This window comes from Kitasatospora sp. NPDC101801, assembly GCF_044766665.1.
Lineage (GTDB): Bacteria > Actinomycetota > Actinomycetes > Streptomycetales > Streptomycetaceae > Kitasatospora.
Map to the genome: position 1 here is coordinate 220,231 of NZ_JBIWML010000002.1, position 40,987 is coordinate 261,217.

At 73.1% G+C, this 40,987-nt stretch carries 35 protein-coding genes, 3 tRNA genes and 1 pseudogene (1 of these 39 cut by a window edge); 17 read left to right on the forward strand and 22 right to left on the reverse strand.

Features of this window, described 5'->3' with window-relative positions; genetic code table 11:
* From ACIRPK_RS05245 to fabF, 3 genes are all read left to right on the forward strand, one after another.
* A protein-coding gene (locus ACIRPK_RS05245) for a beta-ketoacyl-ACP synthase III (protein WP_403033263.1) crosses the window boundary here: on the forward strand, window positions 1-736 show its 3' portion. The gene continues 296 nt to the left of window position 1, outside the view; the window shows 736 of its 1,032 coding nt (coding positions 297-1,032); its start codon lies beyond the left edge, outside the window; the stop codon is at window positions 734-736.
* Between the two features lie 75 nt (window positions 737-811).
* Window positions 812-1,060, forward strand: a complete 249-nt coding sequence (locus ACIRPK_RS05250; RefSeq protein ID WP_403033266.1) for an acyl carrier protein — start codon at window positions 812-814, stop codon at window positions 1,058-1,060.
* A 113-nt stretch (window positions 1,061-1,173) separates the two neighbouring features.
* The gene (fabF, locus tag ACIRPK_RS05255) at window positions 1,174-2,439 is read left to right on the forward strand and encodes a beta-ketoacyl-ACP synthase II (protein ID WP_403033269.1); all 1,266 of its coding nucleotides are present in this window, start codon (window positions 1,174-1,176) and stop codon (window positions 2,437-2,439) included.
* A 70-nt stretch (window positions 2,440-2,509) separates the two neighbouring features.
* Here the strand turns inward: fabF and ACIRPK_RS05260 are convergent, their stop codons facing one another.
* Together ACIRPK_RS05260 and ACIRPK_RS05265 are read right to left on the reverse strand one after the other, a co-directional pair.
* Window positions 2,510-3,004: a DUF3145 domain-containing protein gene (locus tag ACIRPK_RS05260; protein WP_403033271.1), complete on the reverse strand. Its 495-nt coding sequence runs from the start codon at window positions 3,002-3,004 to the stop codon at window positions 2,510-2,512.
* Between the two features lie 374 nt (window positions 3,005-3,378).
* Window positions 3,379-4,404 carry an NADP-dependent oxidoreductase gene (locus tag ACIRPK_RS05265; protein ID WP_403033274.1) on the reverse strand — a complete coding sequence of 342 codons (1,026 nt, stop codon included), beginning with the start codon at window positions 4,402-4,404 and terminating at the stop codon, window positions 3,379-3,381.
* A gap of 101 nt (window positions 4,405-4,505) precedes the next feature.
* Between ACIRPK_RS05265 and ACIRPK_RS05270 the strand changes: the two genes are divergently transcribed.
* Window positions 4,506-4,976, forward strand: coding sequence for a MarR family winged helix-turn-helix transcriptional regulator (locus ACIRPK_RS05270; protein ID WP_403033277.1), 471 nt, complete (start codon window positions 4,506-4,508; stop codon window positions 4,974-4,976).
* Window positions 4,977-5,153: 177 nt separating this feature from the next.
* Window positions 5,154-6,614: an LCP family protein gene (locus ACIRPK_RS05275; RefSeq protein WP_403033279.1), complete on the forward strand. Its 1,461-nt coding sequence runs from the start codon at window positions 5,154-5,156 to the stop codon at window positions 6,612-6,614.
* A gap of 19 nt (window positions 6,615-6,633) precedes the next feature.
* Here ACIRPK_RS05275 and ACIRPK_RS05280 read toward each other — a convergent pair whose 3' ends face one another.
* On the reverse strand, window positions 6,634-7,515 hold the full coding sequence (locus ACIRPK_RS05280; RefSeq protein WP_403033281.1) for a 1-aminocyclopropane-1-carboxylate deaminase/D-cysteine desulfhydrase: 882 nt from the start codon (window positions 7,513-7,515) through the stop codon (window positions 6,634-6,636).
* A gap of 217 nt (window positions 7,516-7,732) precedes the next feature.
* Window positions 7,733-7,806 (reverse strand) — tRNA-Ile (locus ACIRPK_RS05285).
* A gap of 223 nt (window positions 7,807-8,029) precedes the next feature.
* Here ACIRPK_RS05285 and ACIRPK_RS05290 point away from each other — a divergent pair.
* Both ACIRPK_RS05290 and ACIRPK_RS05295 read left to right on the forward strand, forming a co-directional pair.
* A complete protein-coding gene (locus ACIRPK_RS05290; protein WP_403033284.1) occupies window positions 8,030-8,893 on the forward strand; it encodes a trypsin-like serine peptidase in 864 nt (287 codons plus the stop codon).
* A 71-nt stretch (window positions 8,894-8,964) separates the two neighbouring features.
* Window positions 8,965-9,723: a trypsin-like serine peptidase gene (locus ACIRPK_RS05295; protein WP_403033286.1), complete on the forward strand. Its 759-nt coding sequence runs from the start codon at window positions 8,965-8,967 to the stop codon at window positions 9,721-9,723.
* An 85-nt stretch (window positions 9,724-9,808) separates the two neighbouring features.
* Here the strand turns inward: ACIRPK_RS05295 and ACIRPK_RS05300 are convergent.
* Together ACIRPK_RS05300 and ACIRPK_RS05305 are read right to left on the reverse strand one after the other, a co-directional pair.
* A tRNA-Asn gene (locus tag ACIRPK_RS05300) sits at window positions 9,809-9,881 on the reverse strand.
* Between the two features lie 34 nt (window positions 9,882-9,915).
* Window positions 9,916-9,988: transfer RNA gene (locus tag ACIRPK_RS05305), tRNA-Asn, on the reverse strand.
* Between the two features lie 314 nt (window positions 9,989-10,302).
* On the opposite strand from ACIRPK_RS05305, the gene ACIRPK_RS05310 reads away from it, so the two are divergent.
* Both ACIRPK_RS05310 and ACIRPK_RS05315 read left to right on the forward strand, forming a co-directional pair.
* Entirely contained in the window at window positions 10,303-10,596 is a 294-nt protein-coding gene (locus tag ACIRPK_RS05310) for a hypothetical protein (RefSeq protein WP_403033289.1), read from the forward strand.
* Between the two features lie 90 nt (window positions 10,597-10,686).
* On the forward strand, window positions 10,687-12,123 hold the full coding sequence (locus ACIRPK_RS05315; protein ID WP_403033291.1) for an FGGY family carbohydrate kinase: 1,437 nt from the start codon (window positions 10,687-10,689) through the stop codon (window positions 12,121-12,123).
* Between the two features lie 2 nt (window positions 12,124-12,125).
* Here ACIRPK_RS05315 and ACIRPK_RS05320 read toward each other — a convergent pair.
* The 5 genes and pseudogenes from ACIRPK_RS05320 to ACIRPK_RS05340 all read right to left on the reverse strand — a co-directional run.
* Window positions 12,126-13,034: pseudogene (locus tag ACIRPK_RS05320) on the reverse strand (RNA polymerase sigma factor); the annotation flags it as partial.
* 449 nt (window positions 13,035-13,483) lie between these two features.
* Complete coding sequence (dnaG, locus tag ACIRPK_RS05325; protein ID WP_403033293.1) at window positions 13,484-15,385, reverse strand: DNA primase; 1,902 nt, start codon at window positions 15,383-15,385, stop codon at window positions 13,484-13,486.
* 9 nt (window positions 15,386-15,394) lie between these two features.
* Window positions 15,395-16,672, reverse strand: coding sequence for a deoxyguanosinetriphosphate triphosphohydrolase (locus ACIRPK_RS05330; protein WP_403033295.1), 1,278 nt, complete (start codon window positions 16,670-16,672; stop codon window positions 15,395-15,397).
* Window positions 16,673-16,766: 94 nt separating this feature from the next.
* Complete coding sequence (locus ACIRPK_RS05335; RefSeq protein WP_403033297.1) at window positions 16,767-17,531, reverse strand: sirohydrochlorin chelatase; 765 nt, start codon at window positions 17,529-17,531, stop codon at window positions 16,767-16,769.
* A gap of 94 nt (window positions 17,532-17,625) precedes the next feature.
* Entirely contained in the window at window positions 17,626-18,555 is a 930-nt protein-coding gene (locus tag ACIRPK_RS05340) for an NADP-dependent oxidoreductase (protein ID WP_403033299.1), read from the reverse strand.
* Between the two features lie 109 nt (window positions 18,556-18,664).
* Between ACIRPK_RS05340 and ACIRPK_RS05345 the strand changes: the two genes are divergently transcribed.
* The 5 genes from ACIRPK_RS05345 to nirD all read left to right on the forward strand — a co-directional run bounded on the left by ACIRPK_RS05345 (window position 18,665) and on the right by nirD (window position 25,357).
* Window positions 18,665-19,630, forward strand: a complete 966-nt coding sequence (locus ACIRPK_RS05345) for a GlxA family transcriptional regulator (protein ID WP_403033302.1) — start codon at window positions 18,665-18,667, stop codon at window positions 19,628-19,630.
* Window positions 19,631-19,757: 127 nt separating this feature from the next.
* Window positions 19,758-20,912 carry a ParA family protein gene (locus ACIRPK_RS05350; protein ID WP_403033304.1) on the forward strand — a complete coding sequence of 385 codons (1,155 nt, stop codon included), beginning with the start codon at window positions 19,758-19,760 and terminating at the stop codon, window positions 20,910-20,912.
* Window positions 20,909-21,934, forward strand: a complete 1,026-nt coding sequence (locus ACIRPK_RS05355; RefSeq protein WP_403033306.1) for a ParB/RepB/Spo0J family partition protein — start codon at window positions 20,909-20,911, stop codon at window positions 21,932-21,934. The genes ACIRPK_RS05350 and ACIRPK_RS05355 overlap by 4 nt, the downstream gene beginning before the upstream one ends.
* Before the next feature lie 451 nt (window positions 21,935-22,385).
* Window positions 22,386-25,010: a nitrite reductase large subunit NirB gene (gene nirB, locus ACIRPK_RS05360; protein WP_403033308.1), complete on the forward strand. Its 2,625-nt coding sequence runs from the start codon at window positions 22,386-22,388 to the stop codon at window positions 25,008-25,010.
* Complete coding sequence (gene nirD, locus ACIRPK_RS05365) at window positions 25,007-25,357, forward strand: nitrite reductase small subunit NirD (protein ID WP_403033310.1); 351 nt, start codon at window positions 25,007-25,009, stop codon at window positions 25,355-25,357. Before nirB ends, nirD begins: the two co-directional genes overlap by 4 nt.
* A gap of 168 nt (window positions 25,358-25,525) precedes the next feature.
* On the opposite strand, the gene ACIRPK_RS05370 is transcribed toward nirD, so the two are convergent.
* The gene (locus tag ACIRPK_RS05370) at window positions 25,526-26,401 is read right to left on the reverse strand and encodes an SGNH/GDSL hydrolase family protein (RefSeq protein ID WP_403033312.1); all 876 of its coding nucleotides are present in this window, start codon (window positions 26,399-26,401) and stop codon (window positions 25,526-25,528) included.
* Window positions 26,401-27,345, reverse strand: a complete 945-nt coding sequence (locus tag ACIRPK_RS05375) for a PAC2 family protein (protein WP_403033314.1) — start codon at window positions 27,343-27,345, stop codon at window positions 26,401-26,403. Before ACIRPK_RS05375 ends, ACIRPK_RS05370 begins: the two co-directional genes overlap by 1 nt.
* A 644-nt stretch (window positions 27,346-27,989) precedes the next feature.
* On the opposite strand from ACIRPK_RS05375, the gene ACIRPK_RS05380 reads away from it, so the two are divergent.
* Complete coding sequence (locus tag ACIRPK_RS05380) at window positions 27,990-28,709, forward strand: GNAT family N-acetyltransferase (protein ID WP_403033316.1); 720 nt, start codon at window positions 27,990-27,992, stop codon at window positions 28,707-28,709.
* Between the two features lie 39 nt (window positions 28,710-28,748).
* On the opposite strand, the gene ACIRPK_RS05385 is transcribed toward ACIRPK_RS05380, so the two are convergent.
* From ACIRPK_RS05385 to ACIRPK_RS05425, 9 genes are all read right to left on the reverse strand, one after another.
* A complete protein-coding gene (locus ACIRPK_RS05385; RefSeq protein WP_403033317.1) occupies window positions 28,749-29,402 on the reverse strand; it encodes an MOSC domain-containing protein in 654 nt (217 codons plus the stop codon).
* A 43-nt stretch (window positions 29,403-29,445) separates the two neighbouring features.
* The gene (locus ACIRPK_RS05390) at window positions 29,446-30,357 is read right to left on the reverse strand and encodes an ADP-ribosylglycohydrolase family protein (RefSeq protein ID WP_403033320.1); all 912 of its coding nucleotides are present in this window, start codon (window positions 30,355-30,357) and stop codon (window positions 29,446-29,448) included.
* Window positions 30,358-30,384: 27 nt separating this feature from the next.
* Window positions 30,385-31,128, reverse strand: coding sequence for an alpha/beta fold hydrolase (locus tag ACIRPK_RS05395; RefSeq protein ID WP_403033323.1), 744 nt, complete (start codon window positions 31,126-31,128; stop codon window positions 30,385-30,387).
* A 151-nt stretch (window positions 31,129-31,279) separates the two neighbouring features.
* Window positions 31,280-31,588 (reverse strand): transcriptional regulator, encoded by a 309-nt coding sequence (locus ACIRPK_RS05400; RefSeq protein ID WP_403033326.1) that lies wholly within the window; start codon window positions 31,586-31,588, stop codon window positions 31,280-31,282.
* Complete coding sequence (locus tag ACIRPK_RS05405) at window positions 31,585-32,046, reverse strand: hypothetical protein (protein ID WP_403033329.1); 462 nt, start codon at window positions 32,044-32,046, stop codon at window positions 31,585-31,587. Before ACIRPK_RS05405 ends, ACIRPK_RS05400 begins: the two co-directional genes overlap by 4 nt.
* An 82-nt stretch (window positions 32,047-32,128) precedes the next feature.
* Complete coding sequence (locus ACIRPK_RS05410; protein WP_403033331.1) at window positions 32,129-32,527, reverse strand: ribonuclease domain-containing protein; 399 nt, start codon at window positions 32,525-32,527, stop codon at window positions 32,129-32,131.
* A gap of 184 nt (window positions 32,528-32,711) precedes the next feature.
* Window positions 32,712-35,420 (reverse strand): pyruvate, phosphate dikinase, encoded by a 2,709-nt coding sequence (gene ppdK / locus ACIRPK_RS05415; protein WP_403033334.1) that lies wholly within the window; start codon window positions 35,418-35,420, stop codon window positions 32,712-32,714.
* A 551-nt stretch (window positions 35,421-35,971) separates the two neighbouring features.
* Window positions 35,972-37,135, reverse strand: a complete 1,164-nt coding sequence (gene dusB, locus ACIRPK_RS05420) for a tRNA dihydrouridine synthase DusB (protein ID WP_403033337.1) — start codon at window positions 37,133-37,135, stop codon at window positions 35,972-35,974.
* Between the two features lie 37 nt (window positions 37,136-37,172).
* Window positions 37,173-38,015, reverse strand: a complete 843-nt coding sequence (locus ACIRPK_RS05425; protein ID WP_403033339.1) for a helix-turn-helix transcriptional regulator — start codon at window positions 38,013-38,015, stop codon at window positions 37,173-37,175.
* 54 nt (window positions 38,016-38,069) lie between these two features.
* On the opposite strand from ACIRPK_RS05425, the gene ACIRPK_RS05430 reads away from it, so the two are divergent.
* Both ACIRPK_RS05430 and ACIRPK_RS05435 read left to right on the forward strand, forming a co-directional pair.
* Entirely contained in the window at window positions 38,070-39,533 is a 1,464-nt protein-coding gene (locus ACIRPK_RS05430; protein WP_403033341.1) for an MFS transporter, read from the forward strand.
* A 113-nt stretch (window positions 39,534-39,646) separates the two neighbouring features.
* Window positions 39,647-40,843, forward strand: coding sequence for an MFS transporter (locus ACIRPK_RS05435; RefSeq protein ID WP_403033344.1), 1,197 nt, complete (start codon window positions 39,647-39,649; stop codon window positions 40,841-40,843).
* The last annotated feature ends 144 nt before the right edge of the window (window positions 40,844-40,987 follow it).

Genomic DNA, 40,987 nt, shown 5'->3' on the forward strand with positions numbered 1-40,987 from the left:
CCCGGCGATCGCCACCGAGATCGCCCAGCGGCTCGGCTGCGGCACCGCCCCGGCCTTCGACATCTCGGCCGCCTGCGCCGGCTTCGGCTACGGCCTGAGCCTGGCCGACGGCATGGTGCGCGGCGGCAGCGCCGAGTACGTGCTGGTGATCGGCGTCGAGCGGCTCAGCGACCTGACCGACACCTCGGACCGGTCGACCGCGTTCATCTTCGGTGACGGCGCCGGTGCCGCCATCGTCGGCCCGTCCGACACGCCCGGCATCGGCAAGGTGATCTGGGGTTCGGACGGCTCGCAGAAGGACGTCATCTCGCAGACCCAGGCCTGGGACACCGCGTTCGCCAAGGCGGACGCGGTGAACGGGACGGGCGAGGAGGTGAAGTGGCCGGCCCTGCGGATGGAGGGCCAGTCGGTCTTCCGCTGGGCGGTCTGGGAGATGGCCAAGGTGGCCCAACAGGCGCTGGACGCCGCCGGGATCACCGCGGACCAGCTCGGGGCGTTCATCCCGCACCAGGCCAACATGCGGATCACCGACGCCATGATCAAGGCGCTCAAGCTGCCCGCCACGGTCCCGGTCGCCCGCGACATCGCCGAGACCGGCAACACCTCCGCGGCCTCCATCCCGCTGGCCATGGAACGGATGCTGGAGAGCGGCGAGGCCCGCAGCGGGGACCTCGCGCTGATCATCGGCTTCGGGGCGGGTCTCGTGTACGCCGCCGCAGTCGTTACTCTCCCCTAGGCGTCTACGCCCCATCACAAACCTGCGACGGCCCGCCGGGTGGTCGCTGTCAACACCGAATGAGGAGCAGCCAGAATGGCTACCAAGGACGAGGTTCTGACCGGTCTTGCCGAGATCGTCAACGAGATCGCCGGCATCCCGGCCGAGGACGTCGAGCTCGACAAGTCCTTCACCGACGACCTGGACGTCGACTCGCTCTCCATGGTCGAGGTCGTCGTGGCCGCCGAGGAGCGCTTCGACGTGAAGATCCCGGACGACGAGGTCAAGAACCTCAAGACCGTCGGCAACGCCGTGGACTACATCCTCGCGAACTCCGCCGCCTGATCCACGGTCAGTTCGACTGACCGCCCGGGCGGCCGGAGTGCACACCCCGGCCGCCCGGTCACCCCTCCCCCGGCATCGCCGCCACCTGCCACACGTGAGAGAAGAAGAAACCAGTGACCGCTGAAAACCGCACCGTGGTCGTCACGGGTATCGGCGCCTTCACGCCGCTGGGCGGCGACGCCGCCTCGTTCTGGGAGGGCCTGATGGAAGGCCGTTCCGGCGTGGCAGCCCTGACCGAGGAGTGGGCCGCCGACCTGCCCGTCCGGATCGCCGCGCGCGTCGCCGTCGAGCCGGGCGACGTGCTGCCCCGCCCGCTGGCCCGCAAGCTGGACCGCTCGGCGCAGTTCGCGCTGATCGCGGCCCGCGAGGCCTGGGCCGACGCCGGCTTCGAGACCCCCGCCACCGACCTCTCCTCCAAGCTGGCCCCCGAGCGCCTGGGCGCCGTCATCGCCTCCGGCATCGGCGGCGTGACCACCCTGCTCGACCAGTACGACGTGCTGAAGGAGAAGGGCGTCCGCAAGGTCTCCCCGCACACCGTCCCGATGCTGATGCCCAACTCCCCGGCGGCCAACGTCGGCCTGGAGGTCGGCGCCCGCGCGGGTGTGCACACCCCCGTCTCCGCCTGTGCCTCCGGCGCCGAGGCGATCGGCTACGCGATCGAGATGATCCGTACCGGCCGCGCCGACGTCGTGGTGGCCGGCGGCACCGAGGCGGCGATCCACCCGCTGCCGATCGTCGCCTTCTCCAACATGATGGCGATGTCCAAGAACAACGAGCACCCGCAGCAGGCGTCCCGCCCGTACGACAAGGCCCGCGACGGCTTCGTGCTCGGCGAGGGCGCGGGCGTGGTCGTGCTGGAGTCGGCCGAGCACGCCGCCGCGCGCGGTGTCCGGGTCTACTGCGAGGCGGTCGGCCAGGGTCTCTCCTCGGACGCCCACCACATCGCCCAGCCCGAGCCGTCCGGCTCCGGGGTGGCCCGCGCGATCGCCCAGCTCTTCGAGCAGAACGACCTCGACAAGGCCGACATCGTGCACGTCAACGCGCACGCCACCTCCACCCCGCAGGGTGACGTCGCCGAGCTCAAGGCGCTCCGCAAGGAGCTCGGGGACCACCTGGACCACGTCGCCGTCTCGGCCACCAAGTCGATGACCGGCCACCTGCTCGGCGGCGCCGGCGGCATCGAGACCGTCGCCACCGTGCTCGCCCTGCACCACCGGCTGGCCCCGCCGACGGTCAACCTGGACGACCCGGACCCGGAGGTCGAGGCCGACATCGTCCAGGGCGAGCCGCGCAAGCTCCCCGAGGGCCGGATCGCCGCGCTGAACAACTCGTTCGGCTTCGGCGGACACAACGTGGTGCTGGCCTTCCGCACCATCTGACCGCCCGTCAACACCGAGGCCCGGCCCGCGAGTTCTTCCGCGGGCCGGGCCTTCGGCGTTCATCGGACGGTCAGACCACCTGGTGCAGCCAGCGGACCGGGGCGCCCTCGCCCGCGTACCGGAACGGCTCCAGCTCGTCGTCCCAGGGCTTGCCGAGCAGCCGGCACAGGTCGGCCTCCAGGTCGGTGCCCTCGTTCCTGGCCCGGAGCAGCACGGCCCGGAGCCGGTCCTCGGGGATCAGGATGTCGCCGTGGATGCCGGTGACGGCGTGGAAGATACCGAGCGCCGGGGTGGAGCTGTAGCGCTCGCCCTCGGTGCTCGTGGTGGGCTCGGCGGTGACCTCGAAGCGGATCAACTGCCAGCCGCGCAGGGCGGATGCCAGCCGCGAGGCGATGCCGGGCTCCCCCTGCCAGGAGAGCTCGGCCCGCCAGTGGCCGGGCGCGGCCGGCTGGCGGATCCAGTCGAGACTGATCCGCACGCCGAGCACGCCCGCCACCGCCCACTCGACGTGCGGGCACAGCGCGCGGGGCGCGGAGTGGATGTACAGAACTCCACGTGTCGTCACCGGGACCTCCAGGCTGTGGACGAGGGTCGCCTTCCCCAGCTGCCTCGTGCCCGTCGCCGGTTGCGCCGCTTCTGTCGTGTCGTACTGCCCCGCACTGCCCAATTTATTCGACATATAGGTAATTAAGTTGAGCAAAACGGACAAGCTTTCACTCAATGCTAGCCCGATCCATCCCGAGGTCTACCCCTCGTCGGGATCTCTCCCCCGAACGGCCCCATCGGGGACGGTTCCCACCGTAGCGCCCCGGCCGGGGCGGCACATGACGGTCCGTCGGATCGGGGCCGCACGCCGGACCGGACGCGCCCGTACCCAAACCGCCCCCGCCCGGGAGGGCGGGGGCGGTGCACAACGGCCGGGCGTCACCGGGGTGTTCGTCAGTGGGTCAGCCGGACCACCATCTTGCCGGTGTTGGCCCCGCCCAGCAGGCCGATGAAGGCGTCGACGGTGTTCTCCACACCGTCCACCACGGTCTCGTCGTAGCGGAGCTCCCCGCTCTTCAACCAGCCGGCCGTCTCGGCCAGGAACTGACCCTTGAGCGCGGTGTGGTCGTTGACCAGCATGCCCTGCAGGCGCAGCCGCTTGCCGATCGCCAGCGCCAGGTTGCGCGGCCCGGCCGGGGCGGCGGTGTCGTTGTACTGCGCGATGGCGCCGCACAGGGTGACCCGGCCGTGCACGTTGAGCGCACCGATCGCGGCCTCCAGGTGGTCGCCGCCGACGTTGTCGAAGTAGACGTCGATGCCGTCCGGGGCGGCGGCCGCGAGCTGCTCGCGGACCGGGGCGTCCTTGTAGTTGAAGGCACTGTCGAAGCCGTAGCCGTCCACCAGGGTGGCCACCTTCTGCGCCGAACCGGCCGAGCCGATCACCTGCTTGGCGCCCTTGAGCCTCGCGAACTGGCCGACCAGCGAACCGACCGCGCCGGCCGCACCGGAGACGAAGACGGTGTCGCCCTCCTTGAAGGAGGCCACCTCCAGCAGGCCCGCGTACGCGGTCAGGCCGGGCATCCCGAGCACGCCCAGGTAGTAGGAGAGCGGGGCGAGTTCGGCGTCCACCTTGACCGCGTGCTTGGCGTCCAGGGTGGCGTACTCCCGCCAGCCGAGCCCGTGCAGCACCGCGTCGCCGACCTCGAAGCCCTCGGCCGCGGAGGCCACCACGTGGCCGACCGCGCCGCCGTCCATGGTCTGCCCGAGCTGGAACGGCGGGACGTACGACTTCACGTCGTTCATCCGGCCGCGCATGTAGGGGTCGACCGAGAGGTAGTCGTTGCGGACCAGGATCTGCCCCGGCCCGGGCTGCCGGACCGGAGCCTCGACCAACGCGAAGTCGGTCGGCTGCGGCCAGCCGTTCGGGCGGGCGGCCAGCTGCCACTCGCGGCCGGTGGTGGGCGTCGCCTGCTCTGCCATGGCGGTACTCCTCGTCGTGCCGAGCCTGAAAGGTTGACCTACTGAAGCAATCGTGGGCATGAAAGGTTCACCTTGTCAAATATTCAGCTAGACTGGTGCCCATGGAGACGAAGCCCACCCAGGACGCCACCGCGCCCGCCGACGCGATCACCCGTGAGGTCGTGGACCTGATGGCCGGCCTGGTCGCGCTCTTCCACCGCGAGTACGAGGAGGCCGCCGCCGCCCGCTCGCTCACCGGCGCCCAGGCCAAGGTGCTGGCCCTGCTCCGGCGCGGTCCGATGCCGATGCGGCACATCGCCCAGACGCTGAGCTGCGAGCCGTCCAACATCACCGGCATCGTGGACCGGCTGGAGGGGCGCGGCTTCGTGACCCGGGAGGCCGATCCGCAGGACCGCCGGGTCAAGCTGGTGGCCGCCACCGACTCCGGCGGCGCCGCCTCCGAGGAGCTCCGCGAGTCGCTCAACTTCGCCCGCGAGCCGCTCGCCGCCCTCGACGACGACGAGCGCGCCCAGCTCCGCGACCTGCTCCGCCGGATACTGGAGCACGCGGGCGAGGACGACGCCCGGGCCTGACCCCGGCCCGCCCCCGCTGGGGGGGCGATGGGACTCGTACAGACCTTCCGGGTTAGATTGCGCATTCGTGTAACCGACCGCCCGTGCCGAACCGTCCTGGAGGTGAGGGCCCCGTTCCGGGCCCCGCACCCGACGGCTTCCCGCCGAGCGGCCGCAGCAGAGAGTGCCTGAGACCCCATGAGCGACCCGAAGATCCGGCCTGCCTCCCGCCGCAAACGGCTGGCCAAGTTCGCCGGCGCGACGGCGGCCGTCCTGGTGCTGGCCACCGCGGGCACCGGCGCCTGGTACTACCACCGCCTCGACGGCAACCTGACCACCTTCGACGCGGGCGGCATCGCCACCAGCCGCCCACCGGCCCCCACCCCCACCAAGGTGGGCGGCGGACTGCCGGTCAACGTCCTGCTGCTCGGCTCGGACACCCGCAACGACGGCAACGGCGACCTCGGCGGCGGGGACGAGGGCGTCGGGCACTCCGACACCGCGATCCTGCTGCACGTCTACGGTGACCGGCGGCACGCGGTCGCGGTCTCGATACCCCGGGACACCCTGGTCACCATCCCGCCCTGCAAGCAGGCCGACGGTAAGTGGACCACCGCGCGCGGCAACCAGATGTTCAACTCCGCCTTCACCATCGGCGGCTCCGAGCAGGGCAACCCCGCCTGCTCGCAGAACACCGTCGAGGCCCTCACCGGCCTGCGGATCGACCACACCATCGTGGTCGACTTCAAGGGCTTCGCGGCGATGACCGAGGCGGTCAAGGGCGTCGACGTCTGCGTGCCGAACGCCGTCGACTCCTACGGCATACACCTGGAGCAGGGCCGGCAGACCCTGGCCGGGCAGCTCGCCCTGGACTACGTCCGGGCCAGGCACGGCTTCGGCGACGGCTCCGACATCGGCCGGATCAAGCGCCAGCAGGCCTTCCTCTCCTCCCTCATCAAGAAGGTGCAGGACCAGGGCTTCAACCTGACCACGCTGCTCCCGCTGGCCGACGCCGCGAGCAGGTCGCTCACCGTCGACCCCGGTCTCGGCACTCCGATGAAGCTGGTCGACTTCGCCCAGTCGCTCCAGGACATCAAGCTCTCCGACATCGAGTTCGTCACCGTCCCCTGGCGCTACCAGGGCGACCGGGTCGCCCTGGTCCACCCGGACGTCGACCAGCTCTGGAACCTGCTCCGGCAGGACCGCACGCTGGACGGCCAGTCCACCGGCCTGGTCACCGCGGCACCGTCGGAGATTCCCTCGATCCCCGCCGTCACCACCCCCGTGGTGCTGCTGAACGCCACCAGGACCCCCGACCTGGCCGCCCGGACCGCCGAGACCCTCAAGGCCCAGGGCTACACCGCCGTCACCGTCGGCCCCACCCCCACCAGCACCCGGAAGACCACGCTGATCGCCTACCCGCCGGCCCTGATCGACGCGGCCGAGGCGCTGGCCCGGCACTTCCCCACCGCCGCGCTGCAGCCCGACCGGACGGCCGACGGCCTCACCGTCACCCTCGGCCGCGACCTGTCCCCCAGCACCCCGGGCGACACCCCGACCACGGCCCCGACCCCCTCGGGCACCGGCGTCCCCACCGGTATCACCGACAACACCCGTACCGCCGACTCCGACCTCTGCTCCAACCTGACGTTCGGTTAGACCGACCGGGCCACCACGCTCAGACCGGGTCGGGCAGACCGGTGACCACCACCGTGACGCGGGTGCCCGGGGGCAGTTGGCCGGTGACGGCGGCGTGCAGGACGGCGTGCAGGGTCTTGGCGACGTAGCGGCGCTCCAGCGGGAGGCCGTGGCGTCGCTCGAACTCGTCGGCGAAGGCGGTGAGTTCGGGGGTGAGGCGGCCGTAGCCGCCGGCGTGGTGGGTGTGGGCGATCCGCCAGTTGTCGAACTCGCGGGCGTAGGTGGCCCGGTGGAGGGCGGTGACCTCGCGTTCCAGGTACCCCTCACCGCGCAGGACGGCCACGCCCAGGGCGCGGGCGCCGGGCGGCAGCCCGGCGGCCAGACCGGCCAGGGTGCCGCCGGTGCCGACCGGGCAGGCGAGCAGGTCGCGCGGCCCGAGGTCGGGGATCTCGGCGGGGACGGTCGCGGCCCCTTGGACGGCGAGCGGGTTGGAGCCGCCCTCGGGGAGGACCAGCCAGCCGGGCGCCGGTGGCCGACGGTCGGTCAGCAGGGCGCGGTAGTCGGCCCGGGCGACGAAACGCAGCTCCATCCCGCACTCCTCGGCCGCCCGTAGCGACCAGTTGCGCGGGGCGTCGGCCAGCTCGTCACCGCGCACCACCCCGATGCTCGGCAGCCCGAGCGCCTGCGCGGCCGCCGCCACCGCCCGCAGGTGCGTGGAGTACGCCCCGCCGTAGGTGAGCAGCCCCCGGGCGCCGGTCTCCCGCGCGTACGCCAGGTTGGGCGCGAGCTTGCGCCACTTGTTGCCCGGGACGGTCGGGTGCGCCAGGTCGTCCCGCTTCAGCCGGAGCTCCACCCCGGCCCGCGCGAAGTCGGGGTCGTCGAGTACCTGGAGCGGCGTCGGCAGGTCGGCGGGCAGGAGCACCGGCCCAGCGTACCCAGCGCCCGCCGAGCAGGTGCCGACGGTGGTCATCGGGTGGCCGGAGCCTCCCAGGTGCGGTCCGACAGCTCACGCGGGCACTGCCACTGTCCCCTAACGGGGTGAACTTCTTGGCGGCGCCCTTGGATGTCCGAAGGGATGCTCTAGAGTTCTGGCAGGTAAGGGCGAGGTAAAGGCTGGACCGCTGCACAGCTGAATTGGGTGGGGCGGGTGGGACTCGAACCCACGACCAAGGGATTATGAGTCCCCTGCTCTAACCGGCTGAGCTACCGCCCCGGTTCGCCGTGCCTTCGGCCGCGAAGGGCCGGAGCAGCAGCAGACGGCCCATCAGGGCCGTCCTCCGCAGCATAGCCGGTCGGTCCGTCATGGTGCTCGCCGGGGGCGCATCCGAGCAGCCGGGCCGTGCGCTCCCCGTCCGGGTGAGCTGCGGTGGGCACCGGCCCGGGGGCCGCCGAAGACTGGAGGCCGGTGGATCCGGTCCCGACGGGCGGTGGTGACGGTGCGCGGCAGATGGGCAGCCGGTGTGCTGGTGCTGGGGCTGGCGGTGGGCTGCGGTTCGTCGGCGGGCCCGGCCCCGGCGGGTACGCCGAGCAGCAGCCCGAGCCTCCCAACCGGTACCGGTACCGGCCCGAGCAGCGGGGCCGCCGCCGCGCACGGCTGGGACAGGGACCGGATCAAGTCCGCCATCGCCAAGCACGCGGGCACCACCAGGACCGCCAAGCCCACCCCGCTGAACGCCCTGGTCGGCGCGGTGTTCACGCACAACTCGGACGGCGACCACTTCTGCACCGCCAGCGTGGTCGACAGCGCCGGGCAGAACCTGATCGTGACGGCGGCGCACTGCGTCTACGACCCGCTGGTGGGCCAGCGCAGCGACCTGGTCTTCGTCCCCGGTTACCGGGACGGGGAGACGCCCAACGGGGTGTGGCCGCTGGCCTCGATCACGGTCGACCGGAGCTGGGCGGACGACGGCGACCAGGACATGGACGTGGCCTTCGCGATCGTCCAGCCGCAGAACGGGCAGCAGGTGCAGCAGGTGCTCGGCGCCAACCGGCTGGGCGTCGACAAGGGGTACCAGCTGGCGGTGAAGGTGACGGGCTACCCCAGCAGTGGCGAGGTGCCGATCACCTGCGGCAACCTGACCGTCGAGCAGAGCCCGACCCAGCTGCGGATCGACTGCCCGGACTACACCGGCGGCACCAGCGGCAGCCCCTGGGTGACCGACTTCGACCCGACCACGAAGACCGGCACGGTGGTCGGCGTGATCGGCGGCTACCAGCAGGGCGGGGACACCCCCGACACCTCGTACAGCAGCTACTTCGGCGACCGGGTGCAGGCGCTGTACGACCGGGCGACGGGGTAGGGCTGGCCTTCCGGCGGCCCGGGCTGGTAGATCTTGCCGAAAGGCACTCCCGGCAGCTGAGGACGGACCGCATGACACCCGCACGGCGGCACCGCACGGCCCTCGGACTGCTCCTCGCGCTGCCGCTGGCGCTGGCGGGCTGTGCGCAGCAGCCGGCCGCCACGTCCGCCGCGGACGACACCGCCCCGTCGGCCGGCACCGCCCCGCCGAGCCCGGCCGGGGACCGGATCGGCACGCTGTTCATCGGCAGCGAGCACGGCGCCCGGGCCTGTACCGCCAGCGTGGTGGACAGCCCCCGGCGGAATCTGCTGGTGACCGCCGCGCACTGCGTGGAGCCCCCGCTGTTCGGGCGGCTGGGCCGGTTGGTGTTCGCCCCGGGCTATCGCAACGGGAAGCTCCCGTACGGGAGTTGGCAGGTCGACCAGGTGGTGGTCGACCCGGCCTGGACCGACTCGGCGGATCCGGAGTACGACGTGGCGTTCCTCACCGTGGCCCCGGTCGGCGGGCGGGAGATCGCGGACGTGCTGGGCGGGTTCCGGCTCGGGACGGGCCTGGGCTTCGGCCTGCCGGTGTCGGTCACCGGCTACCCGAACGAGTCCGAGGAGCCGATCACCTGCAGCAACCGGACGGCCGAGCAGAGCGCCACCCAGGAGCGGTTCGACTGCCACGGCTACACCAACGGCACCAGCGGCAGCCCCTGGCTGACCGAGGCCGGCGAGGTGGTCGGCGTGATCGGCGGCTACCAGGAGGGCGGGGACACCGACCGGACCTCGTACAGCATCACCTTCGACCACCGGGTGAGCGAGCTCTACCGGCGGGCCACCGGCTGACCCCGGCGGGGCCGGGAAACACGAAGGCCCTTCGGCGATCCGAAGGGCCTTCGCTCTACGCAACTCACCTCAACTGCCGGTGAAGCTCCCCCAATTGGACTCGAACCAATAACCTGCCGATTAACAGTCGGCTGCTCTGCCAATTGAGCTATGGGGGAATGCAGGTGTCGGACGGGCCTGGACCCTTCCGCGCTCCCGCAATTGGACTCGAACCAATAACCTGCCGATTAACAGTCGGCTGCTCTGCCAATTGAGCTATGCGGGACCGAGCTTGCGTCCTGACCCGGATCGGTGATCCGGACTTCGGCGCTCGCTGCGGGTCATACATTAGCGCACTCAGGGGGGTGGTCCGCCAATCGCTTTCGCCGGGGCCGTCCGGGAGTGACCGAGGCCACGACCCGTCGCGGCTCCCACGGCGCGCCGGGCGGGCGCCCCGGGCGCCTGGCGGGGATGCTGGAGCCTGGCGACGGACCCGGGTGCCTGGGGCCCGCCTGCCGCCGGGCGGTTCGCCGCCGGGCCGGACGGGTAGGGCAAGCAGGGCAACGCGGCAGGGTCCGCAAGGAAGGGTGGAGACCGAGCATGTGGAAGCTGACGTTCGTCGTGGGGGTCGGGGTCGGTTACGTCCTGGGCGCCAAGGCAGGCCGCAAGCGCTACGAGCAGATCGCCGGCGCGGCCCGGCAGGTGGCGCAGAACCCCAAGGTGCAGGACGTGGCCGGCAAGGCCAGGCAGCAGGCCGGCGTGGTCGCCGGGAAGGCGGCCGGAGCGGTCGCGGGCAAGGTCGGCGACCGGCTGCCGAACGCGCTCACCGACCGGGTCCCGTACTTCAGCGCCCGGGGCGCCGAGGACGACAGCTGGGGTACGTACCGTCCGTAGCGCCGGGAAGGACGGGGTTCGGGGCACCGGGTGGGCAACACTTCGCCCGGTCGGCTCCGTCCGGGCGCCGAGCTGAGGCATGATCTCGACATGGCCATCGTCGCGGGCATCGACAGCTCCACCACTCGCACCCGGATCGTCGCGTGCGACGCCGAGACCGGCGCCGTGCTGCGGGACGGCCGGGCGCCGCACCCGACGCCCGAGGGCGGTGATCCCCGAGCCACCGAGACCGACCCCCAGCTCTGGCTGCACTCGCTCGGCGAGGCGGCCACCGGCGGCCTGCTGGAGGGCGTCCGGGCGATCGGGGTCTCCGCCCAGCAGCACGGGCTGATCGGGCTGGACGCGGGCGGGGTGCTGGTCCGCCCGGCGCTGCTGTGGAACGACCCGAGGTCGGCCGGGGCCGCCGCGCAGCTGATCGACGCGCTGGGCGGCCCCGAGCCGTGGGTCCGGGCGATCGGCTCGGTGCCCGCCCCGACCTACACGGTGGCCAAGCTGCGCTGGCTGGCCGAGTTCGAGCCGGTCTCGGCCAAGCGGATCGCCGAGGTGCTGCTGCCGCACGACTGGCTGGTCTGGCAGCTGCTCGGCCACCCCAAGCGCCGCACCACCGACCGGGGCGACGCCTCCGGCACCGGGTACTGGTCGCCGCTCACCGGCGAGTACCGGCAGGACCTGATCGAGCTGGCCCTCGGGCACCAGCTCCAGGTGCCGGACGTGCTCGGCCCGGCCGAGCCCGCCGGGCACACCCCCGAGGGCCTGCTGATCTCGGCCGGCACCGGCGACAACATGGCCGCCGCGCTCGGCCTCGGGCTCGGCCCCGGCGACGCGGTGGTCTCGCTCGGCGGCAACGGCACCGTCTTCGCGGTGCACGACCAGGCCGTGGTGGACGTCACCGGCGCGATCTCCTCGTTCGCCGACGCCACCGGCCGCCACCTGCCGATGGTCGGCACCCTGAACGCCGCCCAGGTGCTCCGCTCGATGGCCGGCCTGCTCGGCACCGACCTGGCCGGGCTGAGCGAGCTGGCCATGCAGTCCTCCCCCGGCGCGTACGGGCTGGTGCTGCTGCCCTACCTGGACGGCGAGCGGACGCCCCGGCTTCCGCACGCCGCGGGCACCCTGACCGGCCTGCGGGCCGAGTCGATGACGCCGCCGCACCTGGCCAGGGCGGCCGTGGAGGGCATGCTCTGCAACGTCGCGGACGCGCTGGACGTGCTGCGCGACAACGGCGTGACGGTCCGTCGGATCTTCCTGCTCGGCGCGGTCGGACGGCTCCCGGCCGTGCGCGAGGCCGCACCGCTGATCTTCGGCGTGCCCGTGGTGATACCGCCGGCCGGCGACCACGCCGCCCGGGGCGCCGCCCGGCAGGCCGCCTGGGCCTTGGCCGGGACCGCCGAACCGCCGCACTGGGAGCTGCCGGAGGCGGTCACCCTGGTCGCCGAGCGCGACAGCGACCTGGCGGTCGGCAGCTCGGTCCGCCAGCAGTACCGGACGGTCCGGGACCAGGTGCACCCGGAGCTGGCCGACGACTGACGTCAGTCGAGGTAGGCCCGCAGCTGGTCGGTGAACGAGTGCGCGCGCAGCCGGCTCAGGGTCTTGGCCTCGATCTGCCGGATGCGCTCGCGGGTGACGCCGAACAGGTGGCCGATCTCCTCCAGCGTGCGCGGGTGTCCGTCGTCCAACCCGTAACGGAGCTGGACGACTTGACGCTCGCGCTCGCCGAGGGTGGCCAGCACCGCGTCCAGGTGTTCGCGGAGCAGCAGGAAGGCGGCCGTCTCCACCGGTGAGGCGGCGTCGGCGTCCTCGATCAGGTCGCCGAGCGCGACCTCGTCCTCCTCGCCGACCGGGGTGTGCAGCGAGACCGGCTCCTGGGCCAGCCTGAGCACCTCCAGCACCCTGGTCTCCGACAGCTCCAGCACCGCACCGACCTCGGCCGGGCTGGGCTCGGCGCCGCGCTCCTGCAGCAGCGTCCGCTGCACCCGGATCACCCGGTTGATCAGCTCCACCACGTGCACCGGGACCCGGATCGTCCGGGCCTGGTCCGCCAGCGCCCGGCTCATCGCCTGCCGGATCCACCAGGTGGCGTAGGTGGAGAACTTGTAGCCGCGCGCGTAGTCGAACTTCTCCACCGCCCGGATCAGCCCGAGGTTGCCCTCCTGCACCAGGTCGAGCAGGGTCAGGCCGCGGCCGACGTACCGCTTGGCCACCGAGACCACCAGGCGGAGGTTGGCCTCGATCAGGCGGCGTTTGGCCCGCCGCCCGAGCTGCACCAGGTGCTCCAACTCTCTTCGCAGCGGGTCGTCCTGACCGACTCGGGCGAGCTTCTGCTCGGCGAACAGGCCGGCCTCGATCTGCCGGGCCAGCTCCACCTCCTCGACGGCGGTGAGCAGGCGGATCCGGCCGATCTCGCGCAGGTACTGGCGGAGCAGGTCGGCCGCGGGGCCGGCCGACTCCGGCTCCACCACGGCCAGTTGTGCAGCGGAAAGGTCCACGGGGGCATCCCTCTCTCGGCCGACGCGCGGCTCGTGGGGGAAACCGCGCCACACCAAGGGGGTACCCGGGTGAACAGGTGATCAGCCATCAACCGTCGGGACTGCACCTTTGGCAGACAATCGCGCAGCTACGGCCAGGCGCTCGGGCAGCTACGGTCCAGGGGCTCGGGGCTGCGCTCTAGACAGGCGCTCCAGGTCTACGGTCCAGGGGCTCGGGGAACTGCGAGGAGGTCTGGCGTTCGGGTCACTGCGAAAGTGCCTGAGCACCTACGCGACGATCACCTTGCAAGGGCCGGCGTCGCAGTTCCCCGAGCCCCTGGCGGTGCACCACGTGCGCCCGCGCGGGGGAGCCGCACACCAGCACAGCCCCGAGCCCCTGACCGTAGATCCGGAGCGGCTGCCTAGAGGCCGGCGGAGCCGAGGGTGCGGAGGGACTGGGTGTACTGCTGGAGGGCCCAGAGTTCGCCCTGGACGGCGGTGAGTTGTTCGGGGGTGCCGCGGTTGCCCAGGCGTTGGAGCTGGGCGCGGACCTCGGCGACCCGGCGGTCCACCGCCTGGAGCCGGAGCTTGACCAGGAACTCGCCCGCGTAGATGACGTCGGGGGCCCGCCGGGTGCGGATCGGCTCGACGGTCAACTCGGTGACCAGGGAACGGACCTGGTCGTCGGGGCAGGCGTCCCGGACCGTCGTGGTGAAGTCCGGCAGGGTGGCCCCGTACGCGGCGCCACCGGCCTGTCGGACGGCCCGGCGGACGGCGGTGTACGGCGGGGTGGGGAACTCCTCGTCGCCGTAGTTGTCGAAGGCGGGGCTGACCAGGTCGGGGTGCTGGAGGGCGAGCTTGAGCAGCTCGCGTTCGACGAACTGGGCCGGGTCCTTGGGGTCCAGACGGAACAGCGGGCGGACCGTCGCGGTGGGCTCGGGCGGGCCGGGGCGGCGGAGCTGCTGCCGCTGCTGCGGCGGGTTGTCGCGCTGCCAGCGGGCCAGCTGGGAGATCCGGCGGACCACGAACTGCTCGTCCAGGATGCCCAGCAGACCGGCCAGTTGGACGGCGTACTCGTGCTGGATCGAACGGTCCTTGATCTTGGTGATGATCTTCGAGCCCTCCTCCAGCGCCGCCGCCCGGCCCTCGGCGGTGTCCACCCGGTGGCGTTCGACGGCCGAGCGGAGGGCGAACTCGAAGAGCGGGACCGGGTTCTCGATCAGCTCGCGGACGGCGTCGTCCCCCTTGGCGAGCCGGAGCTCGCACGGGTCCATCCCGCCCGGGGTGATCGCGATCGAGGTGCGGGCGGCGAACTTCTGGTCGTCCTCGAAGGCCCGCAGGGCGGCCTTCTGCCCGGCGGCGTCCCCGTCGAAGGTGAAGACCGTCTCGCCGCGGTACTGGGAGGTGTCCATCAGCAGCCGACGGATGATCTTGATGTGGTCCTCGCCGAAGGAGGTGCCACAGGTGGCCACCGCGCTGGTGACGCCCGCCAGGTGACAGGCCATCACGTCGGTGTAGCCCTCGACCACCACCGCCCGGCCGGACTTGGCGATCTCCTTCTTCGCCAGGTCGAGGCCGTACAGCACGTTGGACTTCTTGTAGATCGGGGTCTCGGGGGTGTTCAGGTACTTCGGCCCGTTGTCGTCCTCGCGCAGCCGGCGGGCGCCGAAGCCGATCACCTCGCCGGTGGTGTCCCGGATCGGCCAGACCAGCCGGCCCCGGAAGCGGTCGATCAGGCCGCCGCGCTGGCCCTGCGAGGCCAGGCCGCCGGCCAGGATCTCCTTGTCCGAGAAGCCCTTGCCGCGCAGGTAGCGGACCAGGTGCTCCCAGCCGACCGGGGCGTAGCCGACCCCGAAGTGCTTGGCCGCCTCGGCGTCGAAGCCGCGCTCGGCCAGGAAGGTGCGGCCGATCTCGGCCTCGGCGGTCTCCAGCTGCTCCTGGTACCAGGCCGCGGCGATCTTGTGCGCCTCGACCAGCCTGGTCCGCTCGCCCTTCTGGTGCCGGGGCGAGTAACCGCCCTCCTCGTACCGCAGGGTGATGCCCGCCTGGGCGGCCATCCGCTCGACGGCCTCGGCGAAGGAGAAGTGCTCGATCTTCATCAGGAAGGTGATCGAGTCGCCGCTCTCGCCGCAGCCGAAGCAGTGGAAGACGCCCTTGCTCGGGTGCACGTAGAACGAGGCGGACTTCTCGTCGTGGAACGGGCAGACGCCCTTGAGCTGGACCCCGCCCCCGTTGGTCAGTTGGACGTAGTCGTTGACGACAGCGTCGATCGGCAGTGCGTTACGCACCGCTTGTACGTCTTCATCCCTGATCCGCCCGGCCACCTCGGAAGTCTACGGCCCCGGGGGGACAAGGCGGCCGTGCAGGGCGAGCGCGGAGGCGTCGGTGAGGGTGGCGATCTGGTCGATCACCGCGCGCAGCGCGCCCCGGTCGTCCTCCGCCTCCTCGTACAGCGCGGCGAACACCGGGTCCAGCCCGTACGGCGCCGTCCGGGCCAGGGTGTCGGCCAGCTCGGCGATCACGATCCGCTGCCGGGACCTGAGCTGGGCCTGCTCGTCGCGCTGCATCACGTACCGGACGGCGACCGCCTTGAGCACCGCGCACTCGATCCGCACCCCGGCCGGGACCACCAGCTCGGCGGCGTAGCGGGTGAGCGGGCCCGGGCCGTAGCGGGCCCGGGTGGCCTGCTCGGCGGCCAGACAGAACCGGCCGATCAGCTTGCTGGTGAGATCCTTCAGCCCGGCCCTGGCGCGGGCCGAGCCGTCGTACGTCCGGGGCCACCACTCCTCGGCCTGGAGCCGGTCGAGCGCGGCGCCGAACTCCTCGGGCTCGGCCTCGGCGTACCGCTCGGCGATCTTGAACAGTTCGGCCCGCTCCTCGGCGGAGCGCAGCGCGGCCAGGTCGAGGTGGCCGGCCTGGATGCCGTCCTCGACGTCGTGGGTGGAGTACGCCACGTCGTCGGACCAGTCCATCACGGTGGCCTCGAAGCACTTCCGGTCGGCGGGCGCGCCCGTCCGCAGCCAGCGGAACACCGGCAGGTCGTCGCCGTAGACCCCGTACTTGGTGGAGCCCGGGTCGGTCGGGTGCGCGCCACGTGGCCACGGGTACTTGGTGGCGGCGTCCAGCGCGGCCCGGGTGAGGTTGAGGCCGACGCTGCGGCCGGGCCAGGGGGCCAGCCGGGCGGGCTCCTCGTCCAGCGGGGCGAACCGCTTGGGCTCCAGGCGGGTCAGGATGCGCAGCGACTGGGCGTTGCCCTCGAAGCCGCCGCAGGACTCGGCGGCCTGGTCGAGCGCCTCCTCGCCGGTGTGGCCGAACGGCGGGTGCCCGATGTCGTGGGCCAGGCAGCCGGCCTCCACCAGGTCGGGGTCGCAGCCCAGGGCCGCGCCCAACTCCCGCCCCACCTGGGCGCATTCGAGCGAGTGGGTGAGTCTGGTCCGGGGGAAGTCACTGCGCATCGGGGCGACCACCTGGGTGGTGCCGGCCAGTCGGCGGAGCGCGGCGGAGTGCAGCACGCGGGCGCGGTCACGCTGGAACGCCGTCCGGCCGGGCCGCTTGTCGGGCTCGGGCACCCAGCGGGCTTCGGCGGCGGGGTCGTACGTGGTGTCGTTCATATACCAGCACCGTACGCCGGAGCGCGGACATTCTGGAGGAGGTGCGGCGTACGGGTCAGCGAACAGTGGCTGACCGTTCACCCCGGTCCGACGCTCACGAGGTCGGCGTCACCGCTCCCCGGGCCCCGGCGAGGCTCGTCGACCGGTAGCGGGTGAGGATCAGGTCCGCCATCGTCGGGTGGTCCCCCAGGGGTGCGGCGGTGACCCAGCTGCCGGCCGAGGCGGCGAGCCGGGCGAAGTCGCCCGGGGCGGTGAAGTACGAGGCGACGGCGACCCGGCGGTGACCCTCGGCGGTGAGGCGGGCGACCGCCTCGGCCACCGAGCGGCCGCCGGTCACGGTGCCGGTGCGGACCGGGACACCGAGCCTGGCGGCCAGCAGCGCCGCCTGGGTTTCGGTGTCCTCGGCCGCGTCCGGGTCCCGGGAGCCGGACGCGGCGAGCACCACGGCGTCGCCGTCCGGACCCCAGCCGGCCTCGGTCAGGCGGGTGTGCAGCAGTTGCGTGAGCAGCGGGTCGGGGCCGAGCGGGGGTGCGACCCGACCGCTGACCTGGGGTGCGGCGGCCAGCAGCGCGGGCAGGTCGACCTTGACGTGGTAGCCCCGGCTGAGCAGCAGCGGGACCAGCACGGCCGGACCGCTCAGGCCGTCCAGCACCTCGGACAGCAACGGGGCGTTCAGGCCCAGGTGGGCCACCCGGATGTCGAGTTCGGGCCGGGCGGCGGCCAGCCGGTCGGTCAGCCGCCGGATCTCGGCCTGGGTGCCCGGATCGCGCGAGCCGTGCGCGACCAGGACCAGGGCGGGACGGCGGCGGGCGTGCAGCACCCGGAGCGGGGCGGCCGGGCCTCGGGTCGGGATCGTCATGGAGGCAGCCTGCCGACCGGCTGTTTCGGCCCCGTTGCCCGGCCGTCACCGTTGATGAAACGGTCCTCACCGCGGCCGGGGCGGCCCCGCGAGGTCAGACCGCGGTCAGCACCAGCTTGCCCTGCGCCCGCCCGGCGTCCAGCAACTCGTGGGCCTTCGAGGCCAGTTCCAGCGGCAGTACGGTGTCCAGCACCGGCCGCAGCCGACCCGCCCCGACCAGCGCGACCAGCTCCCGCAGCCCGGTCTGGTCCGCCTCGACGGCCATGAAGGCGGCCCGCCTGCCGACCGCCGCGGCCTGCTCGGTCAGGTAGGCCTCGGCCGGGGAGGCCAGCGAGACCAGGAAGCCGCCCTCCTTCAGCGCCCGCAGCGAGCGGGGGCCGTACCCGCCGCCGATGGTGTCGATCACCACGTCCACCGGCGCGGTCGCGGTCTCGAAGTCGGCCTCGGTGTAGTCGATCAGCTCGTCCGCGCCGAGCCCGCGCAGGAAGTCGTGCTTGGCCGCCCGGGCGGTGCCGATCACGTACGCCCCGCGCGCCTTGGCGATCTGCACCGCGAGGTGGCCGACCCCGCCGGCCGCGGCGTGGATCAGCACCCGCTGCCCCGGCCGGACGTCGGCGGTGTCCACCAGCGCCTGCCAGGCGGTCATCCCGACCAGCGGCAGGGCCGCCGCCTCGGTGTGGTCGAGCCCGGCGGGCTTGCGGACCAGGTGCCGGGCGGGCGAGGCGACGTACTCGGCGTAGGTGCCGGCGGCGACCGGGTGGCGCGGCATGCCGAACACCTCGTCGCCCGGGGCCAGCGTGGTCACCCCGATGCCGACCGCCTCGACCACGCCGGAGACGTCCCAGCCGAGCCGGACGATCCGGCCGTCCAGGCCGCCGCTCCCCCGGTGCCAGGAGTCGGTCGGGTTGACCCCGGCCGCGTGCACCCGCACCAGCACCTCGGCCGGGCGGGGCTCCGGGCGCTCCACCTCCACGATCTTCAGTACCTCGGGGCCGCCGAACTCGTCCTGGCCGATCGCACGCATCGTCATCTCCCTCGTCCCGGGCCGCCGTCCGGCCGCCCGACGACAAGATTTCCGGATCCGGCCGGGCACAACGAGTGGCAGGAATGCCGATATGTGCAAGGATCTTGCCATGCACCGTGTCGTGGTCCTGGCGCTGGACGGCGTCTACCCGTTCGAACTGAGCATCCCGGTCCGGATCTTCGGCACCGCCGAGGACCCGGCCGGACGGCCGCTGTACGAGGTGGTCACCTGCAGCCTGGACGGTGCCCCGGTGGCCACCTCAGCCGACTTCACCATCACCGTGCCGCACGGCGCCGAGGTGTTGCGGACCGCCGACACCGTGGTCATCCCGCCGTTCGCCTGCGGCCCGGACGGCCTGCTGGACTGGCTGCCCGACGACCTGGCGGCCGCGCTCGCGCTGCTGCCCACGCAGGCCAGGATCGTCTCGATCTGCACCGCCTCGTACGTGCTCGCCGCCGCCGGGCTGCTGGACGGCCGCCGGGCCACCACGCACTGGACCGAGGCCGCGCACTTCCAGCGCACCTTCCCGCAGATCGAGGTGGACGCCGACGTGCTGTTCATCGACGACGGCCAGGTGCTGACGGCGGCCGGGGTCGGCGCCGGGGTGGACCTCTGCCTGCACCTGGTCCGCCGCGACCACGGCAGCGAGATCGCCAACCGGGTGGCCAGGCTCTGCGTGGTGCCGCCCTGGCGGGAGGGCGGGCAGGCCCAGTACATCGACCGCCCGCTGCCCGAGCCGGCCGCGGCGTCCACCGCCGGCACCCGGGCCTGGGCGCTGGAGCAGCTGCACCGCCCGCTGCCGCTGGCCGAGCTGGCCGGGCACGCCCGGATGAGCGTGCGCACCTTCTGCCGCCGGTTCGGCGAGGAGGTCGGCATGCCGCCCGGCCAGTGGCTCACCCAGCGCCGGGTGGACCGGGCCCGCCGCCTGCTGGAGACCACCGACCTGCCGGTCGACCAGGTCGCCACCGAGGCGGGTTTCGGCACCGCCGTCTCGCTCCGCCAGCACCTGACCGGCACCGTCGGGGTCTCCCCGTCCGCCTACCGCACCGCGTTCCGCGCCCGCGCGGCCGGCTAGCGCCGGTGTTGTCCGCGGACAACATCGGCCCGGTCGGGTAGGCCGAACAGAACAGACAATCAGCCCAATTTCGTACATTGCAGTCGTGTCGCGCGATCTGACCACATCTCAGCGGTTAACTCCCCCCATGACCGCACAGAGTCCGTCCGATGACCGGGACAAGGTAGTCACCAGACTCCCCCCGCAGCTCCGACGCGAGCTGAAGATCCGTGCCGCGACCGTCGGCGTCGCCGTCCAGGACGCCGTCACCGCAGGCATCCTGGCGTGGCGTCAGGCCGCCGGGCCGCTCACCACCGTCGACACCGCCCGGGGCACCTCGTTCTCCACGTACGTCCCCTCCGACCTGTACCGGGGCTTCCGGGCCGACTGCTCCGAGCGGGGCATCCGGTACACCCAGGGCCTCGCCCAGTCGGTCCGGCTCTGGCTCGACAGCCACCCGCTCCCCCGCCGTGAGCGCACCGGCGCCGGGCCCCGCCGGATCGCGCTGGGCAACCAGAAGGGCGGCGTGGGCAAGACCGCGCTGTCCGCCGGGATCGCCGCCGCACTGGCCGAGACCGGCTTCCGGGTCTGCCTGGTCGACTTCGACCCGCAGGGCCACCTGACCAAGCAGCTCGGCCACACCCACGTCCCGATCAAGGGCTGCAGCCTCACCAAGGCCATGGTCGGCGAGGGCGAGCACGACCTGCGCAGCATCCTGATCCGGATCGAGGGCCACGGACTCGGCGACCGGCTGCACCTCCTGCCGGCCTGCACCGACGGCTTCCTGCTCGACGCCAAGCTGGTCACCTCCCGCGAGGTCCGGGTCAAGGAGACCGCCCTGGAGAAGGCGCTGGCCGGTCTGGAGCAGGACTTCGACTTCGTGATCGTCGACTGCCCGCCCAGCCTCGGCTACGCGATGGACACCGCCCTCTACTACGTCCGCACCCGGGAGGCCGAGCAGGGCGGCCTCTCCGGCATCATCGTCCCGGTCCAGGCCGAGGACTCCTCCGCCGACGCCTACGAGCTGCTCCGCGAGCAGATCGACTCGCTCTGCGACGACCTCGACATCGACATCGCCGACCTCGGCTTCATCGTCAACCTCTTCGACTCCCGCAAGGGCTTCGTGGTGAAGTCCGCCCTGGAGGGCTGGGAGTCGATCGGCACCCCGCCCGTGCTGGCGGTCGTCCCGGACCTCAAGGACCAGCGCGAGGCGGTCCGGATGAAGCTCCCGCTGCTCAGTCACGCGCCCGACAGCGAGCAGGCCGAACTGATGCGCACCATCGCCCGGAGGATCGCCCCGTGACCAGAGCAGCCGACCGTCTCGGCACCGGCGCCTTCGGCAGCCTCGCCCCCCGGAGCCCCCGCCCCGCCCGGAGCGAGCGGGGTCAGGCCAAGGCCGTCACCGAGGGCCTGATCCCGGCCTACGAGCTGCGCCGCCTCGACCTGGCCCGGGTGGTCCCGGCCGCCACCAACCCCCGGTCGGACTTCGGCAGCCACGAGTCCCAGGTCGCCCTCGGCGACAGCCTGGCCAAGCGCCAGCTGACCGCCTGCGTGGCGGTCAGCAGGGAGGCGTACCTGCGGCTCTGGCCGCTGCACGCGGCCGATCTCGGCAGCGCCGAGTTCGTCATCCTGAACGGCGAACGCCGGTACCGGGCCGCCCTGCTGGTGGGTCTCGCACAGCTGGACTTCGTGGTCAGGGACGACCTGGCGGCCACCCGTGCCGACTTCGTCGACAACCTGCTGCTGGAGAACGAGGACCGCGAGGACTTCAACGTCATCGAACGGGCCCGGGGCATCAGGCACCTGCTGGACGAGTGCGAGGGCAACGCCGCCGAGGTGGCCCGCCGCCGGGGCCGGGACCGCTCCTGGGTCGGCAACCAGATCGCCCTGCTCACGCTGCCCGACGAGATCCAGCTGATGCTGATCGACGGCCGGATGGCCGAGCGGTACGCCCGCCGGCTGGCCCGGGCCGTCAAGGAGGACGGCGCGCTGACGGCCGCCGACCTGCTGGCCCTGGAGGCGCGGATCAAGGGTGACGAGAAGGCGAAGCGCGAGCAGGACCGGGCCCTGCTCGGCGCCGCCAAGGAGCGGCTGTCCACCGCCGGCCACCCGCCCGCCCCGAAGGCGGTGTTGTCCGCGGACAACACGGGCCAGGCCCGCGCGCTCCCGCACCAGGGCAGCAGCGCCGCCCTCGGCGGCCCGGCAACGGCCGAGCTGGTGGCCGCCCTCGGGGCCACCCCGGCCGAGCAGGCGGCGACCCTCCGCCGGGGGCTGGACCCGAAGGCGTTCACCGCCCTGCTGGACGCCCTCTGCGCGCTGGTCTGACGGCGGCCCGGGGCGGGCCGGTCAGAGCCGGTCGAGGGCCCGGCCGAGCTGCTCCCACGTGTCCACCCCCGGCGGAACTCGTCGTCGCCGCCCAGCAGTTGGCAGAGCCGGACGGCGAGCTCCGGGTGGCCCGGGGTGATCCGGCGGACGGCGGCGAGGCCCGCCTCGGTCGGAGCGAGCAGCCGTTCAGCCGGAAGGCGGCCAGTGCCGTCCGGCTGAACGACTCCGCCGCTCCGCTCACCGCTCCGAAGGCGCTCGCGTCGGAGTGCCGGAACAGCCGGTGCCAGGCGTCCAGCTCGGGGCTCACATCCTCCGCCCCCGCCGTTTGAGCCCGAAGTTCCGCCCGCGAAACAGCGCGGCCCTGGTCGGGTAACACCCGGGAACCAAGCTGATCGGCAGGACAGCGCGAGCACCGCCGGATGCTGTGCGACGACCCCCGGAGGCCCTCCTGATGACGACCACCCTGCTGAACGCCGGCCCGATCACCAGCACCAGGCCCACCGTCGTGCTGGTCGGTTACGGCATGGTCGGCCACCGCTTCCTGGAAGCCCTGGCCGACACCGGCGCCGCCGACCGGTTCCGGGTGGTCGTGCTCGCCGAGGAGCCCCGCCCGGCGTACGACCGGGTCGCGCTGACCTCGTACTTCGCCGGGAGGACCCCGGATGACCTGCTGCTCGGCGAGCCCGGCTTCCTGGCCGCCCACGGCTTCGAGCTGCACCTCGACTCCCCCGTCAGCACGGTCGACCGGACCGGACGGACCGTCACCACCGCCGCCGGGCACACCGTGCCGTACGACGTCCTGGTGCTGGCCACCGGCTCCTACCCGTTCGTCCCGCCGGTCGTCGGCCGGGACGCCGAGGGCTGCTTCGTCTACCGCACCATCGAGGACCTGCACGCCATCGAGGCGTACGCGGCGGGCCGCAAGGTCGGTGCGGTGGTCGGCGGCGGGCTGCTCGGTCTGGAGGCGGCCGGCGCGCTCAAGGGGCTCGGCCTGGAGACCCACGTGGTCGAGTTCGCCCCGCGCCTGATGCCCGTTCAGGTGGACGCCGGCGGCGGCGCGGCCCTGCGCCGCACCGTCGAGGAGCTGGGTGTCACCGTGCACACCGGGGTCGGCACCGAGGCGATCGTGGTCACCGACGGCGCCGCCAGCGGGATGACCTTCACCGACGGCGGACGGATCGACACCGACCTGGTGGTCTTCTCGGCCGGCGTCCGCCCGCGTGACCGGCTGGCCAGGGACTGCGGCCTGACGGTCGGTGAGCGCGGCGGCGTCGCGGTGGACGCGCTCTGCCGGACCTCCGACCCGCGTGTCTACGCGATCGGCGAGTGCGCCCTCGCGGTGGACGGCCGGGTGTACGGCCTGGTCGCCCCCGGCTACGAGATGGCCGCCACGGTGGCGCGGCAGCTCGCCGGGCAGGCCGCGAAGGAGTTCACCGGCGCCGACCTCTCCACCAAGCTCAAGCTGCTCGGGGTGGACGTGGCCAGCTTCGGCGACGCCTTCGGCAGCACCCCGGGCGCGCTCGACGTGGTCTACTCCGACGCCCGCTCCGGCATCTACCGGAAGCTGGTGGTCACCCCCGAGGGCGCGCTGCTCGGCGGCATCCTGGTCGGCGACGCGGAGGCGTACGCCTCGCTCCGCCCGCTGGCCGGCACCGGCACCCCGCTGCCCGTCCCGGCCGAGTCGCTGGTGCTCCCCGCCGGGGTCGGCGCGGCGGCCTCGCTCGGCGGCTCGGCGCTCCCCGACGACGCGGTGGTCTGCAACTGTCACAACGTCACCAAGGGCGCCGTCCGGGCGGCGGTGACGGACCACCGGTGCACCACCGTGCCCGAGGTGAAGGGCTGCACCAAGGCGGGCAGCGGCTGCGGCTCCTGCCTGAAGCTGCTCTCCACCCTGGTCACCGAGGAGCTGGCGGCGAGCGGCGTCGAGGTCGACAAGGGCCTCTGCCCCTGCTTCGCGCACACCCGCGCCGAGCTGTACGAGATCGTCCGGGTGAAGCGGATCGCGACCCACCGCCGGCTGCTGGCCGAGCACGGCCGGCTGGCGGGCGAGGGCTGCGAGATCTGCAAGCCAACCGTCGGCTCGATCATCGCCTCGCTGGCCCCCGAACTGGCCGCCTCCGGGCACATCCTGGACGGCGAGCAGGCGGCGCTCCAGGACACCAACGACCACTTCCTGGCCAACCTCCAGCGGAACGGCTCCTACTCGGTCGTCCCGCGCATCCCGGGCGGCGAGATCACCCCCGAGAAGCTGATCGTGATCGGCGAGGTGGCCCGGGACTTCGGGCTCTACACCAAGATCACCGGCGGCCAGCGGATCGACCTGTTCGGCGCCGCCGTCGACCAGCTGCCGCTGATCTGGGCCCGGCTGGTGGCGGCCGGCTTCGAGTCCGGCCACGCGTACGGGAAGTCCCTGCGCACCGTCAAGTCCTGTGTCGGGTCCACCTGGTGCCGCTACGGCGTACAGGACTCGGTGGCGATGGCGATCCACCTGGAGCTGCGCTACCGGGGCCTGCGCTCGCCGCACAAGCTCAAGTCGGCGGTCTCCGGCTGCGCCCGCGAGTGTGCCGAGGCCCGGGGCAAGGACTTCGGCGTGATCGCCACCTCGAACGGCTGGAACCTCTACGTCGGCGGCAACGGCGGCGCCACGCCCCGGCACGCCGACCTGCTGGCCCAGGACCTCACCGACGAGGAGCTGATCCGGCTGGTCGACCGCTTCCTGATGTTCTACATCCGCACCGCCGACCGGCTGGAGCGCACCTCGGCCTGGCTGGAGCGGATCGACGGCGGTCTGGAGCACGTCCGGCGGGTGGTGGTCGAGGACAGCCTCGGCATCGCCGCCGACCTGGAGGTCCTGATGGCCCGGCACGTGACCGACTACCAGGACGAGTGGGCCGCCACCCTGGCCGACCAGGACCGCCTGCAGCGGTTCGTCTCCTTCGTCAACGCCCCCGGCGTACCGGACCCGAGCATCCGGTTCACCCCCGAACGCGACCAGGTCAAGCCCGACCTCGGCGTGCTGGCCACCGCCGAGGACCTGCTCGCCACCCTCTCCGCCGACCTCCTGGAGCTCCGATGACCACCGCCACCGGCACCGCCCGGGTCGAACTGCGGACCCCCGGCGGCTGGATCCCGGTCTGCGACCGCGACCGCCTCACTCCGGGCCGGGGAGTCGCCGTGCTGCTCCCGGACGGCAGCCAGGCCGCCGTCTTCACCGACCGGCGGGGCGGCCTCTACGCGGTCGCCAACCGGGACCCGTTCACCGGCGCGTACGTGCTCTCCCGGGGCCTGCTCGGCTCCACCCCCGAGGGCCGGGTGTACGTCGCCTCCCCGCTGCTCAAGCAGCGCTTCGACCTCAGCACCGGCGAGTGCCTGGACGACCCGGCGGTCACCGTGACCGTCCACCCCGTCCGGGCCAACCCCTAGGGCCTGTGGTCGAACTCCCGCCTGCCCCACGACGCCTGGCACGCACTCCCACCGCATCGGACGCCGCAGGGCCGCCCTCCGGGCGACGACGGGAGTCCGACGACAGGCCCTGGACCCCGGTGGCCGTGGACAACGCCCTGATCCACGGCCACCGGTCCTGCGTCCGCCCTACTTCCGCCCGAGCTCCGCCAGCACCGCCGCGGCCATCCCGCGCTGGCCCGCCGCGTTCGGGTGCACCGGGGTCAGCCCCGCGGCCGGGAACGGCGGCTCGATCCAGCGGGTGTCCGCCGCCGCGCACATGTCGTGCCCGGCCACCGCGGTGTCCACGTACCGGGCGCCGGCGGCCGCCGCCCGGCGCTTCAGCTCGGCGTTCAACTCCTCGGCCTTCCCGGTCAGATAGCTCACGTCGGCGGTCGCGGCCACCCGCCCGAGCGACTTGCCGCAGCCCGCCGGGTCGACCGGGAACAGCGCCGGGTAGCCGACCACGAAGACCGTCGCCGCCGGGGCCCGCCGCCGGGTCTCGGCCAGCACCGCACCGAGCCGCTCGCCCGCCGTGGCGATCCGCCCGGTCACCTGGTCCGTCCCGTCGGCCGCCCGGAAGCTCCCCCGGCACCCCGAGCCGGTCAGCCCGGCCAGCGCGCAGCGGCTCAGCACGTCCAGGAAACCGACGTCGTTGCCGCCGATCCCGAGCGTCACCAGCTTCGTCCCGGCCGACAGCGCGTCCAGCTGCGGCGGGGCCGAGGAGCCGCCGGACAGCTTCTGGGCCCCCGTCAGGTCCGCCGTGGTGGCCGAGCTGCAGCTGACGTCGGTGAACTCCGCCACCCCGAGCTGCTTCGCCACCAGGGCCGGGTAGTTGACCGCCGACCGCCCGCACCCGGCCGGGCCGCCGCCCGCCGGCGCGATGCCCGGGCCCGAGGTGTACGAGTCCCCCAGCGCCACGTACGGGCCGGCCGTCGGCGGGGCCTGCGCCACCGGGCCGGGCCCGGACGCGGAACAACCGGTCAGCAGGGCCAGGCCCAGCAGACCGGTGAGAACCCGCCGCACTACTCCGCGCCGCGCTCGTGCTCGGCCAGGAACTCCTCGAACCGGCGGCCCAGTTCGTCCGCCGAGGGCAGGTCGCTGCTCTCCGCGAGCAGGCTCTCCCGGTCCTCGGCCCCGGCCACCGCGTCGTACTGGCCCTCCATCCCCCGGATCGCCGAGCTGAGCTCGCCGTCGCCCTGGGCCAGCTGCTCCTCGATGTCCGCGTACACCTCGCCGACCCGGTCGCGCAGCTCGGTGCCGGGCAGCACCAGGCCGCTGGCGGACTGCACCGCCTCCAGGATCAGCACGGCGGCGGCGGGGTACGGCGAGCGGGCCACGTAGTGCGGCACGTGCACCGCGAAGCCCAGCACGTCGTGGCCGGACTCGGCGAGCCGGTACTCCAGCAGCGCCTGGGCGCTGCCGGGCACCTGGGCCTGGTCGAACCACTTCGGGTAGCCCGCGGCCAGGTCGAGCCGGGTGCCGTGCGGGGTGAGGCCGACCGGGCGGGTGTGCGGGACGCCCATCGGGATGCCGTGGAAGTCGATCGCCAGCCGCACCTCGAAGCGGTCCACCAGCTCCCGGACGGCGGCCGCGAACAGCTCCCACTCGGTGTCCGGCTCAGGACCGGTGATCAGCAGGAACGGGGTGCCGACCGCATCCCGGACCAGCTGCAGCAGGATCTCCGGCGGGTCGTAGGACGTCCAGCGCTCGCGGTCGAAGGTCATCGCGGGACGCCGGGCCCGGTAGTCCACCAGGCGGTCGTGGTCGAACCGGGCGACCACCTGCGGGGAGCCCTGCTCCAGCAGGTGGGTGACCACCTGGCCACCCGCTTCGCCGGCGTCCATGAAGCCCTCGAAGTGGTACAGCAGCACCAGCCCGGCGGCGTCCGGGCCGGCCCCGGCCTTCGCGGCGGCCAACGCGTCCACGCCCTGCTGCTCCAGCCGGTACAGCTCCTTGGCATCACGCACCGCGCACCCAACCCCGTCCGTCTAGTCGTTCGTCTCGTCCGCTCAGTCCAGCACGTCCCGAACCCTCGGCATTCCCACTCTGCCGGGCCGCCGGTGTACGCGCGTGGCGAACGTCCGAGAATCATCGCATCCCTGAACGAAACCGCAGGTGAGGGCCCTGCCGAGGAGCGCGGGGCGGCATCGGCGGCGCGGGCCGGGAGACTGCGCGCCACGGATGACGCGCCGTGAAGTGACGCACCGCCCTCGGACGGGTATCGTCCTCTCGCTGCCTCGCATCGCCGCGTCGTCGTCACGTCGTTCGTCACGCCGTCGTCACGTCCCGGCCCGGTGCGGTCAGCCACCCCCACCGCACCCTGCCTTCACCTGGCCGCCTGTTTCTCTTCGCACTCTCTTAGCTCTCTCGGCCATCTCGCGGACACACACTGTCCCCTCGCTCATCCCTCGCCGGACCGGCCCCGTGGTTCCGTGTCCGTTCCGGCATCGCGCTGCCCGACTCCGGGCTGTCGCCGTCCCTCCGTACCGCCGGGCGTCTCCGGCGTACGCCGAGACCGGTGGCAGGCCCCCCGGAGCGGGGCGAACGTCCCCGCCCGAGTGCCGCTCCACGGTTCCCGGGCTCCTACGACAGCCGAAGGACCGACGGTTCCGTGCCCGTACCCGTAACCCTCATCGGCCGCACCGTGCGGCTGGAGCCTCTCGCCGAGCACCACGCCGAGGCACTCGCCGACGCCGGCGCCGAGGACCGTACGACCTACGCCTTCACGCCCGTCCCGCACGGCCTGGAGGCCGCCCGGGACTACATCGGGCGGGCGCTCGCCGACCAGGCCGTCGGCCGGTCGCTACCGTTCGCCACGGTGGCGGTGGCGGACAACCGGGTGGTGGGCTCCACCCGGTTCCTGGAACTCGACTACTGGCAGGGCCCGGTGGTCTGGCCGCCGACCCCCGGTGTGCCGTACGGCGACCCGCAGAGCGCGGTGCCGGACGCGGCCGAGATCGGTGCCACCTGGCTGTCCGCCCGGGCCCAGGGCACCGGGATCAACACCGAGGCCAAGCTGCTGATGCTCCGGTACGCCTTCGAGCACTGGGGGGTGCAACGGATCTCGCTCCGGGCGGACGCCCGCAACCTGCGCTCGCGCGCGGCCATCGAGCGGCTCGGCGCCACCTCCGAGGGCGTCCGCCGGGCCCACTCGCGCGGCCTGGACGGGGTGGTCAGGTCGACCGCCTTCTACTCGATCCTGGACGAGGAGTGGCCCGCCGTCCGCGACATCGTCGAGCTGCGGATCGCCGCCGCCAACTCGCCGAGCGCGCCGGACCGGGCCATCTCGCAGGAGTGCCTCAGGCACGGCGCGCCGCTGATCACCGCCTAGTGCCGTGCCCGGCGGGGATCTGCCCTGCCGGGCACCGCACTAGCTCTTCGGAGCCGTCCGACGACGGGCCAGCTCCCGGGTCTGCGCCGGGAGTTCGGCCACGTCCACCAGCCTGGGCAGCAGCGCGGGCTCGGTGGTGAGGGCCCGGAAGGTCTCGCCGATGGTCAGGTCGTGGGCCGGCCGGTACTCCACCGTGATCCGGTCCCCGGCCCGGATCACCCCGGGCTCCAGCACCCGCAGGTAGGCCCCGGGCAGCGCCCGCTGGGTGAACCGCTTCACCCAGCGCTGCTCGGCCAGCCAGTCGGCGAAGGTCGAGCAGGGCACCCGGGGCACCGTGACCTCCAGCAGCAGCAGCTCGCCGACCCGCCAGCGCTCCCCGATCAGCGCGTCGTCCACCGCGATCCCCCGGGTCGTCAGGTTCTCCCCGAAGCACCCGTCGGACAGCTCCCGCCCGAGCTCGGTCTCCCAGGCGTCGAGCACCTCCCGGGCGTACGCGTACACCGCCTGCAGGTCCCCGCCGTGGTTGGCGCTGTCGAAGATCGCGTCCCCGGCCAGGCCCGACCCGCTCTCCCCCGGCGCCCGCACCTCCACCGCCAGATCGGTCGGCCGCTTGTCGATTCCGGTGCTCCCGGTCTCCGGCTTGGCCGGGTTCGGTCGCGGGCGGGCGAGGTTGACGGAGCGCAGATATCCCATGCGCCGCAGCGTACGGCGACCCTCGGCCCACCCGCAGCGTGATTTACCGGACCCGTGGCCGCCCGGCCGCCGATCCCGGCTCCGGGGTGGCCCAGGCCGGCAGCGGTTCGGTGGCGGCCAGCCAGGCCGGCGGGATGCCGTCGCTGCCGGTGTGCGCGGCCACCACGCCACCGACGATCGCGGCGGTGGTGTCCACGTCCCCGCCGGCCGAGACGGTCTCCCAGAGGGCGGCCTCGAAGTCGGCCAGGTTGCGGGCCGCCGCCCAGAGCGCGAACGGCACGGTGTCGGCGGCACTGGTCCGGCTGCCGTTGCCGAGCACCCGCGCGGCGGTCCGGTGGTCCGGCTCCCCCAGCAGCGCGATCGCCTCGCCGATCCCGGCGTGCACCGCCCCGGCCGGGGTGAGCAGCCGAACGGCCGTCAGAAAGTCGGCGGGGGTGGTGGGTTCGGTCCTGGCCCGGACGGCGTACGCGGCGGCCACCGCGACCGCGACCGCCCCGGCCACACCCTGCGGATGGGTGTGGGTGACCACGGCACTCACCGTGGCGGGACCGACCACGGCGGCCGGGTCGGCCGCGAAGGCCGCGCCGAGCGGGGCCACCCGCATCGCGGCGCCGTTGCCGAACGAGCCCTGGCCGTCGAACAGTCCGGCGGCCAGCGCCCGGGCGTCGCCGCCCTCCCGGATCAGCCGGAGCAGCCGGTTCGCCGCCGGGCCGTAGCCCCGGTCGAAGTCGTGCCGCGTCGCGAAGGCGTGGGTGAGGTCGGCGCGGTCCAGTTCCCCGCGCCCGGTCCAGCAGGCGTGCACCGAGCAGGCCATCTCGGTGTCGTCGGTCCACGGCCAGGGGGCGGGCGGGGCCTGACGGTCGTTCAGGTACGGGCGGTTGGCGGGGACGAAGAACTGGGCGCCGAAAGCGTCGCCGACGGAGAGGCCCAGCAGGGCCTGGTAGGAGGGAGTCATTGCGGACGATCCTGCCAGGCCCCCGGCTCAGCGGTCGAGGAATTCCCGGACGGCACGGACGAAGCCGGCCGATTCGCCGACCCAGGGGAAGTGGCCGATCGCGGGCAGCACCGTGGACTCGCCGCCCGGGAAGGCGGTGGCGATCCGGGCCGCGAAGGCGGGGTTCGGGCTGCCGTCGTACGCACCGGCCAGCACCAGGACCGGCGCGGTCAGGGCGGCGAGCGCGGCCCTGGTGGCCTCGGGGTCGAAGGCGCCCTCCCCGTAGTAGCGGCCGCCGAGTTCGGGGTGCGCCTGGGTGGCCCGCTCGGCGACGTGCTGCCGTTCGGCGGCGCCCCAGCGGCCGTAGATCAGCGGGGCGAACGCCTCGAAGTCGAAGATCCCCTCCCGGGTCGCCGCCAGCCCCGCCAGCGCGGCGGGGTGCCACGGTTCCCCGGCCGTCAGCGCGGCGGCCTCGGCCCGGTCGTCCGGCCCCTCCGCCAGCCCGAGCGATCCCGCCGCCGGGGTGACCAGCACCAGCCGGCTCACCCGGGCCGGGTACCGGGCGGCGTACAGCACGGCCAGGTCGGCCGCCGCCGAGTGCGCGAGCAGGTCGAAGGCGTCCAGGCCGAGGTGGGCGCGGAGCGCCTCCACGTCCTCGACCTGCCGGTCGCAGCGGTAACTCGCCGGGTCGGCGGGCGCCTCGGAGCCACCGGTGCCGCGCAGGTCGAGCCGGATCAGGGTGCGGTGGGCGGCCAGCCCGCCGAGGTCACCGAAGTACGCGGAGTCGCGCATCGGGCCACCGGGCAGGCAGACCAGCGGGGCGCCCTGCCCGGTCCGGTGGTAGGTCAGCAGGGTGCCGTCGGGGGGCGGAGAGAGTTGGCATGGCCCGATCCTCCCCCGCCCCGCACCGACCGGGCAAGGCATCACCGCAGGTGGCGGGGGATCAGGGGGACTCGGCTCCCGCCGCCTCGGCTGCCTGCGCCAGCTGCTGAAGTGCCGTCAGGTGCCCGGCGAGCGCGGCCCGGCCGGCCCGGCTGGCGGCCAGCCAGGTGCGGGGGCGCTTGCCCACGTACCCCTTCTTCACCTTGACGTAGCCGAGCTCCTCCAGGGTGGCGGCGGTCTTGCTGAGCACCGAGTCGGAGACCTGGCAGTAGTCCCGCACCGCGCCGAACTCGGCCTCCTGACAGCCGCTCAGGAAGGCCAGCACGGTCAGCCGGGTGGGGTGGTGCAGATTCGGGTCCAGCGCCGTCACCGGCTCCCCTCCCGCTCCCGGCGGATCTGCCGGTTGACCCGGAGCATGGCCAGCCAGAACACCCCGCCGGCGGCACCACCCGCGATCAGGCCGACCAGCGTCAGCGGCAGCCCGGCCCACCAGCCCAGGGCACCGAGCCCCAGCTCGACGGTGGCGATCACCAGCACCGCGACCAGCGCCAGCCTGACCACCCCGGGCCTCGGCCGCTGGGCCACCCCGCCGGAGCGGCTCGCCACCCCGGCCAACGCCCCGACCAGCGGGCCCGCCATCGCGCAGCCGAGGATCTGCAACCACTCCAGCTCGAACTGGAGAGCGGCCCCGACCACCAGCGCCTGGGCAAGGAAGACGGCGCCGATCCCCGGCCCGTACCAGTCCGGCAGCAGTATCGGCCGCTCGGCGGCGGCGGTGGCCCGGCCCGCCAGGGCGAGCGCTTCGGCAGGTGTGAGCGGCTGGTCCATGGAAATCCCCCTCGGAGCGGCAAGTACCTCCATGATGGCATCTACTTTCCTGATGGGAAAGTAGTTTCTCATCGCCGATCCGTCAGCACCGGGCGTCGATCTCCTGGAAGGTGTCGTAGTGGTCCGCCGTCCAGTACTGCTCCCCCACCGATCCGGTGACCACCCGTCGGGCGCCCCGGGTCGGCGAGCCCGGGGTGACCACGGTGTACTCGTGGTAGTAGTCGCCCTTCTTCCGGGGCAGCCGGCCCTCCCGGTTCTCGAAGACGATCCCGTCCGAGCGGTAGGGGTACGGGCCGCCCTTGGCGATCAGCGCGAGGGTGTCCCTGGCCTGGACCGGCAGCGCGGTCCGGCAGACGTCGGCGTACGCGGCGCTGGTCGGCACCCAGCCGGAGGCCGGCGCGGCGGCCTGCTCTCCGCTGCCGCAGCCGAACAGCCCGAAGGCCAGCAACAGGACGGCGAGCAGACGGTGGCGGCGTTTCATCCGCCCAGCATCCCGCCCCGCCCGTCCCGGAAGCGGGCAAAACGCCGCCGGGGCGGGTACGGACGCCATTGTCCGTACCCGCCCCGGCTGCTTACGTACGGCGGCTCTCCTGCGCCGAGCTCCGCCGTACGCCCCTCCCCGTTGGAGGGGGTGCGGTCAGCGACGGGACCGCGCTGATCAGGGATCAGCGCGAGTCGCTGCCCGCGGTCTCGAGGGCGGCGCGGCCTGCCTCCAGGCGCGCCACCGGAATCCGGAAGGGGGAGCAGGACACGTAGTCCAGGCCCACCTCGTGGAAGAAGTGCACCGAGTCGGGGTCGCCGCCGTGCTCGCCGCAGACGCCGAGCTTGAGGTCGGGGCGGGTGGCCCGGCCGGCCTCGACGGCGTGCTTGACCAGCGCGCCGACCCCGTCCCGGTCGATGGTCTCGAACGGGCTGACCCCGAAGATGCCCTTCTCCAGGTAGGCCGTGAAGAACGAGGCCTCCACGTCGTCCCGGGAGAAGCCCCAGACCGTCTGGGTCAGGTCGTTGGTGCCGAACGAGAAGAACTCGGCGGCCTCGGCGATCTGACCGGCGGTCAGCGCGGCGCGCGGCAGCTCGATCATCGTGCCCAGCTTGATGTCCAGCGCCACCCCGGTGGAGGAGACCACCTCGGCGAGCACCCGCTCGCACTCGTCCCGGACCAGCTCCAGCTCCTGGACGGTGCCGACCAGCGGGATCATCACCTCGGGGCGCGGGTCGCCGCCGGCCAGCTTGCGCTCGGCCGCCGCCTCCGCGATCGCCCGGACCTGCATCCCGAACAGGCCGGGGATGACCAGGCCGAGCCGGACACCGCGCAGACCCAGCATCGGGTTCTGCTCGTGCAGCTTGTGCACCGCCTGGAGCAGCCGCAGGTCGTTCTCGTTCGGGTCCTTGCGGGCCTCGGCGAGCGCGACCCGGACCGACAGCTCGGTGATGTCGGGCAGGAACTCGTGCAGCGGCGGGTCGAGCAGCCGCACCGTCACCGGGAGGCCGTCCATCGACTGGAACAGCTCCAGGAAGTCGCCCTTCTGCAGCGGCAGCAGGGTGGAGAGCGCGAGCTCCCGGTCCTTGTCGTTGTCCGCCAGGATCAGGTGCTCGACCTCCTTGCGGCGCTCCTCGCCGAGGAACATGTGCTCGGTGCGGCACAGGCCGATGCCCTGCGCGCCGTACCGGCGGGCGCGGTTGGCGTCCTCGGCGTTGTCGGCGTTGGCGCGGACCGCGAGCCGGCGGCGGACGTCGGCGTGCGACATCAGCCGGTGCACGGCCTGCACCAGACCGCCCTGGACGTCGGCGCCCGCGTGCAGGGTGCCCTCGAAGTACTCCACCACCGGGGAGGGGAGCACCGGTACCTCGCCGAGGTAGACCCGGCCGTTCGCCCCGTCGATCGAGACGATGTCGCCCTCCTCGATCACCTGGCCGTCGGAGGTGGTCATCCGGCGGCGCTTGGTGTCGACCTCGAGCTCCTCGGCGCCGCAGACACAGGTCTTGCCCATGCCGCGGGCCACCACGGCCGCGTGCGAGGTCTTGCCGCCGCGCGAGGTGAGGATGCCCTCGGCCGCGATCATGCCCTCCAGGTCGTCCGGGTTGGTCTCCCGGCGGACCAGGATCACCTTCTCGCCGGAGCGGGACCACTTGACTGCGGTGTAGGAGTCGAAGACCACCTTGCCGACCGCCGCGCCCGGCGAGGCCGCGATGCCCCAGCCCACCTGCTTGGACTCGGCGTTCGGGGCGAACCTCGGGAACATCAGCTGGGAGAGCTGACCGCCGGTCACCCGGTGCAGCGCCTCGTCCAGGTCGATCAGGCCCTGGTCGACCAGCTGGACGGCGATCCGGAACGCGGCGGCGGCGGTGCGCTTGCCGATCCGGGTCTGCAGCATCCAGAGCTTGCCGCGCTCGATGGTGAACTCGATGTCGCACAGGTCGCGGTAGTGCAGTTCGAGCTTCTGCATGATCGCCATCAGCTCGTCGTACGACTTCTTGTCGAGCTGCTCCAGGTCGGCCAGCTGGAGGGTGTTGCGGATGCCCGCCACCACGTCCTCGCCCTGGGCGTTGGAGAGGTAGTCGCCGTAGACGCCGACCGCACCGGTGGAGGGGTCGCGGGTGAACGCGACGCCGGTGCCGGAGTCCTCGCCGAGGTTGCCGAAGACCATCGAGCAGACGTTGACCGCGGTGCCCAGGTCGTTCGGGATCCGCTCCTGGCGGCGGTACAGGCGGGCCCGGTCGCCGTTCCAGGAGTGGAAGACGGCGTGGATCGCCAGGTCCATCTGCTCGCGCGGCTCCTGCGGGAAGTCCCGGCCGCTCTCCGTGCGCACGATGCCCTTGAAGGTCTCGACCAGCGCCTTGAGGTCCTCGGCGGTCAGGTCGAGGTCGTTCTCGGTGCCCTTGGCCCGCTTGGCCTCCTCCAGCGCCTCCTCGAACAGCTCGCCGTCGACGCCCAGCACGGTCTTGCCGAACATCTGGACCAGCCGGCGGTAGGAGTCCCAGGCGAACCGCTCGTTGCCGGACTGCGCGACCAGGCCGAGCACCGAGGCGTCGGAGAGGCCGATGTTCAGGACGGTGTCCATCATGCCGGGCATGGAGAACTTGGCCCCGGAGCGGACGGACACCAGCAGCGGGTTGTCGGCCTGGCCGAGCTGCTTGCCCATCTCGGCTTCGAGGGACTCCAGGTGGCTGCTGATCTCCTGGTGCAGCGAGGAGGGCTCGCTGCCGGTCTCCAGGAAGACCTTGCAGGCCTCGGTCGTGATGGTGAACCCCGGAGGGACGGGGAGGCCCAGGTTGGTCATCTCGGCGAGGTTCGCACCCTTGCCGCCAAGAAGGTCCTTGAGGTCCTTGTTTCCTTCGGTGAAGGAGTAAACAAACTTCTGCTCGGACGGCACGGGTCGTCTCCTCGCACACGGTTGCCCTGACGCCGGAGAACATACCCATTTCGAAGGCGCTGGCGCGCCCCCAACAGGCCCTACATGCCTAGGGGTGGCAGCCGACCCGACAGATCTAATGCCCGTCCAGGCGTTCACCTCTGTTGTCGAAATCGTCCGGCTGACGCTAGCAATCCTTCAACTCTTGAAGCCAACGAAACCTCAAGATCACACGAACCGGACGGAGAGTAGCGACAGATCGTCTGCCGTGTTGCCCCGGTTTGATTTCCTGCAGCCAGTCCGGCGGTTCGGCGCCCGGGCCCTTCGGGAAGCGTTCCACCCCTCCGGCGCCCGTCCGGCCCACCTGATCGGCCGTCAGAGCCACGGTATGTGGCCAGCGTCACGGGCGCATCTCAGCCGTCGGTCGTACGAGTGGTCACCCTGTGTCAACTCGCAACTCCGCGACGTCATCGAAATCTGCCACAAAGGAGCCCTCTTGGCCAGGTTGTCCAAGAGGGCTCGGCCGCGACGGCCTGTGCGCCTTCGCGGCCTATTTGGCCACTTCGTCGCGCTCAGCCGCCGGAGGTGTCCGATTCGGCGTCAGCGGTGGGGACGGCGCAGTCGTACGGATCGTCCAACCAGCCCTCGGGGAGCACCACCCGGTTGTTGCCGCTGGTCCGACCGCGCGGACCGTCGGCGCTCTCCGGCCAGAGCTGGGTCTGCTCGACCTGGGCCAGCGTCCCGCTGAGTTCGGCCAGTGAACTCGACATCGCCAGCTTCACCCGGAGCTCGGAGCCGACCGAGAAGCCCTTGGTGTACCAGGCGACGTGCTTGCGGAAGTCGACCACGCCGCGCGTCTCGTCCCCCATCCACTGCCCCAGCAGCTCGGCGTGCCGCACCATCGCGCGGGCCACGTCGGCGAAGGCCGGCCGGGCGTAGTCCACCTCGCCCTCGAAGATCTGCACCAGGTCCTTGAACAGCCACGGCCGCCCCAGGCAGCCACGGCCCACCACCACGCCGTCGCAGCCGGTCTCGCGCATCATCCGGACGGCGTCCTCGGCCGCCCAGATGTCCCCGTTGCCGAGCACCGGGACGTGCGCCGGGACGTGCTCGCGCAGCCGGGCGATCGCCGACCAGTCGGCGGTGCCGCCGTAGTGCTGGGCGGCCGTGCGGCCGTGCAGCGCGATCGCCGCGACACCCTCCTCGGCGCCGATCCGCCCGGCGTCCAGGTAGGTCAGGTGCTCGTCGTTGATGCCCTTGCGCATCTTCATGGTGACCGGCAGGCCGTCCGCGTTGGCCACCGCCTCGCGGAGGATCTCGCGCAGCAGGTTCCGCTTGTAGGGCAGCGCCGAGCCGCCGCCCTTGCGGGTCACCTTGGGCACCGGGCAGCCGAAGTTCAGGTCGATGTGGTCGGCCAGGCCCTCGGCCGAGATCATCCGGGCCGCCTTGCCCACCGTGGCCGGATCCACCCCGTACAGCTGGATCGAGCGCGGCTTCTCGCTCGGGTCGAAGTGGATCAGCTGCATGGTCTTGGCGTTCCGCTCGACCAGCGCCCGGGTGGTGATCATCTCGCTCACGTACAGGCCCTTGCCGCCGCTCTGCTCCCGGCACAGGGTGCGGAACGGGGCGTTGGTGATCCCCGCCATCGGCGCCAGCACCACCGGCGGCCAGACCTCCATCGGCCCGATGTTCAACGGCTTGAACTCGGACGTCGGTGCAACGGGTGTGGTCGTCATGGCGCGGCAGGTCCTCAGTCGTCGGCGGATGGACTCTTCATTGTCCCCCACCCGGCGCAGCGTCCAGCCGGAGCAGCTTCTCCCGACTCTCCTGGTCCCGCGGGGTGTAGGTGACCAGCCTGGTGCTGGGCCGGGGGCCGAGCCAGAGGCTGGTGTACTCGAACCGGACCAGTCCGGCCTCCGGCACCAGGAACTGCTTCGCGCCGTTGCCCAGCCCGGCCACCTCGTGCCGCTGCCAGAGCTCCTCGAACTCCGGCGAGGCGGTGCGCAGCCGGTGCAGCAGGGTCTTCCAGGCGGGCTCGGCCCCGTGGTCCGCCATCGCGGCCCGGAACCGGGCGACCATGCTCTGCCGGTCGGTCTCCTGGTCCACCAGCCGCTGCCCGAAGGTGCCGCCGGTGAAGACCAGCCACATCAGGTTCCGGTCCTGGAACGGGAGCTCCTCCAGGTCGCCGGCCAGCCAGGTGTAGGAGCGGTTGAACGCCAGCACGTCGTACCGGCTGTTCAGCACCGCCGCCGGGTAGGGCGCCAGCTGGTCCAGCAACAGCCGGACCGCCGGGGTGACGGTCGGGCACTCCGGCCGGGCCACCGGGTCCTCGCTGCCCGCCAGCACGAACAGGTGGGCCCGCTCGGTCGGGTCGAGCAGCAGCGCCCGGGCCACCGAGTCCAGCACCTGGGCCGAGACCTGGATGCTGCGGCCCTGTTCCAGCCAGGTGTACCAGGTCACCCCGACCGCCGAGAGCAGCGCCACCTCCTCCCGGCGCAGCCCGGGCGTCCGGCGCCGGCCGACCACGGGCAGGCCGACCTGCTCGGGCGAGATCCGTTCGCGGCGGCTGCGCAGGAAGGCGGCCAGTTCGGAGCGGGCGGTGGTGGTCGTGGTCATGGATACCAGCATGCCGGTACCCCGCTCCTGTTGCCAGGTGGTGCTGATACCAGGATGAAGAGCATCTGGTACCCGGCTCGGCCCGGCGCCAGAGTAGCGGACGTGACTCAGCAACTGACCCTCCCCCGGCTCGCACCGCCCCGTTCCCTGCTGTCCACCGCAGGGCTCGCCACCGTCCTGCTGGGGGCCTTCCTCCCCTCGCTGGACTTCTTCGTGGTCAACGTCGCCCTGCCCACCATCGAGCACGACCTGGCCGCCGGGCCCGCCGTGCTGGAGCTGATCGCCGCCGGGTACGGGATCGCCTTCGCCGTCCTGCTGGTGCTCGGCGGCCGGCTCGGCGACGCGATCGGCCGCCGTCGGCTCTTCCTGTACGGCGCGGTCGCCTTCGCGGTCACCTCGCTGGCCTGCGGCCTGGCCCCGGACGCCTGGAGCCTGGTGGTCGGCCGGGCCGCCCAGGGCGCGGCCGCCGCACTGCTGATCCCGCAGGTGCTCGGCACCATCACCGCCGCCACCGAGGGCCACCGCCGGGCCCGGGCGCTGAGCGTGTACGGCGCGGCGGGCGGGGTGGCGGTGGTGGTCGGCCAGGTGCTCGGCGGGCTGCTGGTCGCCGCCGACCTGTTCGGCACCGGCTGGCGGTCGGTGTTCCTGCTGAACGTCCCGTTCGCGCTGCTGGCGGCCCTGCTGGCGCTCCGGCACGTCCCCGAGAACCGCGCCGACCGGGCCACCGGTCTCGACCTGCCGGGCACCGGGCTGCTGACCGTCGCCCTGCTCGCGCTGTTCGTCCCGCTGACCGAGGGGCGGGCGCTGGGGTGGCCGGTGTGGTGCTGGGTGCTGCTGGCCGCGTTCCCCTTCCTCGGCTGGGCCTTCGTCGCCGTCGAGCTGCGCACCGAGCGGGCCGGGGCGGTACCGCTGCTGCCGTTCTCGCTGCTCCGGCTCCCGGAGATGCGGCGCGGCCTGGGCATCGCGCTCCCCTACTTCACCGGCTTCGGCGGCTTCATGTTCGTGATCGCCGTCCTGCTCCAACAGGGCCTCGGGCTGGGCCCGGTGACGGCGGGTTGGGCACTGGTGCCGATGGCCGTCGGTTACTTCTGCGCCTCGCTGGCCGGGCCCCGGCTGGTCGGCCGGTTCGGCAGCCGGGTGGTCACCCTCGGCGCGGTGGTCCAGGCGCTCGGCCTGACCACCCTGGCCGGCACCGCCCTGGCCACCGACCTCACCCCGCTGCGGATGCTCCCCGGCGTCGCCCTCGCGGGCATCGGCCAGGGCCTGATCGGCACCCCGCTGTTCCGGATCGTCCTCTCCCGGGTCCCCGCCACCCGCGCGGGCGTCGGCAGCGGCGTCCTCGCCACCACCCAGCAGTCCAGCCTGGCCCTGGGCGTGGCCACCCTCGGCACCCTCTACCTCACCCTGGCCCCCGCCCTCGGCGCCGCCCACGCCCTCGCGGTGGTGCTCGCCGTGCAGACCTGCGGGTCGGTGGCGATCCTGCTGCTCAGCCTGCGGCTGCCCCGCTCGGTGGCGTGAGCACACGGACCCTGTGAGCCGGAGTCACAGGATGATTCGCTGTCTGGCTGTCCGTCAGGGCGGGGCACAGGCTGGAGCCTCCGTGTACGTGACACCGAAAGCAGTGATGTCCCATGACCAGCGTCGCCGAGGCGCCACCCGCGACCTTCGACCGCCTGCGGTACGCGGGTGTGTTCGTGTTGCTGTTCCTGTTCGGCACCGAGACCTTCCTGATCTCGCCGTTGCTGCCGACCATCGCCGAGTCGATCGCCGTCAGCGAGTCGGCGGCGGCGGCCAGCGTGACCGCGTACGTGTTGGTGTACGCGGTGTTCGCGCCGTTCCTCGGCTTGTTGAGCGACCGGTTCGGGCGGCGGCGGGCGCTGGTCGCGGGCACCGTGCTGTTCGTGCTGTCGAACGCCGGGGCGGCGCTGTCCGGCGACCTGACCACGCTGGTGCTGTCCCGGGGGCTGGCCGGGCTCGCGGCTGCGGCGGCCGGGCCGGCCATCTGGGCGCACATCGCGGAGACGGCGCCGGACGCCGTCCGGGGGCGGGCGCTCGGGCTGGGGATGGCGTTGTTCTCCACCGGGCAGGTGCTCGGGGTGCCGCTGGGCGGGCTGCTGGCGGGGGCGGCGGGGTGGCGGTCGGCGTTCTGGGCGCTGACCGCCGGCACCGCGCTGGCGATCCCGCTGCTGCTGCGTCAGGTCCCGGCGCAGGAGGCGGCCGGCGTCGCGCCGGGCGGCTCGGTCCGGGCGCTGCTGGCGGGCTGGGGTGACCCGGTGCTGCGGCGGGCGCTGCTGGTGAACACCGCGTTCAACGCGGCCAACCTGGGGGCGTTCACCTTCCTCGGGGCGGTCCTGGTGCAGCGCTTCGACCTCTCGGTGGAGGCGCTCGGCCTGGTCGGCATCCTGGTCGGCGCGGGCAGCATCACCGGTTCGCTGCTCGGCGGCCGACTGGGCGACCGGGCCAGGGCGGCCGGCCGGAACCACCTGCCGCTGCTGGCGCTCTGGGGCGTCACGCTGGCGGTCGGCATCGCGCTGGCGGTGCGCGGGCCCGGCCTGGTGCTCGCGCTGGCCGGGGTGGTGGTCTGGTTCGTCGCCAGCGGCGGCTTCGTGACGGACCAGCAGACGCTGGCCGGCACCGTCGCCCCCGAACTCCGAGCCACCTCCAGCGCCTGGCTGACCTCCACCATGTACGCGGGGACCGGGCTCGGCGCCTGGGCGGTCGGTTCGTTCTCGGACGTCGCGGACGGCACGCTGCTGGTCGGCACCGTGCTGGCGCTGGTCGCGGCGCTCGGCGGACTGCTGGTCAGCGCCACGCTGCGGCGCCGTTGAACCGAGGGAACGTGGGAGCGGCCCGGGGCCCCCCCCCCCGGCCCCCCCCCCCGGGGGCGCGGCCCCCACCCCCCCCCCCCCGCCCCCCCCGCCGGCCCCCCGCGCCCCGGGGGCTCCGGCCCCGCGGTCAACCGGGGCCCCGGC

Bases quoted from the DNA above. Each gene is read 5' to 3' on its own strand.
- ACIRPK_RS05265 (WP_403033274.1), bottom strand. From the start codon at position 4,404: ATGGCAGAGCAGGCGACGCCCACCACCGGCCGCGAGTGGCAGCTGGCC.
- ACIRPK_RS05385 (WP_403033317.1), bottom strand. From the start codon at position 29,402: ATGGGATATCTGCGCTCCGTCAACCTCGCCCGCCCGCGACCGAACCCG.
- ACIRPK_RS05330 (WP_403033295.1), bottom strand. From the start codon at position 16,672: ATGAACGACACCACGTACGACCCCGCCGCCGAAGCCCGCTGGGTGCCC.
- ACIRPK_RS05270 (WP_403033277.1), top strand. From the start codon at position 4,506: ATGGAGACGAAGCCCACCCAGGACGCCACCGCGCCCGCCGACGCGATC.
- ACIRPK_RS05435 (WP_403033344.1), top strand. From the start codon at position 39,647: ATGACCAGCGTCGCCGAGGCGCCACCCGCGACCTTCGACCGCCTGCGG.
- ACIRPK_RS05430 (WP_403033341.1), top strand. From the start codon at position 38,070: ATGAAGAGCATCTGGTACCCGGCTCGGCCCGGCGCCAGAGTAGCGGAC.
- ACIRPK_RS05315 (WP_403033291.1), top strand. From the start codon at position 10,687: ATGGCCATCGTCGCGGGCATCGACAGCTCCACCACTCGCACCCGGATC.
- ACIRPK_RS05405 (WP_403033329.1), bottom strand. From the start codon at position 32,046: ATGGACCAGCCGCTCACACCTGCCGAAGCGCTCGCCCTGGCGGGCCGG.
- ACIRPK_RS05410 (WP_403033331.1), bottom strand. From the start codon at position 32,527: ATGAAACGCCGCCACCGTCTGCTCGCCGTCCTGTTGCTGGCCTTCGGG.
- ACIRPK_RS05350 (WP_403033304.1), top strand. From the start codon at position 19,758: ATGACCGCACAGAGTCCGTCCGATGACCGGGACAAGGTAGTCACCAGA.
- ACIRPK_RS05295 (WP_403033286.1), top strand. From the start codon at position 8,965: ATGACACCCGCACGGCGGCACCGCACGGCCCTCGGACTGCTCCTCGCG.
- ACIRPK_RS05390 (WP_403033320.1), bottom strand. From the start codon at position 30,357: ATGACTCCCTCCTACCAGGCCCTGCTGGGCCTCTCCGTCGGCGACGCT.
- ACIRPK_RS05335 (WP_403033297.1), bottom strand. From the start codon at position 17,531: ATGACGATCCCGACCCGAGGCCCGGCCGCCCCGCTCCGGGTGCTGCAC.
- ACIRPK_RS05310 (WP_403033289.1), top strand. From the start codon at position 10,303: ATGTGGAAGCTGACGTTCGTCGTGGGGGTCGGGGTCGGTTACGTCCTG.
- ACIRPK_RS05425 (WP_403033339.1), bottom strand. From the start codon at position 38,015: ATGACCACGACCACCACCGCCCGCTCCGAACTGGCCGCCTTCCTGCGC.
- ACIRPK_RS05395 (WP_403033323.1), bottom strand. From the start codon at position 31,128: ATGCGCGACTCCGCGTACTTCGGTGACCTCGGCGGGCTGGCCGCCCAC.
- nirB (WP_403033308.1), top strand. From the start codon at position 22,386: ATGACGACCACCCTGCTGAACGCCGGCCCGATCACCAGCACCAGGCCC.
- ACIRPK_RS05250 (WP_403033266.1), top strand. From the start codon at position 812: ATGGCTACCAAGGACGAGGTTCTGACCGGTCTTGCCGAGATCGTCAAC.
- ACIRPK_RS05275 (WP_403033279.1), top strand. From the start codon at position 5,154: ATGAGCGACCCGAAGATCCGGCCTGCCTCCCGCCGCAAACGGCTGGCC.
- nirD (WP_403033310.1), top strand. From the start codon at position 25,007: ATGACCACCGCCACCGGCACCGCCCGGGTCGAACTGCGGACCCCCGGC.
- ACIRPK_RS05340 (WP_403033299.1), bottom strand. From the start codon at position 18,555: ATGCGTGCGATCGGCCAGGACGAGTTCGGCGGCCCCGAGGTACTGAAG.
- dusB (WP_403033337.1), bottom strand. From the start codon at position 37,135: ATGACGACCACACCCGTTGCACCGACGTCCGAGTTCAAGCCGTTGAAC.
- ACIRPK_RS05345 (WP_403033302.1), top strand. From the start codon at position 18,665: ATGCACCGTGTCGTGGTCCTGGCGCTGGACGGCGTCTACCCGTTCGAA.